This window comes from Xenorhabdus indica (assembly GCF_014467235.1).
GTDB lineage: Bacteria > Pseudomonadota > Gammaproteobacteria > Enterobacterales > Enterobacteriaceae > Xenorhabdus > Xenorhabdus indica.
On record NZ_NKHP01000001.1, the window covers coordinates 388,980 to 446,650 of the forward strand.

Genomic DNA, 57,671 nt, shown 5'->3' on the forward strand with positions numbered 1-57,671 from the left:
CCTTATTCGACTTGGTGCCGATTTACCTATGGTTTTAATTCTCACTGGTGTTATCGGAGGTATACTTTCACTGGGTGTGATTGGATTATTTATCGGCCCGGTGGTATTAGCTGTTTCTTATAGCTTGTTGCTGGCCTGGATGGATGAAGTTCCTGAACCTGAAAATAAAATAGAACATATAGAACAATATTTCAAAAAAGACCATATACAATAATAAATGATAGCGCGGAATATGATTTTTCCGCGCAATTATCAATTAATGTAAATAGATAATCTCGGTTCTATAGAAAATAAAAATTCATCCCACCAGTAAATAAATCCTTCAAAAATTTGTTACAAAAAAGTTATTTTTTAATTTTGTTTTTTTAATTCTGATTTATTAAGAGAATTCTTAATGAATAAACTCACTTATTAAATTAGTATTCTTTTCATCGAAACAATGTTTCCCATGAATTGCTGTCTTAGTTTGTAAACGCCACAAACTGGGATAAGTGAAGTAATATATATTGCTGTGTGTAGTCTTTGCCTGTCAGCCCATGATAGGCTTTTTTTTTGGGTTTAGGAAAAATTTTCATTGGTTCTATATAATATATCGCCAATGTTAAAAAAGATTATGTTATAAAAAACAAAAAGCCTGAAAATATTTTTAACAGGCTTTTTAGTTCATGTCTGAATAAGTTGTTACTAATTATTTCCCGCTAGAGAAATCCAGGTTCTAACAACGGTATCAGGATTCAATGATAAACTGTCAATCCCTTCTTTCATTAGCCACTCAGCGAAATCTTCGTGATCAGAAGGCCCCTGACCACAAATACCGACATATTTTCCTTGTCGCTTAGCTGCCCGAATTGCCATAGAAAGTAATTGTTTCACTGCATCATTACGCTCATCAAATAATTCAGATACAACCCCCGAATCACGATCCAATCCTAATGCTAATTGAGTCATATCATTTGAACCGATAGAAAAACCATCAAAATACTCAAGGAATTGTTCCGCTAATAATGCATTTGATGGAATTTCACACATCATGATGACTTTCAACCCATTCTCACCACGTTTCAACCCCTGTAATGCCAATTCTGAAATTACCGCTTCGGCCTGTGCTACTGTACGTACAAATGGGATCATCACTTCGACGTTAGTTAACCCCATAACATTACGCACTCGTTTGACCGCCTCACATTCCAAAGCAAAGCATTGACGGAAACTGTCAGAAACATAGCGACCAGCACCACGGAAACCAAGCATCGGGTTTTCTTCGTGTGGTTCGTATAAATCACCGCCAACTAAGTTCGCATATTCATTAGATTTGAAGTCAGATAAACGTACAATAACGCGCTTAGGCCAAAATGCGGCCGCCAACGTCGCAATACCTTCCGTCAGACGTCCGACATAAAACTCAACAGGATCATCATAACCTACCATTAATGATTTAATCTGTTCCTGTAGTTCGGGGGATTGTTCAGAAAACTCAATCAGGGCACGGGGATGAACACCAATCATGCGGTTTATAATGAATTCTAAACGTGCCAGACCTACACCTTCATTCGGCAGGCAGGCAAAGTCAAACGCCCGATCCGGATTGCCCACATTCATCATGATCTTAACATCCAACTTTGGCAGTTCATCAACCTGAGAACTTTGGATGCTGAAATCCAGTTGATTCTGATAAACGAAACCAGTATCCCCTTCAGAGCAAGAAACAGTCACTTGCTCACCCTCTTTTAAGCGTTCTGTCGCGTCACCACAACCTACTACCGCAGGAATACCCAATTCACGAGCAATAATAGCAGCATGACAAGTACGGCCGCCACGATTGGTAACAATCGCCGCCGCTTTTTTCATGATAGGTTCCCAATCTGGATCGGTCATGTCTGTTACCAACACATCCCCTACTTGGATACGATCCATTTCGCTGAGATTGTGGATAACTTTAACCGTACCAACACCGATTTTGTGCCCGATCGCACGGCCTTCCACCAGCACACGACCCTGTTCATTCAGTTGATAACGCTCCATCACCTGCTGATTTGAGCGGACTGTCTCAGGGCGTGCTTGTACAATATATAGCTTGCCATTGTGCCCGTCTTTCGCCCACTCAATATCCATTGGACGGCCATAATGTTTTTCAATCAGTAATGCTTGTCCTGCCAGTGCTTCAACTTCACTGTCAGTAAGAGAGAAACGATTGCGTAACGCCTCAGAGACATCTTCTGTACGTACCTGCTGACCATGCTCCTTACTGTCTGCATAGACCATACGTATTTTTTTGGAGCCCAAATTACGACGGACAATCGCAGGGCGATTATTTTTTAATGTAGGTTTATGGACATAAAACTCATCAGGATTTACTGCTCCCTGTACAACCATTTCACCCAAACCATAGGCAGATGTAATAAACACGACTTGATCAAAACCAGACTCCGTATCAATCGTAAACATCACACCCGATGATGCCAGATCTGAACGCACCATACGCTGTACTCCGGCTGATAATGCAACACCACGGTGGTCATAGCCCTGATGGACACGGTAGGAGATAGCACGATCGTTGAAGAGAGATGCAAAGACATGTTTAATAGCAATCATCACAGCATCAATGCCCTGCACATTTAAAAAAGTCTCTTGCTGTCCGGCAAAAGAAGCATCCGGCATATCTTCAGCCGTCGCAGAGGAGCGGACAGCGAAAGAAGCATCCGGCTCACCTTCAGACAATTGCAAATAAGCATCGCGGATATCTTTTTCCAGTTGTGCCGTAAATGGTGTATCAATCACCCACTGGCGGATCTGTACGCCAGCCTTAGCTAATTGATTAACATCATCAACATTAACTTCATCCAGTAATTGATAAATACGCTGGTTAACACCGCTTTGTTCCAGAAAATCATTAAATGCCTGTGCAGTTGTAGCGAAACCATTGGGGACAGATACACCAAGGTCAGCCAGATTAGTGATCATTTCGCCAAGAGAGGCGTTTTTACCACCGACCCGACTAACATCATTCATGCCTAATTGGTTATACCAAAGCACATTACATGGGGTAAGGCCATTATTGGACATTGAAACTATCCTTTTTACATTCGGAGGTACAACTCGGAAAATTAAAGCTGTTTTTACAGCAGGAAATAGCCTAGCACAATGTCTCGCTACATATAGAAAGGTGAATCGATCAACCCAGCAATATTATTTTTTTACACGTATAATCTGGAACGTTATCTATGGCTGTAATTTGTAATAAAAACGATTCAGCTAATATTTTGCTAACTCCCTATAAACTCAACAATAAAAGAAAAGCACAATGATAGAGATCCTACTCCCTCAGACTCAGGACAATGAAATTCTGGAACGCAGTGTATTTTTCATTTCCGATGGTACAGCAATTACGGCAGAAGTTTTGGGTCATGCTGTATTGTCTCAATTCCCGATTAATATCACGTCTTATACCTTACCCTTTGTCACCAACAAAATGAGAGCAGAAGAAATTAGGAACCAGATAAATACCCTCTATCAGGCAACACAAATCAGGCCACTCGTTTTTTATTCCATCATTTCCAATGAAGTTAAAAATATTATCACCAGCAGTAAAGGTTTTTGCCTGGATATTGTCCAGACTCTCGTTGCACCATTGCAGCAAGAAATCGGGCTGGAACCTAAACCTGAATTACACCGTACCCACGGTTTATCTGAAAAAAATCTGAGTCAATATGATGCCCGCATCGCAGCCATTGATTACACCCTCGCACATGACGATGGTGTTTCATTACGCAATCTCGATCAGGCTCAGGTAATTATTCTGGGTGTTTCCCGCTGTGGGAAAACCCCCACCAGCCTCTATCTTGCCATGCAATTCGGCATTCAAGCCGCAAACTATCCTTTCACTGCGGATGATATGGATAATCTGCAATTGCCTGCTGATCTAAAACCTTTCCAGCAGAAACTCTTCGGATTGACAATAAGCCCGGAAAGACTGGCCGCTATCCGGGAAGAACGGAGAGAAAATAGTCGTTATGCTTCATTACGACAATGCCGGATCGAAATTACTGAGGTTGAAGCCCTATTTCGCAAAAACAAAATTAATTACTTAAATACCACCAATTATTCTGTCGAGGAGATTTCAACCAAAATTATTGACAGTATGGGATTGAAACGGCGCATGTTCTGATCCCGGAAATACCAGCACCTCTCAGAATACCGTTACAATCTTATGCTTGCGATTTCTTATTTAATTGTAATTATTGTCTGTTGAATTTGCCGGAGGTTGAGTTATTGTAATTTCAATTACGCCAGACTGTATTCCAAGATGAAGTAGAATTTGAGAAAGTATATGCACAAAACAGATGAATTAAGAACCCACCCAATTGACAGATTAATAACACCTAAAACACTTTCTGAGCAATATCCCATATCAGAAAAAACATTGCAAAATGTGACAGTATCACGCAGACGTATTGAAGCTATTCTTACAGGCAACGACCAACGTTTGCTGGTTATCATTGGGCCTTGCTCTATACATGATGTTGATGCCGCCCTTGATTATGCCTCACGTTTGCACGTATTGCGTAAAAAATATCAGCACAGTCTGGAAATCGTAATGCGAACCTACTTCGAAAAACCTCGTACTGTTGTTGGCTGGAAGGGATTAATTTCAGACCCTATGTTGGATGGTTCCTGTCAGGTCAATAAAGGGATATCACTCGCCCGTAAATTATTAATTGATATTAATGAGTTGGGAATGCCCACCGCCACAGAATTTCTGGACATGGTCATCGGGCAATATATTGCAGATTTAATTAGCTGGGGAGCAATCGGTGCAAGAACAACAGAAAGCCAAATCCACCGGGAAATGGCCTCTGCACTGTCATGTCCGGTCGGATTTAAAAATGGTACTGACGGTAATATTCATATTGCTATTGATGCGATACGTGCATCACGTGCCGGACATATGTTCTTGTCACCAGATAAAGATGGACAGATGACCATCTATCAGACCAGTGGAAATCCTTATGGGCATATCATTATGCGCGGTGGGAAAAAACCGAATTACAGTGCTGAAGATATTACAGCAGTTTGTCAGAAATTACGCGAATTCAACCTACCAGAACGCTTGATCGTAGATTGCAGTCATGGAAACTGTCAGAAAGTTCACCGCCGACAACTGGATATAGCCAGAAATATCAGCCAACAGATCCAGTCTGGTTCAACGGCTATTGCGGGTGTCATGGCAGAAAGTTTCTTAGTGGAAGGTTCTCAAAAAATCATGCAGGGAGAGCCCCTGGCCTACGGACAATCTATTACTGACCCATGCCTTAGCTGGCAAGATACCGAACAATTCCTTAGTATTCTGGCCGAAGCAATTGAAAGTCGGTTCTGAATATCGTTTTTATTGGCTTCTGTTCACGTGGGAGTAGGAGCCAACCCCTCATCTGAAAAATCATACAAAACCCATCTATTGAGTCAGTTATACCCACACAAAAAAATAGCTTGAAGTTAACCAAGACAGAAACGATAATTATTCTCAATATTAGAATAATTATTGTTCATATTGGGTTATGAAAACATTAACTGATTGCCTGTGCTACTACATCAATCCTTTGCAACAACAGATCCTTCTTGCGTTACATCGTGATTCGACACAAACCGATAACTTTACTCTGACGTAATAACAATTCAGAGAATTCACCGTGATGCATCTCAATGGTTCTTAAAACAATATATGTATGTTTCAAAACCATTCGTATGCTTTAAAACACAGCAAAATTATGGAGATAACCTATATGACCCGAATTCAACCACCAAACCTGAAATTGTCTGCACTAAGTATTGTCATTCTGACAGGGTTGTCTTCTGCTCACGCAGCAACCATCCCAGATGAAAAAACAGCTTTAGCAGAGAATAATAAACATCATAAAGATACACTGACGGTTTATGCCACAGGGAATCAACGCGACAGTTTTGAAGCACCTATGATGGTAACAGTTGTTGAAGGTAACTCAGCCAGCAGTAAAGTTGCAGGTAATGCAAATGACTTGCTGAACAAGATCCCTGGGATTAACACTACGGATTACGGGCGCGCTAACGGGCAAGATATCAACCTTCGTGGTTACTCTCAAAAAGGCGTTTTAATGCTGGTTGATGGCGTTCGTCAAGGTACTGACACCGGGCATATTAATGGCATCTTCCTTGATCCCTCACTGATTAAACAAGTCGAAGTTGTCCGTGGCCCATCTGCCCTGCTCTATGGTAGTGGTGCATTAGGCGGGGTTATTGCCTACCAGACAGTTGATGCCGCAGATCTCTTACAGGCGGGGCAAAATACCGGTTTTCGTGTTTTTAGTCGTGCCGGAACCGGGGATCACAGTTGGGGATTCGGCGGAGCCGCATTTGGTAAAACCGATAATCTTGATGGTCTATTGAGTTTCAGTACCCGTGATGTTGGCAATATTCGTTATGGCGGCGGGGTAAAAGGCCAAAATGATGAGATTATCGGCAATGTACTGACTAAAGGGACATGGAAAATTGATGACAGCCAATCAATCGGTGGCGAACTTCGTTATTACCGTAATAAGGCTAATGAACCACTGAACCCACAATCTGTCAAAACAGCAGATAAAACAGCACAGACTGATCGCACCACAACACAACGTGACGCGCAACTGACTTATAAGTTAAATCCGGCAGAATATAACTGGTTAAATTTCAGAACAGATATTTACTATTCCAACATTAGCATTAATGCTAAAAGTAAAAAAAATGGTTTTGAAGGCCGTAAACAAGAAACTTACGGTATAAAACTGGAAAATCGTTCTCACTTGAGTGCCAACGCCTTCGCTGCACATCAATTTACTTATGGTAGCGAACTGTATAAACAGAAACAAAAACCAAGCAGCAATGGTATAAATGGATTCCCGCATGCAGACATCCGTTTTGCATCCGGTTGGATTCAAGATGAAATAACCATTCGTGACTTGCCAGTTTCATTTATCGTCGGTACACGTTACGACAATTACAAGGCATCAAATGATAAATATAAAGATATCAATGCCGACAAATGGTCATCAAAAGGTGCTATCAGTATCACCCCAACAGATTGGTCGATGCTGTTTGCTTCTTACTCTCAGGCATTCCGTTCGCCAACAATGGGGGAGATGTATAACGATTCCAAACACTTTCCAGGTAATTACTGGAAACCTAATCCTAACTTACGCCCTGAAAGCAATGGAACTCAGGAATATGGCTTCGGGCTCCGTTTCGATGATCTATTTACCAGCAATGATGGCCTAAAATTCAAAGCCAGCTATTTTGATACCAAAGCAAAAGACTATATCAATACTTCCGTAGAGTTTAGAAAAGGATTTACGACTTCCTTAAATATCCCCAAAGCAAAAATTTGGGGCTGGGATGCATCAATGACCTATGATTCCGATTACTTCTCATGGGATCTGGCTTACAACCGTACAACTGGCAAAGACGAACAGACTGGCGAGACTATCAAAAGCCTCAGTCCTGATACGGTGACCAGCACACTAGATATTCCTCTTTCCAGTAGCGGTTTTTCTATTGGTTGGATCGGTAAATTTACTCAACGTACCCAGTTCAGAGGCATTAATGGTGACAAAAATGAACGTGGACAAAAAGTTACCCAGTATGCAGGCTATGGCGTCAATGACTTCTACATCAGTTACCACGGTGAAGACCGGCTAAAAGGTGTAACGACCTCCATCGTACTCGGCAACGCTTTCGACAAGCAATATTACTCATCACTGGGTGCACCGCAGAGTGGCCGCAATGCCAAACTGTTTGTCAGCTATCAATGGTAAAGACTATGGTAGTAAAGACTATCGGTAGTAAAGACTACCGATAGTAAAGAATAGCAGCCCTAATTTTTAACCTTTAACGTAGTTTTTTAAGGAGCTAGTATCTGTGAATCAGTCACTTTATGAACGTTACCTACAGGCAAAAGCGGATAATAAAGCTAAATATGCACGCGACTTAGCCGCTTATCTTAATGTCAGCGAAGGAGAATTACTGCACAGTCGTGTCGGTATCGACGCAAAACGTCTGAACGTTGATGCTCCTACCCTGCTGCAAGAATTAGCAACAGTCGGTGAAACCAAGGCCATTACCCGTAATGATTTTGCTGTCCACGAACAGGTTGGCCGTTACGAAAACACGAAGTTCAGCCAACATGTTGGTCTGATCCTCAATCCGCGTGAACTGGATTTACGTATGTTCTTTGAACATTGGAGCTGTGTTTTCTCTCTAGTAGAACCTACGAAAAATGGTATACGTCACAGTATCCAATTCTTTGATCGCCAGGGTGATGCTCTGCACAAAGTGTATACAACAGAACATACTGATATGGCTGCATGGGAAGCCCTGATTGAGAAATATCAGACAGATGAAAACCCGGTGCTGGAAGTGAAACCTGAAGAAGCCCCTGAATATGCAGAAGTGACTGAAGAGCTGAAAACACAATTGGATGAAGAGTGGCGTGCAATGACCGACGTTCACCAGTTCTTCATCATGATGAAACGTCATAATCTGAATCGCCAGCAGATTTTCAATGCTGTCAAAGATGATTTGGCTTACCGTGTAGAGAATTCCGCCCTGACTCAGATCCTTGAAGTTGCACACAAAGATCAAAATGAAATTATGATCTTCGTTGGAAATCGCGGTTGTATCCAGATCTTTACGGGTACACTTGAGCGTCTGATGCCGTATCAGGAAGAAAACTCTTCCCAGAAGTGGGCTAATATTTTTAATCATAATTTCACATTGCACCTGATTGAAAGTGCTATTGCTGAAAGCTGGATCACACGCAAACCAACAACAGATGGTTTCGTTACCAGCCTTGAGTTGTTCGATGCGGACGGTAACCAAATCGCCCAACTGTATGGTCAGCGTACCGAAGGTACTCCTGAGCAGGCACAGTGGCGCGAACAAATTGCCGCACTACCTAAACTGCAACCAGAAAAGGAAACTTGTGTAGCATGAAAAAGTGGCTTCTAACATTTATGCTTGCCATCTCCTCCAGTGCGTTTTCTGCTAACTCTGCTGAACGTATTGTCACAATTGGCGGTGATGTGTCTGAAATTGTTTTTGCACTTGGCGAAGGACAGCATGTTGTTGCCAGGGATAGTACCAGTCAAAACCCTAAGGAAATACTCTCATTGCCAGATGTGGGGTATATGCGAATGCTGAATTCAGAAGGGATTTTGTCTATGCGCCCATCACTGGTGATCACTAGTGAATTAGCCCAACCTTCTCTGGCACTCAAGCAAATCGAAGATTCCGGTGTGAAAGTTATTAAAGTGACCAGCAAAGCCTCGTTAGAAGCCGTTCCTGAAAAAATCAAGACCGTCGCCAAGGCGGTCAACCAGGAAAAACGTGGTGAAAAGCTAATCACTCAATATCAACAACGATTGGCTGCAATCACCACGTCAAGCATTCCCACAAAAGTGATGTTTGTTATGAGTCACGGTGGGATTATGCCAATGGCCGCCGGCCAACAAACCGCTGCGGATAAGATTATTCATGCCATTGGTGCCCAAAATGCCATGCAGGGATTCAAAGGATACCGCCCTTTATCTCAGGAAGGTGTTATCGCCAGCCAGCCGGATTTGCTGTTAGTCAGCACCGAGGGACTGAAAACGCTAGGTGGTGTGGATAAACTGTGGCAACTTCCGGGCTTGAGCTTTACTCCGGCAGGAAAGAAAAAACAGGTGGTCGTTGTGGATGAAATGAGCTTGCTCGGATTCGGTATCCATACCCCGGAAGTGATGAAACAAGTCCGTGAAGCTGCGGAGAAAGTGCAATGAGTCGTACCCAATCCCCCAGTTTTGGTTTGATGTTACTGGGCATATTGCTATTTATTCTGGCAATCAGTTCAGCCAATATGGGGGCATTGCCTCTTTCTTTTAAAACTCTGTGGGAATCCTCTTTGGATGACCCACGGTGGCAAATCTGGTTAAATATCCGGCTACCACGCATTCTATTGGCGATTCTGATTGGCGGTGCGCTGGCTGTTTCCGGTGCCATAATGCAGGGATTATTTCGTAATCCTCTTGCTGATCCCGGATTATTGGGGATCAGCAGTGGTGCTGCACTGACTGTGGCAATCATGATTGTTGTGCCCACCTTTTTGCCTTTCTCTTTCTCAGACAACATGTTATCTGAAAATATTGCGTTGTATGGTCATGTTATTGCAGCTTTTGGTGGTAGTTTATTAATCTCATTACTGATCTTTTCATTAAATAAATATAGCCACGGTAATTTATCGAAATTGCTGCTTGCAGGTATCGCCATTAATGCACTGTGTATGTCATTTATCGGTGTATTGAGCTATATCAGTAATGACCAGCAATTACGTCAATTTACCATTTGGATGATGGGTTCACTGAGCCAGATTGAATGGCCAACATTGATTATTGCTGCTTCTATTATTATTCCTGTCAGCCTGTTAGCACTCAGTCAATCTCGAAAACTCAATCTACTGCAATTGGGCGATGAAGAAGCCCACTATTTAGGCATTAATGTCCAACAAACGAAATTTCAGTTACTTCTGCTTAGTGCATTGCTAATTGGCTGCGCGGTCGCATTGAGTGGTGTTATCAGCTTCATTGGTTTGGTTATCCCCCACCTTGCCAGATTGCGGTTTGGTGGCGATCATTCCTGGTTATTACCAATATCAGCACTGGGTGGTGCATGTCTTTTGTTAACTGCGGATACATTAGCCAGAACATTAGTTGCTCCCGCCGAAATGCCGGTTGGTCTTATTACCGGTTTAATTGGTGCCCCTTATTTCTTAGGGTTAATCCTTAAACCTTCAAAAGGCCGTTTGTAATGGAGCCGATAATGTCAAAAAGTTTACTTGAAGCCAAAAATCTGAACTACTTCATTGGGCAGCACCAAATCATCAAAGAGGTTTCGCTCTCTATCCATCAAGGAGAAGTGGTTGCAATTATTGGTCCCAATGGTGCAGGTAAATCGACGCTATTACGGCTGTTAACCGGTTATGTTTCACCAAACAGTGGCGAATGCCTGTTACAAGGAATCCCTCTGCTCCAATGGCCAACCCAAAAACTTGCGCGGATCCGTGCAGTAATGCGGCAATACAGTTCACTTTCTTTTCCTTTCAGCGTGGAAGAAATTATTGCAATGGGACGAGTCCCCCATGAAAACGCTCATAAACAAATTGCTATTGATGAAGCAATTGCATTAACAGAGTGTGAAGAACTGAGGCATCGGAATTATCAGCAACTCTCTGGCGGAGAACAGCAACGTGTTCAATTGGCAAGGACGCTGGCTCAACTCTGGCATCCAGAGCCAACAGAGTCCTGTCTGTTTTTGGATGAGCCAACCTCAGCATTGGATCTTTACCACCAACAGCATACATTGCGACTTGTTCATAACCTGACCCGTCAACACCCTCTTGCTGTCTGCTGCGTATTGCACGATCTAAATCTGGCTGCACTCTATGCGGATAAAATTATCCTATTACATCAAGGAAAGTTAGTTGCATCCGGCACACCACAGGATGTCCTGCGGAATGATATCCTTAAACAATGGTATCGGGCTGATTTAGGCGTAACCCGGCATCCTGAAACTTACCAGCCGCAAGTTTACCTCCGGCAATAATGGTATATCAGAATACCTCGGGAGCTGATTGATATGGCATATGCTAAATTACGTAATGAAATGCAGCTTGTGCATCATAAAGAAAAGATTGTTAATCGTGAGGTAAAATTCTCAGTCTTTTCTTTAATCATGTGATTTTTCATCCAAGCGCTTATCAATGATACGGATCGCAATTTCGCGCAATTTTTCTACACCAATAAACCCCACAGCGCCACCAAGCGCAGGTGACATGCTGCTGGGAATACCAACCAGTTCCAGCGCACTTGAGAATCCCCATGACAACGCCCCACATAAAAAAGGTTCAATCCAGCGTTTTTTTCGTTCTACACCGTCATAAAGCAGACGTCCATAACAGATCATAATAGCCAGCAAGGAACCAGATATCTGTGGCCAGGCATTTCTCAGGCTATCCATCAATTCAATCCATAAATCAGGGTGTTCTTTCATCATTAGTTCCATAATTGAATAATTGACGTCACAGATATAAAGCTATTTCTGGCGATTCAATCACAGTTCCAGTCTGATATTTCTCAAATCAGAATCGGTTAGACAGGGATTGATCCAGTACTGAGTGACGTTTTGTATATATCCATATTAACGTCAGCATAAGGCAACCACACTGTCATATACTTGTGCTCTGCTCAGTACTAAATCACACTGTCAAATGTTGCCCCAAATGTGCCACAGCTCATTAATTAGTTTCATCACATTCATTTTTTCTCTGGTTACCACAATGCTAATATCACGGCAGCGTTCTTCGGAATATTTTGATAGTACCTTGCCCCAACAGTACGCCTATAATAGTAAGAGTACTACCAATAAACTGAACTAAGTTGAACCTGTCCTCTACAATTATCTGTATCGTTAATGCAAAAATAGGTACAAAATTAAAAAATATTGCTGTCTTACCTGCCCCACGAGTAGCAATGCCTATATTCCAAAAAAGATAAGCAAAAAAAGAACCTGCAATACCCATATAAATACTCGCCAAATGACTCTCAAATGATGCTGATAATAATGCAGGCACAGGAGATTCAACAGAAATTGCAACTATTACCAATATAATCATGCCAAAAAACATTGTCCAACTGGTAGTTTCAAGTGGAGTTGCTTCTGTAACAAAAACACGAATTCCAACGGTATAAATTGCCCAACCGAGACTCCCTGCAAAAATAATCAATACCCCTTTTTCTATATGAACCGCGCCACCAAAAATCAACTGACCATTGGTAATTACCAATACCACTCCAAGTAAACTAATAATCATTCCAACCACACGTATTATTTCAGGGAAACGGCGGTTAATAATAGCTTCTAAAATATTGGCAGAAACTGGTGTCGTTGCCATTATTAATGCAGCAGTCACAGGATGTCCATGTTGGAGACCAACAAACAATGCTCCATTAAATCCCGCGATACCAATTCCTCCAAGAAAAATAAAAGCCAACCAGTTTTTCTTAAACGCCCTGCCATTAATTTTTCTTCTAAACATCATAAAAATGAAAATACCCAAAACAGCAAAAACAAAACGTTCACCAGAAGCTGTCCACGGAGGGAGATCTACAAGCACTATTTTAGTTACCGGAAAGTTTGAACCCCATAAAAATGTTGCAATTAACGTCAGAATAACCGCTAACTGTGGTGTTATCCGTATGTTCATGACTTAGCTCTCTTAATTTTTAGAAAAATAATTGGGTTGTTTTTATTGAAATTATTGTGGCATAGTTCAAAAATGAAATATTTAGTCATAAGTAGAAGATAATTTTCCAAAAACGGAAATCATAATATGCAATCATTTAGTTGGGATGATATTCGAGTATTCCTGGCAGTCGCACAAACTGGAACTATCAGTAATGCATCAATGCTTCTTAGTGTTGGTATAGCAACGGTATCGCGCAAAATTGAACGGCTTGAAAAAACGTTCGGAATGCCTTTATTCCTCCGTCATCAGACAGGTTATCAGTTAACAGAAGATGGAAGGGAACTACTGGAAAAAGCCAAAGTAGTGGAAATCGCTGCAAATTCATTTCTGACTGAGGTTGATATACGTACAAAAATCGCGGGTAAAGTCCGTCTCGCAACAACCGAACTTCTTGCTAACGACTTAATTATTCCTAATCTGTCAATCTTACAAAAAAACTACCCAGATCTGACGCTGGAAATCATTACTGATGTACAGACTGTAAATCTTCATCGTCGTGATGCTGATTTAGCCCTTCGTCTTGTCAGACCTGAACAAGGCCATGTTACAGTGCGTCAATTGGGTATATTGGGTTTTGGATTATATTCCAGTAATAAATATTATATAAATCATCAAGATAAAATACATGAAGGCACATATGACAACATCCATTTTATCAGTTGGACTGATGAATACCTGCAACTCCCATCATCCAAATGGACGGAGAAAATTTTGAAAGGCCGCCCACTCTCTATAGCTACAACTTCACTTTCAGGCCAAATTGCGGCAGTAAAAGCAGGTTTAGGATTGGCAATACTGCCCCACTTTATTGCCAACACTACAGATTTTATTTGTATTTCACAGCACCCGGAGTTAGAACGGTCTCTTTGGCTTGTTATTCAGGCAGATTTAGCACACACTCCCAGGATAAGGAAAGTCGCGGATTTTCTAACAGATATTGTTTCTCAAAATCAAAAGCAACTCTCCGGGTAAATAAAAATCACGAAAAAGATAAAGAAATCAAACTATATTGAGCAATACTCACATGACATAAACATACCCCAGTATAAATCTCATTTATTTATGATATATGTATGCTGACTTATAGTTTTCTCATTTTAATTGTCATTCAATAGTAATAACGGACATCTATAATATTTACTGCAAAGTGATAGCGATTGTAGTAAATATTATATAGTTAGTTAATCCTACTGTTATAGTAAAATTTACAATAATCACTATATAAAAATAATCTCATATTTATTTATGGACAATATTCTTATTGCAAAAGCAAAATATTTAACATAGATTACTTCAAAAGTGACATTGATGTCGTTTTCAAAGGTAATGAAATGCAAGCACAGAAAAAGCATCAATATATAATCCAATTTAAAAATCATTCTTAGATTAACTGATTTTGAACAAAAAAAGCAGAACAAACCGCCCTTATTTTTGAGAGATTGACTGTAATGGCGTTGACAGGAATTTCAACAACTGAATTAATAAAAAAACACTTAGATTATATTATCGATATGGCTAGGAAAATATAAAAGAGATTACAATGAATATACTCTATACTATAAAAAACAATATGAATTTATCTCAACCGATTGAAGCACTGGAAAAATTCCTTGTATACTTATATTTAGCAGAACGCACTTCAAATAAAGATCTCTCATTAAAAACAGGGTTACCTATTCCTATAGTACCGTCATTCCGTACCGTATTTCTGATTTAAAAATAGTGTGATCTTGCACAGGTTTTTTGTCTTGGTGACATCGGTGGGATTGACGGTTATACCCGGCTGATTTTACTAATATTTTTATAATTCATGTCTGGAAAACTGGAAAAAAATCCATTTGACCAGACATGATTAAAATTAGATAGATTATCAAAATAAAAATCTGGTTATAGCATAAGGGCAAAAATAAAAAGCAGTTTTAGTTAGTATTTTACTATCTAATAAAATATTATAACATGCGATCATTTATTAGAGACATTGCCACGACATCACAATATTGACCATTTTTAAAGGCAGCTTTACATTTGATGCCTTCCATTTCAAAACCAAATTTAGTGTACAGTGCTATTGCTTTCTCATTATCAGTGAATACTTCCAATTCAATCCTGATGCAAGCAAGCCAGTTGAAGGCATAATCAATGGCAAATTCCATCATCTTTGAGCCAATACCTTTACCTGAATAGCCAGCATCAATACCGATACCAATACCTACAACATGTCTGCGCCTTGGATTAACATAAGTAAATAACCCTATTGTACCTACTACCTTGCCATCTATTTCCGCCACAAAATCGAGTATACCTTGAGTATTATTTTGTTTAAGACGATCTTGCCACATTTCACGGGAAGGACATGGGTGTTGTAATGTACAAGAATAAACATCAGGGTGACCGAAAATTCGCTGAAAATGCTCAGCATCTTCTGATTCAGCAGATCTAATTTTAATTTCCATATAATCCTCTTTTAAATTTGACTCTTTTATAATTAACTGATAATACATTAGATGTAAAGAGATTATTTAACAAATTTAAATATAGCTATTTTACTGAACCATTACTTTTTGAGGTGATCTATGAAGCAAGAAAACTCAACTATCTTTGCATTGATAAAAAGTCTTGAAATAAGTCTACATAGAGAAAAAAGAAATGATAATAAATGGATAAATACCATCTTACATGATGATTTCTTGGAAATAGGAAAGTCAGGTCATGTTTATACTAAAAAAATTGTGGAAGATGCATTAAAAGAAGAAAGAAATAGAAAAGAATAAATCAGGACATCCCTATAACAAAGTCCTACGTTCATCCATTTGGCAGTTATCAGCATCTGGTACATGGCAACTAAGATTCCATCAAGGGACAAAAATGGCAAACTGACTATACAAGCTATCTTTTACAAAACTACAGTAAAAAGAACAAATTAGGGGCAACAAAGAAATGGCCCCGATACGAGGCCATTAGCTATATAGAATAATTATTCGACGACTAAAGACGGGCTCTGCGCCTTTTCACAACCTGAAACCCAATCATTAAAATAATAAACCAGACTGGTGTAACAATCAGTGCCTGCCTGGTATCAGGCTGCAACGACAACAATACCAAAACGAAAGCAAAGAAAGCTAAGCACACCCATGACATGACAATACCGAATGGCATTTTATAAACAGATGCCTTATGCAACTCAGCGCGACGTTTCCGATAAGCTAGGTAGGAACACAAAATCATGCTCCAGATAAACATAAACAGAATGGCAGATACTGTCGTTACCAATGTAAAGACACGCATTACATCGGGGATAAAATAGATCAAAATGACACCACAGGAGAGGCATAAACACGTAAATATCAGACCCGATGCAGGAACCGATCGTCGGGAAAGACGGCTGAACTGTTTTGGTGCATCCCCTTCTTTTGCCAAACCAAATAACATCCGGCTAGTGGAGAAAACTCCACTGTTTGCTGAAGAAGCCGCAGAAGTCAGAACCACAAAATTGACAATACTGGCTGCTGCCGGTAATCCAATCAGGACAAACAATTCCACAAATGGGCTTTTATCTGCCACAATCGCACGCCACGGAGTAACCGACATAATAACAATCAAGGCTAACACGTAAAATGTGATAATTCGGATCGGAATAGCATTGATTGCTTTTGGCAGGGATTGCATTGGATTTTTGGTTTCCGCAGCAGCGGTTCCTACCAATTCAATTCCAACAAAAGCAAATATAGCGATTTGAAAGCCCGCAAAGAAGCCACTCAGCCCCATTGGGAACATACCTCCGTCAGCCCAAACGTTAGTAAGGGAGGCAACATACCCCGCAGGTGACTGGAAATGGATGCCAATCAGTACTCCCCCTGTCACAATCAGGGCGACAATGGCAACAATCTTAATCATCGCAAACCAAAACTCCAATTCTCCGAACAATTTTACTGTCGCGAGATTCAGAGTCAGCAATACCAAAACACATAGAAGTGAGGTGGCCCATTCAGGAAAATCAGGTGTCCAATATCCGACATAAGAGGTAATAGCGACAACATCAGCGATACCGGTAATTACCCAGCAGAACCAATAAGTCCAGCCCACAAAAAAACCGGCCCATGGCCCAAGTAGATCTGCGGCAAAATCACTGAATGACTTATAATGCAGGTTGGAAAGTAATAACTCTCCCATTGCACGCATCACAAAAAACAGCATAAATCCAATGATCATATAGACAAAAATGATCGATGGCCCCGCCAGAGAGATAGTTTTACCTGATCCCATGAACAGACCAGTTCCGATAGCTCCTCCAATAGCGATAAGCTGTATATGTCGGTTAGTGAGACTTCGCTGAAGGTGCAAACCCTCAGTTTTAGGTGGGTGTGTAGGTTGTATTTTTTCTTCCATAGTTGTATCCAGTTTATTCTCACAGCATGACCTCAATAGCAGCAAGCTGTGTTTAAGGAGCCATTGTGACATAGACAACTACAGTATTAACAGAGCGAATTTACACGAAAAACCAATAGGTTGTATTTTACACTACTCACAAAATTAGATGCTGTATTTATTTTATTCAATTACTGAAAGCGTATAACTGCCTTTTCATAATAACGAGACATTTAGCTCTCAAAACCCTTTACTCCTCGCGATATGAAGAGTAAGAAAGCACTCTTATATTTTGAGAATTCATATTAAATAGACGAAAAGTCATTTTGTTAAAAAAAATAAACTAAATTACTCTACTTAATATTTTGATTATTTTTTAAAATTGTAACCAAATTCACATAATCATAACTATTAGTGTTTATTTCTATTGTTATTTTTATCAAAATTCATAATCTTTTAATGCTCTTGAAATACTATAGTTGCATGTATTGCAAAGGAAAAAACATTATGAAAATTAAAGCACTTGTTGCAGTAGCTGTTTCTGCTGTAATTCTGACAGGTTGTAAGAATATTGATCATGGAATGCTGGTTCACTCCGGAATGCAACTATTCCAGGCGGCGACTTTAAGTGATTCTGATGTCAAACGGTTATCTGACCAAACATGTAATGATATGGATGCACAGAATAAAATTGCACCGGCATCCAGCCAATACACTAAGCGTCTGAACAAAATCGCCAAAGCATTAGGTAACGAAGTTAACGGTACACCAGTTAACTATAAAGTTTATCTGACTGATGATGTGAATGCATGGGCAATGGCTAACGGTTGCGTGCGTGTGTATAGCGGCCTGATGGACATGATGAACGACAATGAAGTCGAAGGCGTTCTAGGCCACGAAATGGGTCACGTTGCACTGGGCCACTCCCGTAAAGCAATACAGGTTGCTTATGCTACAGTTGCTGCACGTACCGCGGCTGCATCAGCCGGTGGTGTAGCTGCACAACTGAGTGATTCTCAGCTTGCAGCACTGGGGGAAAAACTGATCAACTCGCAGTTCTCGCAGCATCAGGAAAGTCAAGCTGATGACTTCTCTTATGATCTGCTGAAAAAACGCAATATCAAAACTGAGGGTTTAGTCACCAGCTTCGAGAAACTGGCTAAACTGGGCAGTGGTGAAACCAGTATGTTTGATTCACACCCGCCTTCACAGGAGCGTGCTCAACACGTTCGTGATCGTATCGCAGCAGAAAAGAAATAATTAACCCGCATTCTGGGTAAAAAATTGAACTAAGAGCCTGTTCCAAGATTAGAATTTTAGACGAATAAAAAACCGATCTAAAAAGGAACAGGCGATTGTCAAGTTAGCTGAAATTTTCTGTGATCTCGATGATTTTTGCTGTTTTTTCATGTCTGGCAGACACAATAAGCAGTTTCCGTATTAAAAAAATAACGTTCATTCTCTTATTTCCGTTTTTCCCATCATGCAAAATTAAAACAGCAGGATTGCTTTCATTAATTCAACTAAAATAATGGCACACCCTAACCTACATATTCCCCAGAAATCAGCTCTTTTTATTTACTCATTTCTCAAGGTTATTTTATTTCTTAATCTTATAATTAAATATTCATTTTTCAGAATACTAAAACCCGAAAAAATACTATTTTTCTTTCCTATGCTTTGCTATTTCCACTTACATGACTATTTCCTCAAATAACTGTGAATTATTGATATGGTAAGACATCATTAATACCTGTTAAATTCACCGCCACACCAGCCTCGGAAAGAGATTGGATGTAATTATAACGTTCTGTGGTCAAAAAAGTGGATACCTGATATTTTCTTAAATAAAAGAGAGACGATATATGGCTAATTATCTGATTCGCGTTGAAATTTTTGGTGCAGGCCCAAAAGAGCATAACGCTCTTAATGAATCTATGAAAATAATTAATTTTCATGGAACAGTCAGATACAACAGCGGCGAAATTATGGCATTACCTACCGGAACTTATATTGGAAACTCGCTAAATTCTGCTACTGAATTAAGAGATAAAGTTTTTAAATTAGCTAATCCATTATCATCAAAAGCTGCTTCTATATTTGTTTGTCAGTATAGTGAATGGTCTGCTTATCTTTATCCGGCATCTATGTCTGGATCTGCATCAGAATCCTAATTAAAACTTAGGCAAGCTGGTTCTCCAATAATTTTTTGGAGACCAGCTTTGTTTGATTGGACATGAAGGGATTAATTGATAATAACCCCTCTACCTTTCAAGTTGCATTCAACAAAACTGTAATTTGAAAGATACAGGGGATAACTAATCAATAAACCTCCAAAATATCAGAGGTTTTTTAATAGAATTTATTTAGTCTTATACTGAGCTTCTGCTTCAATAAAACGCTGCTGAATGGCCTGGTTTGGCGCTTTACCCAACAAACTTACGACCACAATCGCAAGAGAAGCAAAAATAAATCCTGGGATGATTTCATACAAACCAAGCCATTGATATTCCATCCACACCAGTACCGTGATGGCACCCACCACCATACCAGCCAATGCCCCATCACGTGTCATTCGTTTCCAGAGCACTGAAATTAATACTACTGGACCAAATGCAGCACCAAAGCCAGCCCAGGCATTACTGACCAAAGCCAACACTTTGTTGTTCGGATTGGTTGCTATCGCTATCGCAATAGCTGCGACCACCAGAACCATCAAACGACCAATCCATACCAATTCCTTCTGACTTGCTTTCGTCCGTATAAATGCTTTATAGAGATCTTCTGTCAATGCGCTGGAACAAACCAGCAATTGACAACTCAAGGTACTCATAATCGCAGCCAGAACAGCAGACAGTAATACCCCAGTAATCCACGGATTGAATAAAATGACTCCCAACTCCATAAAAATCCGCTCACTATTTTGCATAACATTTCCCGCTTGCGCTGGATTTTGCTCAAAATAGGCAATACCGAAGAAGCCAACAGCAACCGTTCCTGCGAGACATAGAAACATCCATGTCATACTGATACGACGAGCTTTATGAATAGTCTGATGAGAATCAGCCGCCATAAAACGAGCCAGAATATGTGGTTGACCAAAATAACCGAATCCCCATCCTAATAAGGAGATAATAGTGATGGTCTGTAAACCCTGAAACATATCCAGATAAGCAGGATCTTTTGCTTTGATAATATCAATAGCTGATTCAAATCCACCAAGTTTAAAAAGGATCAAAACAGGCACCAGAATCAAAGCAAAAATCATTAAAGATGCCTGAACTGTATCGGTCCAGCTTACCGCCAGAAAACCACCGAGAAAGGTATAAGCGATAGTAGCTAATGCACCAAGCCAAATTGCTTTTTCATAACTCATGCCAAATGAGTTTTCGAACAATAATCCACCAGCCACAACAGCAGATGCACAATAAATTGTGAAGAAAATTAAAATGACTAACGCAGAAATAATGCGCAGAAGTTTACTTTTATCTTCAAAACGATTGGTAAAATAGTCCGGTAATGTTAAAGCGTTATTATTCGCTTCAGTATGTACACGTAATCTCCCTGCAACCCATCTCCAGTTCAGGTATGCACCAAGCAGACAGCCTAACGCAATCCAGGCCTTGGAAATACCCGCTAAAAAAATCGCGCCCGGTAGCCCCATTAATAACCAGCCACTCATATCAGAAGCGCCAGCAGATAATGCTGTTACCACACTGCCTAATCGCCGTCCACCTAGAATATAATCATCGAAATTCTTAGTAGCGCGGTAAGCCATAAAGCCTATCAGCAGCATCGCGGCAATATAGACAATAAAGGTAATTAGCATTGGTGAATTTACTGTCATGCAGGTTCTTCTCCATAGTATTTTTTTGCAAATCCTGTTTATTCAGACGGTCTGATTTGCGTCAATGATGTTATCTGTACTTAAAATTCCCCCCTTCAGCACAATATACCTTCAAAGCAAGTATTCACTTGTCCGGTTATACCAGAGTTGTACCGAAGATAATGTCACTGAAGGTGGCGTTGTTCCGATATGTATAGTTTATATTTGTAATTGTTTTTAAATCACTCTCTATCCTAGATTAGCTAAAACATTTTTAACAACTGATTAACGGCATTTTTTACAAGAAACGCTCGCCAAGTCACATTTATGTTCCAGAAGTTGCACCTTTTATAAAACGATCGATTATGATTTGATTCAGAAATATGATAGCAAGCTCTTATATATCATATGGATAATTCATTAATAATCATAAACGCACTAACTACACCATCAAAACCAGATTAATTTCACAAATTCCAAACAACAGCTTTTAACAGAGTTGCACAAAGTTGCAACATGGAAGATATTGTTCTGTAACTTGATTAGTCTTACCTATTAAGGAGTGAGAATGGGTAGTACCACTATGGGCGTGAAGCTCGATGAAGCAACGCGTGATCGTATTAAAGCTGCTGCACAACGAATTGAACGCACACCACACTGGCTGATTAAGCAAGCCATCTTTAATTATCTTGAACGTCTGGAAAATGAGGAAAAGATCCCAGAAATATCAGCCGCTCAGAATAACAAAGAAGAAAAGATTTCCGAAGAAGAATCACAGATTGAGGTCCCTTATCAACCATTTCTGGATTTTGCCGAACATATTTTACCCCAATCGGTGAAACGTTCCGCAATTACTGCTGCGTATCGTCTGCCTGAAACGCAAGCAGTTCCTATGCTGCTGCAACGGGCTCAATTATCAGAAGAGCAAGCTAAGGCAACCCATAATCTTGCTTATTCTATCGCGGAGAAATTACGCCAACAGAAACAGGGTATTGGTCGTTCCGGTTTGGTTCAGGGGTTATTGCAAGAATTCTCACTTTCTTCACAGGAAGGTGTTGCATTAATGTGCCTTGCCGAAGCACTTTTACGCATTCCCGATAAAGCAACCCGTGACGCCCTGATCCGTGACAAAATCAGTAACGGCAATTGGTATTCACATCTTGGTCAAAGCCCGTCCATGTTCGTCAATGCTGCTACATGGGGATTGTTGTTTACAGGTAAATTGGTCTCTACCCACAATGAAGCCAAACTCTCCAAATCCTTAAATCGCATCATCAGCAAAAGTGGTGAACCATTAGTACGCAAAGGCGTGGATATGGCAATGCGCCTGATGGGTGAGCAGTTTGTGACAGGGGAAACTATTGCCCAGGCGCTCGCCAATGCACGCAAACTGGAAGAAAAAGGATTCCGCTACTCTTATGACATGCTTGGCGAAGCCGCTCTGACTGAAGAAGATGCACAGGCTTATATGATTTCTTATCAACAAGCTATCCATGCGATTGGTAAGGCATCAAACGGGCGTGGCATTTATGAAGGGCCGGGAATTTCCATCAAACTCTCTGCCCTGCATCCCCGTTATAACCGTGCCCAGTATGAGCGTGTTGTAGGTGAACTCTATCCACGCTTACTCGCATTAACCTTACAAGCCCGCCAGTATGATGTTGGTATCAATATCGACGCAGAAGAAGCTGATCGTCTGGAAATTTCTCTCGATTTGCTGGAAAAGCTCTGTTTTGAACCACAACTGGAAGGCTGGAACGGAATTGGTTTTGTAATTCAGGCTTACCAAAAACGCTGTCCTTTCGTGATCGACAGTATTATCGATTTGGCCCAACGTAGCCGTCATAGGTTAATGATCCGTTTAGTAAAAGGTGCATATTGGGACAGCGAAATCAAACGCGCCCAAGTCGATGGGCTGGAAGGATACCCGGTCTATACCCGCAAAGTGTATACCGATATTTCTTACCTTGCCTGCGCCCGCAAATTACTCTCCGTTCCCAATCTTATTTATCCACAATTTGCTACTCATAATGCTCACACTTTGTCTGCTATCTACCATCTTGCGGGGCAAAATTACTATCCGGGCCAATATGAATTCCAGTGCCTGCATGGTATGGGTGAACCGCTTTATGAGCAGGTGGTTGGCAAAATTGCTGATGGCAAGCTCAATCGACCATGCCGCATCTATGCGCCAGTCGGAACACATGAGACATTATTAGCCTATCTGGTGCGCCGCTTGCTGGAAAATGGGGCTAATACATCGTTCGTCAACCGCATAGCAGATACCTCCCTGCCGATTGATGAACTGATAGCTGATCCGGTGAAAATGGTACAAGAGTTGGCTAAATCCGAAGGCCAAATCGGCTTGCCGCATCCGAAAATCCCATTGCCAATTGATTTGTACGGTAAAACCCGCGTCAATTCATCGGGGCTTGATCTTTCCAATGAACACCGACTGGCTTCACTTTCCAGTGCCCTGCTGAGTTCTTCAATAGAAACATGGAACAGCGAACCACTATTGGGTGGTAATTACGACCATACCGGAAAGTTACCTGTAGCCAAGCCCGTCAATAATCCGGCCAAATCTTCTGATACCGTTGGTTATGTTCGTGAAGCCACTGAGCAGGAAGTCAACCATGCGCTGGAAGTCTCCACGAATGCAGGAGCAATCTGGTTCGCAACACCTCCATCAGAGCGAGCGGCTATCTTAGTGCGTGCTGCGGAGTTGATGGAAAACAACCTGCAATCCCTGCTCGGCATTCTGGTGCGTGAAGCGGGTAAAACTTTTAACAATGCTATCGCAGAAGTCCGTGAAGCAGTAGATTTCCTCTATTATTATGCGGATCAGGTTCGTCAGGATTTTGCCAATGATACACATCGCCCGTTGGGACCTGTGATTTGTATCAGCCCGTGGAACTTCCCTCTGGCAATTTTCACCGGTCAGATTGCCGCAGCATTAGCCGCTGGTAACAGTGTATTGGCAAAACCGGCAGAGCAAACACCGTTGATTGCCGCGGTTGCCGTTAAAATGCTGCATCAGGCAGGTATTCCCCGCGACGTACTGCAATTGCTGCCGGGGCCAGGGGAAACCGTCGGCGCAATGCTGGTAGGTGATGAGCGTGTACGTGGTGTGATGTTCACTGGCTCTACTGAAGTTGCCAGCCTGTTACAACGCATTATAGCCGGTCGCCTTGATGCACAAGGGCGTCCAACGCCGTTGATTGCAGAAACAGGCGGCATGAATGCAATGATTGTCGATTCTTCTGCCCTGACAGAACAGGTTGTCACCGATGTTATTGCGTCTGCCTTTGACAGTGCTGGTCAACGCTGCTCTGCCCTGCGCATTCTCTGTGTACAAGATGACGTCGCCGACAGAACGCTCACTATGTTGAAGGGGGCGATGGCTGAATGCCGGATGGGTAATCCTGAACACCTGGCCACAGACATCGGCCCGGTGATTGATGCTGAAGCAAAAGCAAATATCGAACGCCATATTCAAACCATGCGTACCAAAGGCAGAACAATTTATCAGGCTGTACATGAAAATACAGCAGACAGACAAGAATGGTCACAAGGTACGTTCATCAAACCAACACTTATTGAACTGGACAGCTTTGATGAATTGAAAAAAGAGATTTTTGGTCCGGTTTTGCACGTTGTGCGCTTCAAACGGGATGAATTGGATAAATTGCTGGATCAGATTAATGCCTCCGGCTACGGCTTAACATTGGGTGTTCACACGCGCATTGATGAAACCATCGCTCAAGTCACCAGTAAAGCAAAAGTCGGGAATTTATATGTCAACCGCAATATGGTCGGTGCTGTTGTCGGCGTACAACCATTTGGTGGTGAAGGATTATCGGGAACAGGGCCAAAAGCAGGTGGACCACTCTATCTTTATCGCCTGTTATCCCAACGTCCAGTCAATGCTGTGACTCGAACACTGGCGCGACAGGATGAAGAGTATTCACTGGATGCCAAAGCCCGTACTGCCCTGCATTTATCTTTCAACAAATTGGCTGAGTGGGCAATTGCACATAATCATTCAGCGTTGAACAAGGTCATTCAGGAATATAGCTTACTGGCTCAGGGAGGAACAACACGCGTATTACCGGGACCGACGGGAGAACGTAATACCTATACTCTGTTACCACGTGGTCAAGTTCTTTGCCTCGCGGATAATGAACAGGATACGCTAACCCAATTGGCAGCAGTGCTTTCTGTTGGCTGTCAGGCTATTTGGGAAAAAGATGATCTGCACCAACAATTGCTGCAACAATTACCGGGTGAAATTCGTCATTCCATTCATCTGGTCAATGACTGGCAGAATGAAGACACGACAGAAGATACAACAATAGAAGCGGTCATTTATCATGGTGATTGTGATCAACTTCGCTATATTTGTGAAACTGTCGCACAACGTAAGGGACCGATTATTTCTGTACAGGGTTTTGCCCGTGGTGAAACTAATCTGCTACTGGAGCGTTTATTGCACGAACGTTCTTTAAGCATTAATACTGCGGCGGCAGGTGGTAACGCCAGCTTAATGACTATTGGTTAAAAAAACGGATTAAAAAAAGAAGAGAGGGGGATGCGTTATTATCGCATCCCCTTCTAAAATTGTTCAGCCCGACAAACGCTGTGTCTTTGTCTAATTAACAATGCCCGTTCTGTTGCCAGCTCAGATATTGCTCATATTTACGCAACGCGATATTGTAGTTACTGAAAGCGGACTGAGACAATTTCTCACTCAATTTTTCCTGAATTTTTTCTGGTGTAAACTCTTCTTCAGGATAATTACTTGATGTCAGTAATTCATCCAGTCTCCGCAAACGAACCACATATTCACGTACTGTGCTATGGCTCATCTCTGTTTGTTCAAACAGATACTGTTTAAATGACATTATGTCGAAATAATCAGTCTGGCTGTTGCAATAAATTTCACTACAGAAGCGGCACAGCGCTACAAATTTGCCCTGTAACTCACTCCATGTTTTGTCATCCACCAGTTCAGTCATCTCAGAAATTGCTTCTTTATTGATGACCTGACCGTTAAAAACAAGGGAAATACGGTCAAGCGTCTTATGACAATGTAAACAATGAGTCTGACTATGTTTATAGTCCTTAATATAACGGCTGAGAGGCCGTTTCTTTTGTGTTGTAACAGACATAAGAGATAAAGCCCTGTGTGTAGTCTTAACAAAAAACAAATAAGCAAAAAGTTACTTCTCTGGATTCAAACGCGCCCGCAGCCTTTTTATTGCCTGGCTGTGGAGCTGACTCACGCGAGATTCCCCCACATTAAGCACCGCGCCAATCTCTTTAAGATTAAGTTCTTCCTGATAATACAGCGTCAGAACCATTTTTTCCCTTTCAGGCAACGATTCAATGACATCGATAACCCGTTGACGGAGGTCACCTTCCAGTAATTGTTGCAGAGGGTTTGTCTCATGCTCTTCCTCAATCACTGGTTCACAGCTTTCACCATGAATTTCGTGCCATTCGTCATAAGAAAATAGTTGACTGTTATTGGTTTCTAACAGTATTTGCCGATATTCTATCAGATTAATCTTTAATTCTTTAGCAACTTCCTGCTCACTGGCTGGACGGCCTAACTCTTGCTCAAGTTTACGGATGGTTTGCGTGACTTCCCGTGCATTGCGTCGCACACTACGCGGCGCCCAATCACGGCTCCTCAACTCATCCAGCATTGCACCTCTGATGCGCTGCACCGCATAGGTGGTAAACGCCGTTCCTTGTAAGGAATCATAACGTTCCACCGCATTCAGCAACCCTATGCCACCGGCCTGAAGCAGGTCATCAAGCTCTACACTGGCAGGCAATCTTACCTGTAGCCTCAGTGCTTCATGGCGAACCAGTGGTACATAGCGCTTCCAGAGGCTATTTTTGTCCATCACGCCTTCGGCGGTATACAAATCGCTCACAACAACAGACACCTTTGGATAAGAGACTGGATACCATTATCCAATCACCTAATCGGTACAATCGTTTGAACAATGAAGTAAAAGCGCTTCTTTTTCACCTATGCGAAATTTTTGTTGTCCGCCCGAATGCATCGCAAGTTTCAGGCTGTCCCTGACGAACATTAAAACCGTTTTTAGCAAACAGTTTCTGTAAAGCAGAGGCTAAAAAATAAGGATCGGCAAGCCGATCCTTATTTTATAAGCGGGAGCTATGCAGGTTGCCCTGCATAAATCCTTAGCTGGAAAATAAAAATTAACGCAGCAAAGACATAACAGTTTGTGGAATCTGGTTCGCCTGAGCCAGAACAGAAGTACCCGCCTGTTGCAGGATGTTGCCACGGCTCATATTAGAAACTTCAGTTGCGTAGTCAGCGTCTTGGATACGGCTTCTTGCTGCTTCCAGGTTGTTAACGGTGTTGTTCAGGTTGTTAACAGTGGATTCCAGACGGTTTTGAACTGCACCCAGAGAGCTACGCAGACTGTCAACTGTTGATAAAGCATTATCCAAATCTTCTAAAGGTTTTTTGATGTCAATAGCATCTTTCTTAGTAACTTTACCTGTCTTAACATCAACATCCGCATTGAACATTACTGTCTTACCATCTTTATCTTCACCACGAATAATAAATTTATCAGTTGAACCCTCAGCGTAGTGAACTTTCGCATTTTTGACATCAGCTATAGCAGCTAAACTAGCTTTATCTATATTGACATCTTTAGATTTTTTAGGATCAGTGACATTGTCAACAACTTTCTCCACTTCTGCACCATATTTGTTACCAACCAACTCAAATTTATCCAGCTTCAGAGTCTCACGGTCAATTTTTTTCAAATTGATTTTGATGACTTCACCATCATTAGCTCCAACCTGAACAGACATGGAATTGTTTTCACGCAGAACACGGACACCATTGAATTGAGTTTGTTCAGAAATACGGTTAATTTCGTCAAAACGCTCAGTAATTTCTTGGTTGATAGAAGTGATATCGCTCTTAGAGTTGCTGCCATTTTGCGCTTGAACAGCCAGCTCACGGATACGTTGCAGGTTGTTATTGATTTCGTTCAGCGCACCTTCAGTAGTTTGGGCAATGGAAATACCGTCGTTTGCGTTACGAGCAGCCTGAGTCAGACCTTTAACGTTAGCAGTAAAACGGTTAGCAATCGCTTGACCAGCAGCGTCATCCTTCGCGCTGTTAATACGTAAACCAGAAGACAGACGTTCAATAGCTGTACCCAGAGTACCTTTAGATCTCGTCAGGTTATTTTGCGCCAGCAGAGATAAGGAGTTAGTATAAATGCCTGATGCCATAGTAGAGTTCCTTTTAAAATCAAGTCGATATAATTAGTTTGAGCTTGTTTGCTCACGGTGTTCATCACCGCCAACAGTTTTATCGGCCCCTTAAAAAGAACCTTTAATATTTCTTGAAAAAACTTTTTTATTTTTTTCTCCCTTTTCCCCCGATAACCCAAACAGCGCCTGTTCTCATCAACTATTCTGTCAATCAAAAAAATCATTTTATCAGTAAACTTTTCACAAATTAATCCGATAACAAGTCCAGCGATGCTTTTTATTAAAAGGAGTCAATATGGCTGGCATTTCCTCAGTAGGATTATCTGGGATGGTGGATCAAAACTTACTGGATAAACTTGAAGCACATGAAAGAAAACGTTTACAACCATTAACACAGCAACAAAGCAGCTATAAAGCTAAGCTAACCGGTTTTGGCACTTTAAAAGGCAGCCTGGAAAAGTTAAAGAGTGCATCCGAAGAACTCAAAAAATTCGATAAGCTCAATACGACCAAAACCAGCGAAGATCATAAATCATTTACACCCAGTACGGATTCCAAAGCCAGTCCGGGTAACTATGTTATTGAAGTCAAACAACTCGCAAAGGCCCAGTCTCTACGCACTACAAAAGTTGCTGATGAAGAAGCCCTGCAAGGAGAACAAGGTAAAGGCACCCGTACCATTATTATCAATCAGCCAGGTGAAAAAGAGCCAATGCGCATTTCCCTGAAAGATAATGAAACTTCTCTGATTGAAATCTGTGATGCTATCAATAAAAAAGAGGGTAACGTTAGTGCCGGCATCATGAAAGCAAAAGATAATGAAAACTATCTGTTCCTGACTTCAAAAAAGGCTGGCACAAAATCCGTCATGACTATCAAAGTTGAAGGTGATGATCAGTTGGGTAAGTTGCTGAACTATACATCTGACGGTAAAGGTGGTGGCACTGGTACAATGACACAAACAGAAGAAGCGGCCAATGCAAAATTAACAGTTAGTGGCATTGAAATTGAACGCCAAACTAATGAGATAAAAGATGCTCCGAAAGGTATTACCCTAGACCTGAAAAAAGTCTCAGAAAAAGAAGCTGATGGAAAAACGCTAAAATCAGAAACTTTGGTTATATCCCGTGATATCGAACCAATGAAAGAGGCAATCAAAAAGTGGGTTGATGCTTATAATGAAGTACAAACCACTTTTGATTCACTGACCAAATTTAAAAAAGTTGGGAAAGGTGAAGCGGCTTCGAAAGACAATGGTCCCTTACTGGGTGACGGTACTTTAAAAGGTATTCAAAGCCAACTAAGGCAACAATTATTTGCAGCACAAAAAGTCGTTGATATTGCTACCCTAAATAAATTGGGCATCAAACAGAAATTGGATGGTACGTTGGAAATCAGCAACGAAAAACTGGAAAAAAACCTGAAAGAAAAACCTGCCAACGTTAAAGCGTTCTTTATGGGGGATGGAGAAAAAACTGGTTTTGCAACCCAGACCTATAATTTATTGAAAAAAACGTTGGATAGCCATGAAGGAACTATCGCAACAGTAACCGAAGGTATCAATAAGAGTCTGAAAACACTGGAAAGGAAAGTAGAACAGACCAACAGAAACATTGATGCTACGATGGCACGCTATAAAAAACAATTTACAGCACTGGATAAACTTGTCAGTTCAATGAGCCAATCAAGCTTATCCCTGGCCCAGCTTTTAAAATAATAAAGGATATTATGTATCAACGTTCGGCAAGCCAGTTATACGCTCAGGTAGATCTTGAGAGCGAAATTATGAATGCCTCTCCTTACCAGTTGATTCAGATATTGTTCAATGGGGCGCTCAGCGCCCTGCGTCGTGCAATTATTCTGATGCAGCAGGGGAATATTCCGGAAAAAGGTTTAGCTATTTCAAAGGCGATAAATATCATTGATAATGGTCTCAAAGATGCATTAGATTTCGAGAAAGGCGGCGAAATTGCCCAGAATCTTTTTGCTTTATATGATTATATGGGTCGCCGTTTACTCCATGCCAATTTACGCAATGATGAGAAGGCTATTACCGAAGTGATTGATTTACTTACCGAGATTTCAGATTCTTGGCGGCAAATAGGTCCTCATTACAACGCCAGTCAGGATATTGTTTGATGAAAAATGATCTGGATCTTTTGTCAGCTTACCAGCAGATCCTTAATTTAAGTGAGCAGATGCTTAATTTAGCCAGAAATGAAAAGTGGGATGTACTTGTTGATATGGAAATCACCTACCTGAAAGCAGTAGAAGTGGTTACTCTATTATCAGAAGATTCAGATGCCCCTATTTCATTGCAGCAGAAATTAACCAAAATTTTGCAAACTGTCTTAGATAATGAAAAAGAAACCAGGAGGTTATTGCAAAAACGATTAGATGAACTTAGCGACCTGATTAAACAGGAAAGCTGTAAGCAATTATTACATGATACTTATGGGCAATTCCCGATCAGTGATTATGAAATAGAGCTAACATCTACAACAGAGAAGACATAAATATAACAACGGCACCATGAGGTTTTATTAATATAATATTAATTAGTCGTATCGTTTATTGATATTCATTTCAGGTGGTGTCATTTAGTCACCATCCCTTTTTCGGGTAGTCTAATTCGGCATTATATTTTATGCATAACTTGCAAACGATCAATATAAAACATATACATTTTTAAAACAAAAAACTAACTCATGGATGATGATAATAGATTTTTCAGGCAATAAGCAGTCGGAAGAATAATCAAAATTTATTATTAATTAAAAATTAGATATTCAATGGAATGATATGAGAATTTTTTTTAATTTCACAACATTAATTGACAGGCATCCACTAGTAAAAAATAAGTTACCAATAATCTATTCAAAATGGGAACCACTTTATCCCCAAACAATAGCAGTCATTATCCCTTTTATCGATAATAAAAAATCTCCAATGGTTATTATTACCTCATAAATTATCTCAAATAAGGAGTGTTCATTTATCAATCCCACCTATATACCCTATGGATTTCAAGATGCAACCTGAAAGACGACGGGTATATTGATATCACTCTTGGAAGTTATTAATATTCACAAACAGACAGGTCTTGGTGACTGCTTAAGTAGTCACCTGCGATTGAAAATGTATCCTGTCTTTCTCAAAAATCCCCCTACAATTAAACAAGATGAGGCTGTTATGACAAATGATATCTTACAGGCACTCACTTTATTAAAATCTAAAAAATGGATCGATTTGACACATAGTTTTGATCAAGACTCACCCCATTTTTTTATGTTTGACCCTGCTCAAATTAAGACACTGTTTAGTTATCCAGATGGATTCTTCGCCCAACAATTTACTTTTGTTGGTCAATATGGCACTCACATTGATGCCCCTTGCCATTTTATACCTGATGCTCGTTTCCTTAACGAATTGGAATTAAAAGAGCTCGTGTTACCATTAATTGTCATTGATCAGTCAGAACGGGCAAAACAAGAGCCGAATTTCTCACTGTCTAAAGATGATATTCTCCAGTTTGAAGCTACACATGGCATTATTGAAACAGGTACTTTTGTCGCACTAAGAACAGACTGGAGTAAACGCTGGCCATCTCAGGAAAAAATGAGTAATAAAGATATCAACGGAAATAACCAGACACCCGGCTGGGGATTAGATGCCCTTAAGTTTCTCTTTGAAGAAAGAAAAATAAAAGCCATCGGGCACGAGACTTTTGATACTGATTCGGCCAAAGATTCCAGAAAGAATGGTGCGTTACTCAGCGAGAATTATGTATTGGCACAAGATACTTACCAAATAGAAGTGATGACCAATTTAGATCAAGTGCCAACTCGTGGGGCGGTTATTTTTAATATTGTCGCTAAACCAGAAAAGGCTGCGGGATTTCCGGTACGTTCGTTTGCAATAATTCCATAACCTTCAAGCCGATAATGTAGTTCAAACTCTTTCTGTCAATTGACAGAAGAAAATAGCAAGCTTGAACTACTTATATTTATTAAACTATACTTATATTTATAAATTAAGATATTTTCTTAAACCACTATATTTGAATATCGAATAACTAAAACTATTCCTTATACCACTCATTAATAATTATTTCCGCTTCTTTACTCTGGATCTGATATGGATGTTTTTTATCATAAGATCCAATAAACCATATGGAGAAACCTTTAAAATAAGATTTTAACGCCATCGCTTCTCTATAAGCACGCCATCCATTAATTTGTATTTCCGATGAAAATATATCTGAGGTCAGTGGATTCCATGGAGTTCGCAGTCCATATTCACATGCAGGAATATTAAACCCACCAAAATATACCGGTCTTTTATTTGCGTTCCCCAGCCGATAAAGACAAAACCAAGTCATTACAGCCAGAAGTCATTGCATGAATACCAAATTTTTTTAATCTATCCAGAATGATTTGAGTAGAAACCGTTTTGTTATATTCTGGTTTACCCGCCATAAAGGTAAAACAAGTATTTCCCAGATCATGAAAAACGGCCCCCGCCGCCGCCACTAAGTCGTGCCAGTTTTATACTATCTTGTTCCATACGCCGTGTATTACACTCTTTCCACGGATTTTGAACCCGCCCTATGACAACAGTATTTGCATTACGCCATAAGAACAAAACACGTTGCTCTGGTGACATTTGACGGAAAATACTCTCTTCAACAGCGAGATTAAACCAGGGATCGTGGGAATCAGGTAGCAGTAAGCGTAATCTGGACATTATTTGTCTCCGAACAAAGCAAAACAGTGTCTTAGGATATCATAATGTGCTGATTCAATTGGTGACTCAGACTGAGATCATATTCTGCGGGCCTGCCAAAAAACACGACGCCAATAGATATTATCAAGAGAGGAACGTATTACACCTTTGCTAGTCGATGCGTGAATAAATTTATTATTGATATCATAAATACCAACGTGTAACCCATTATCACCACTACCGGTTTTGAAAAATACCAGATCACCCGGCATTAAATCTTTTTTATTAATCCGTGTACCCAATTGGGTCTGTTCACTCGTTGTCCGTGGAAGCAGGATATTAAAACGATCATGAAAAGTACGATAAACAAATCCAGAACAATCAACACCTCGCCGATCCATGCCACCATAACGATAAGGCGTTCCTTGCCATTGGGTAAGCTGCTCTTTTAACTGTGCAATAACAATAATCGGATCAGAAAGTGCTGCTCGTAATGGAGGTAAATTTGATTTCGAAACAGGATTGGAACACCCAATCAGAAATAAGCTCAGTAACAAACATAAATGTCTTATTCTTATAATCATCAATCAGCCTCTCTGCCTTCTGGTCTGCTAATAAACCAAACTCCCAATGAAATTAACAAGATCCCTATTGTTTTCAGTAATGAAATATCTTCATTAAACCAGGGTAATAATACCGCCAATAGATAAACAAAAATATAGCTCAGACTGATAAGCGGATAGGCTTTATTTAACGGCAGATATTTCAAAACAAAAATCCAACTGAACATGGATAATGCGTAACTCACTAGTCCCATCATCACCATCAATAAAGGTCTATGATGCATCCAAAGCCAACCGACATCCAACCAATGTCTAGACAAAGAAAGTTCAGGTAATTGTGCCATTCCCCACTTCAATAATAGCTGAGCAGCAGTAATCAGCAGGACACTTACCACTCCCCAAAAATACCCTTTCATTGATTTAAGCTCATCAATAAAATTCCCAACATAATCAAAAATACACCTATCCAGTGTTTTATTCCGGCTCTTTCATGATACAGAAATTGTCCTATCAGCGTGACCAGTACAAAATTGATACTCAGCATAGGATAAGCAATACTCAGCGGTAGAAATTGCAGCAAACGTAGCCAGAAGATCATCCCTATACCTAACAGAAGAATGGCACCAACCAACCATGCCACTACAATTGCTGGTTTATAGGGATCATCTTTTTTTCCCCAATGGGTAACAGCTTGTTTCTGGCAAATTTGTCCTGCACAAGTTAATAAACTAACCAGTATCAATAACCCTATACTACTGTTCATATCATGGCTGCTTCTTATAAATCACAAGGACAAAACGATAGTTACGCTGTATCAAATCAGGTTCAGGCAACTCAGGCAGCATCCCTCCTGTAGGTAGTAAGAAAACCACTGCAACCTGTCCCTCTTTCCGCGCACTGGCCAACCATGAGGGAAATTGTTCTTGTGTTATATACCGATTGCGGCTATCTGGATAATCCAATCCATATTCCAATTCACCCTTGTTTTGAAATAAGTAAATATCACTGCGTTTCAATTCCCACGCAACTGCGGCTCCTAATCCAACTGATTCAGATAAAATATATTTACTTTCAGTCAGCTCTTTTTCATTTTGCCTGATAAAATTCTGCGGCAACTTAGAATTAATTGTCTTATCTGGTAATGCGTTACCTATTGATAAACTCAGGACAATTGAACAAGCGGCAGCCCACTGCCAATGTTTACCATTGCGTATAAAACAGAAATAACCCACTATCCCCCAAAACCCAAAAGTGAAAATCCCTGCCATCCACTTAAACCATTCATTGGATTGGTAAAGAGGACGATTAGAAACAATTTCCAGAAATACAAGCGCCAGTATTGCTATCAATCCAATGAAAACATTAATCAATCCATTGAGTTTTAATGCCTTCATATTGCCATTCTTCATGTTATCAACAGCATACTTTGCCATCATTAATGCTAAAGGCCCAATAAATGGCAGAATGTAAGTTGGCAGTTTTCCTTTAGAAATGCTAAAAAATAGCAATGGGACAAAAAACCAGCAAAACAGGAAGAACATCTCAGGATGATTTTTTTTCTCTTGCCAGCTTTTGAGCAAAGCGCCGGGAAATAATCCTAGCCACGGAATAACACCTAAAATCAATATCGGCAGGTAATACCAAAATGGGGCGGAATGCTGCGCATGATCAGAAGCAAAACGCTGTATATGCTCTACCCAGAAAAAATAACGCCAATAATCAGGCTCTCGCAAAGCAATTGCGAGCACCCACGGCAAACTGACTAAAACAGCAGAAATAATTGCAAGCGGGCCAAAACGAACCATTTCCAGAAAACGTTTCTGGTATATCGTGATCGGTATCATGGATATTACCGGCAGAGCCAATGCCAGAAAACCTTTTGTCAAAAACGCCATGCCACAGGTTATACCCAGTACAGACCAGGCCCAAATCTGTTCACGGCGACTACTGGCCTTTAGTGCCCAATAACAGCTTACTATTCCTGCCGTGATCCACAGTGAAAACATGGGATCAAGAACACTATATGTACCGACAGAAAAAACGATAAACATGGAGATATAAATCAGGCTAGCAATAAATGCAGTCTGGCGAGATTGCCACATCATCATAGCTAACCGATAAAGAAGAAATGCACTCATTATGATGCTGAATACAGCACCAAAACGCACCGCAAAATTATTATTTCCAAAGATCCACTGGCTAATGTTATTTATCCAATATCCAGCCACTGGTTTTTCAAAATAACGGATATCCAAAAAATAAGGAACTATCCAATCTCCACGTTGTAACATTTCCCGGCTGATTTCAGCATATCGTGTTTCGTCTGGTTGCCACAAAAGACGGCTATTCAGAGGGATCAGGTAAGTAAAGATAAAAAAAAGAGCCATAAGAATGCCCCCGGCTCTCTTCATCCAAGTATCTGACATATTTGTTTTATACCTCTTGTTGGCAACCTAACCAGCCTTCACGACCAGAAAAATCTGAACGGATAATTCTCCCAACAGGCAGTGTATCCCTATTTTCTGGTAATAAATCACATAACTTGCAAAACTGAATATCTTGCTGGTGGAGCATATCCAGCAGTGCGTTAAACTGCGGTGCTTTGGACATTCCTTCAACTTCTGTATGAATGGTATAAACAGGAACACCTTGAGCATTTTTGATTGCATCAAGAATAAAGTGGTTAAAATCCGCATCACTGACCTGCGTTCCGACAACTTCATCATAGGTCGGCAATGTCACAGGAATTTGAACAGAACCTAAGCTACCGTCCGGCAACAATGGCCTGAATGGATGTGTTCCCCGACAATCACTGTTGTAGTCAAAACCAAATTGCTGCTTGACTGCCAGTACACGTTCATCTGCCCGCCAGCCAGCCACGGCAGAGCATGTCACAGAGTGTCCTGTCGCCTTTTCCAGGGCATCAATGCCAAGTTGTATCTGTTCTGCCAGTTCTGATTCTGACCAATGCCCTGCTTTTGCCTGCCAACCCTGATGATCCCACGCATGCAGACCAACTTCATGGCCTGCATCCAGGGTTTTTTTCATCAAATAACCTAAATCTTTTGCAATTTTCTTTCCCGGCCAGGCTGTGCCAGCTAATAGAATATTCAGACCATAAAGAGATACTGCATTTGATCTCAACATTTTCCACAGAAATTTAGGCCTTAGCAGGCGCCACAAATGGCGTCCCATATTGTCTGGACCAACGCTGAAAAAGAAACTAGCCTGAATATGATGACGCCGTAAAATCTTAAGTAATTGCGGCACACCTTCCCTGGTGCCCTGGTAAGTATCTACATCAATTCTTAAGCCAACTTTTTTCATCATATATTCCCTGCATATTCTTTCTTCCTTTTTAGCTCTTTCACCGCATCACGCAAGAAGAAATCCAATGTTTCATCAATGGTTTGTTCCATATTGATCGTGGGTTTCCATCCCAACAGATGTTCCGCGTTTTTAATGCTAGGCTTACGGTGTTCAACATCCTGATACCCCTGACCATAATAACTACTGCTTTCGATTTTCTTGAATCCAGCAAACGGAGGAAAATATTCTCGTAGTTCATGTTTTTCAAAGCTATTCAGCAATATTTCAGCTAATTGACGGATACTGGCCTCATTCGTCGGATTACCAATATTGATAATCTGGCCGTCACACAAACCATTTTGGTTCTCGATAATTCTGAATAACGCTTCAATTCCATCATGAATATCAGTGAAACAGCGCTTTTGCTCTCCCCCGTCAACCAACTTAATAGGGGAACCTTCCACCAGATTTAAAATTAATTGAGTAATTGCTCTTGAACTACCAATACGGGCTGAGTTCAAATTGTCTAACCTTGGCCCCATCCAGTTAAATGGTCGGAACAAAGTAAATTTCAAACCCTCTTTTTCGCCGTATGCCCAAATAACACGATCAAGCAATTGCTTAGAAACTGAATAGATCCAACGCTGTTTGTTGATGGGTCCCACAATTAAACGAGAAGTATCCTCATCGAATTCCTTGTCGTCACACATGCCATAAACTTCAGAAGTGGACGGGAAAATAATCCGTTTATTGTATTTCACGCAATAGCGAACAATTTTCAGGTTTTCTTCAAAATCTAATTCAAAAACACGCAACGGATTACGGGTATATTCGATAGGTGTAGCTATCGCCACTAATGGCAGCACAACATCGCATTTTTTAATGTGGTATTCGATCCATTCGGTGTGAATGCTGACATCCCCTTCAATAAAATGAAAATTCGGATTACCAATAAAACGCTCAATAGCAGAAGAGCCAATATCCATTCCATAGATATCATAATTACCATCGTTCAACAGACGTTCTGTCAGATGATTGCCGATAAATCCGTTAACCCCCAGGATCAAAACACGTTTACGGCGGCTGATTTGTGTTGTGTCTTTTGGCCCAAACCGAATGCCTGTCACAATCCCCATTTCCAAAGCAAGTCGGCTACCCTGTACATAAATACCGGACTCACTCTGTCCACTGACAATCTCTAATGCCCCTTTTCCGCACGCAATAATCAGTGGATCCGCAGAAAGCACAGTTCCTGCCTGTTTATCATGGGCTTTATTAATTGGGAGTGAACGCCAAATAGTAATTTTACGCTCACCAAGGAAAGTAAATGCGCCTGGATAGGGTTCTGTTACCGCCCGGACGAGGTTATTAATCTCTTCGGCAGACTTATGCCAGGAAATTTCCCCATCCTCTGCTGTCCTGCGACCAAAGTAAGTTGCCTGATTTTCATCCTGCGGAATAGAGGGGTAATTATTCGCCTTTATCTGAGGCAGAATATTATTCAATAGCTCAACTGCGGCTTCACGAATTTTGCCATGAATATCCAATGACGTGTCTGTTTTCTCAATTTGTACTGCCTGTTGAGCAACAATATTTCCGGCATCTGCCTTAGCTACCATTTTATGCAGTGTTACACCTGTTTCTGTCTCACCATTTAATATCGCCCAATTAACAGGAGCACGACCACGATATTTAGGTAATAATGAACCATGTAAGTTAAATGCTCCTTTTGTTGCCAGTGATAAAATATCCTGACTGAGCAGATCGCGATAATAAAATGAGAAAATAACATCCGGCTGCATTTCACTAATACGTTCAATCCAGAGTGGATGATTCACATTCTCTGGAGCAAAGACAGGTAAGCCTATATCAGCACCAATATGTGCCACAGAAGAGAAAAAATTATTTTCATTCGGATCATCGACATGTGTAAAAACAGCCTGGATATCAAAACCCGCTCTCACTAATGCATTAAGCCCGACACAACCAATATCATGATAGGCAAAAATAACGGCTTTCATTTTTTTTCTTCCTTAATTACTGTTGGATTTTTAGCTCCAACCACTTTTTGAATAAAATAGCGTGGACGTGCACGAACATCGTTATATATCCGGCCGATATATTCTCCGAGTAACCCCATCGCAACAAACTGTGCACCAATAAACATGAAGAGGATGGCAAATAAAGTAAACACGCCCTCAGCAGCCCAGATAGAACCAAAGATAAGGCGCAAAGCGATCAGCAATACGGCCAACAGGAAACCCGTCACAGCAATAATGCTTCCCACAACACTCAATAACCGTAACGGTGCTGTTGTCAGACAAGTTAACAGGTCGTACATCAGGTTTATCAGCTTCATAAAGCTGTACTTAGAATCACCGAACTCACGCTCTGCATGAGCTACATCAATTTCGATTGTTTTGCGGGCGAATGTGTTAGCCAGAATGGGAATGAATGTGCTGCGTTCATGACACTGTAACATCGCTCGCACAATATGGCGGCGATATGCCCGTAACATACAACCATAATCCCCCATTGAACGCCCCGTTGCTTTTGTGATCATTGCATTAATGAGCTTAGAAGCGGTCTTACGGAACCAAGAATCCTGACGATTGGCACGGCGTGTACCGACAACATCATATCCCTCTTCGGCTGTTTTCACTAAACGGGGGATCTCTTCCGGTGGATTTTGTAAATCTGCATCAAGGGTGATAATAAGATCACCATCGGCCTGATGAAATCCTGCCATAATTGCAGAGTGCTGCCCATAATTACGGTTCAGCAAAATTGCAATGACATAATTTTTAGGATCTTTAGCCGCTTGAGTTAAAATGTCGGCGGAGCTGTCGCGGCTACCATCATCCACTAAAATTAATTCGTATTTTTGCTCAAGTTGTTGACATGCAGATATCGTTCTTTCCAATAATTGGGGCAAACTTTCTTCTTCGTTATAAACCGGAATAACAACCGAAACTTTTTTTATTTTTTCAAACACCACTATCTGCACTCCGCAAGAATTTCCAACACTGCATTCACGACACGATCTACATCATCATTGTTCATATCCGGGAAAAGGGGTAACGAACAAAGTGTTGCCGAATTCCACTCAGATTCTGGCAGAGACAGTGCTGGATAACGTTCCCGATAATATTTTTGTGTATGCGCTGCTCTGAAATGTAATCCTGTGCCGATATTGCGTTCTTTTAAGCGCGTCATGAAAGTATCGCGGTCAATACCGCAAGTACTTTGATCAACACGTACCATGAATAAATGATGAGAGTGTCGATGTTCATATTCAGGCACACTCAACATCTGTAAAGGGGTATCTTTAAGAGCAGAAGAATATCGTACTACCAGCTCCCGGCGGCGGGCATTCATGGATGCCAATTTATTGAGCTGGACAACCGCCACTGCCGCATGAATATCTGATAAGTTATATTTGAAGCCCGGTTCAATAACTTCTGCCTGAGGTTTCCTGCCCTGGACTTGCCGATCAAAGGCATCAACAGCCAACCCATGAAATTTCAAACAACGAACTCGCTGCGCAAGTTCATCACTATCTGTAACCAACATGCCGCCTTCCGCACATGTCATATTTTTGATGGCGTGGAAAGAAAAAATAGCCGTTCCTCGTTCACCAACCCATTCATTCTTATAGCGGGTTCCCACTGCATGAGCGGCATCTTCAATCAAAGGGATATTAACTTCTTTTGCAACCGCACGCAGGGCATCAAGATCACAGGGCGCACCTGCGTAGTGGACAGGAATAATTGCTTTAGTTTTCGGCGTAATAGCCTGTTTAATCGTTTTGGCATCAACCATCAGAGTATCACGATCCACATCGACCATAATTGGCTCTGCACCTAACAGGCAAATCATATTGATAGTAGAAACCCAGGTTTGGGAAGGCGTTATTACTTCATCACCAGATCCAATACCTAACGACAACAAGGCTAAATGCATCCCCGCCGTAGCAGAATTCAAAGCTATCGCATGCCTGCAACCAAACATGCGAACAAAATCCTGTTCTAACTGTTGGTTTTGTGGCCCTGTTGTAATCCAACCTGAACGTAAAACTTTTTCTACTGCTTCTATCTCTTCATTTCCAATTGATGGACGAGAGAATGGTAAAGAATTATCCATAATCGCCTTGTGTAGCCTGATTTATTTTATGATAAAAAATATCCATTAAAAAATAATAACAAGCGAATAAAATCAGGGCAATCAATAAATTGAAGAAAAATAATCAATTGAAGTGATTGTATTTATGAAAATTAATCATGATTGACCCTCCATAATTTATAGCTATTATTTTGGATATGTCTAATGTTTATTTCAAAAATTTCAGATAAATTTATTTCATTCATAATATCTTGTGGGATACCCGACATAAATAATTTACCATGTAAAAGTAACCATACATTACTAGCTTGTTCGTAAGTATGATTAATATCGTGGCTACTCAATAAAACAGAACCACCTAATATACAAAATTGGTTAATTAACTTATCTAAAATAGCTTGTTGGGTGATATCAAGGTTATTAGTTGGTTCATCCAGAAGTAATAATTTTCCAGCCGGATTCAATTCAGGCCATACCTGCAAAAAAGCACCTGCTAACCTGACTCGTTGCCATTCTCCTCCCGATAATTGCCCAATTGTTGAAGACAGTAATGTAGTCAATTTCAGTTGCCGACAAAGTTCATATAACACCTCTTCTCCTTCAGACAATTGTGCTAACTCAGGGCGGTACATATCCAAATATTGAAAAACAGGCATAACCGGGGCTGAAGCGGATTGAGAGAACCATGCCCGACATTGCGCTAATTCACTTTGTCGATAATCACGCAATTCTTTGCCATTGATATAAATATTGCCACCGTAAGGTAAAACTCCGGCAATTGCTGCAAGCAAAGTGCTTTTTCCTGAGCCGTTCAACCCAACTAAGTGAACTTTCTCGCCAGCTTTTACTGATACAGATAGTGATGCCAGCCTGTTACTAACCGTGATATTATCCAATACTAAAAATGGTTGATGAGTCATGCTATCTTCCCTACTCTTTTATTTCTTTGTTATTCTCTTCGTGCTTTTCCGTAAACTATTAGGCCACTTATTAATGCTCAATGTGTATGACTAGGTGTAGCTATGCTTGGGGTGTTTTTAATAACAACCAGATAAAAACGGGAGCTCCTAACGTTACTGTAACAACACCGATCGGTACTTCAGCATGGGATAAAGACAAACGAGAAATTAAATCTGCCAACAGCAAGCAACTCCCTCCCGCCAATGTACAGGTTGGAAGTAAAGTTTTATGATCCGTAAGGCCAATCAGCCTCAAAATATGGGGAAGCACCAAACCGATAAAACTGATCGTTCCAGCAAGAGCAACACTTAAACCAACCAATAATCCCACAGCCGATACAAATAAATTACGCCATTTATTATGAGATATTCCCAATTGTTGCGCCTGCAATTCCCCCAGGGAGAGATAATTAAGTATCTTCCCGGTTCCACTTAACCAGAAAATAATAGGGAGCAGTGCGATCACCAGCCATATTTGTCGCCAATCAATACCGCTAAAACTCCCCATCATCCAGTACATCAATTGGCGCAAGTCCAGACTGGTGCTGAAATAAACCATCCATGTCATCATGGCCCCGAATACAACACCGAAAGCTACGCCAATTAATAATAAGCGTGCATTAGTCACCCGGTGCCTTTTAGAGAAAGTCAATAAAATCGCGGTCATCAGTAGTGCCCCTAAAACTGCACCGGTACTTAATATCCATAATGGAGCAATACCATGAAAGACAAGGATCAAAAAAACAACCACTACTCCCGCACCATTACTAATTCCCAATAGTCCGGGTTCAGCCAATGGATTTTCAAATAACGCCTGCATAACTGCACCAGACGCTGCCAAACTTGCACCAACGGCAAACACCGCCAGTGCTCTGGGCAATCTTAATTGCCAAATAAAAAGCCGTGCAGGATCAGACAGCCATTGATTGGGCCAAAACCATATTTCCCCTGCGCACAGTGATAAAATAAACAGCCCAATTGACAACGCGAATAAAAGGGCCATCATCCGATAATCACGTTTTCTCTGGCGCGTGATTAATTCAGAGACAGAAAGTGTCGATAAGGAGTATGTAGGTAACATGAAGAGTAAAATTATTCAGAATGGAAAATAAGAAAAAAGACCGCTTAAAGGCGGTCTTTTTATGCATTATTCTTTTGGTAAGGCTTTTTCTACCCGATTTTTCAACTTCTGCCCCGGGCGAAAAGTGACAACTCGGCGAGCAGTAATTGGAATATCCTCGCCAGTCTTCGGGTTACGACCTGGACGTTGATTTTTATCTCTCAAATCAAAGTTGCCAAATCCAGATAACTTAACCTGCTCCCCATTCTCCAAAGAACGACGCACTTCTTCAAAGAACATTTCCACTAGATCTTTAGCGTCACGTTTGCTAATACCCAGTTTTTCAAACAGATTTTCTGACATTTCAGCTTTAGTAAGCGCCATAAGTTCAGTCCCTCAAGGATGCTTGGAATCGCTGTTCTAATGCAGCAACGCATTTGTTAACGGTCGCAGCAATCTCTTCTTCTTCCAGTGTACGCGAGGTATCCTGCAAGATTAAGCTAATAGCAAGGCTTTTACAGCCTTCCGCGACACCTTTACCACAATACACGTCAAATAAGTTTATGCCAACTATATGATTTATGCCAACTTTCTTACATTCAACCAGAATATCTTCTGCGGCTACATTTTCAGGCACAACTATCGCGATATCACGGCGATTGGATGGGAAGCGAGAAACTTCCTTCATTTCAGGAATTATGCGGTCCGCAAGATTGGCCCACAACAATTCGAATACCACGGTGCGGCCATTCAAGTCAAGTTTACGTTCCAGCTCTGGATGAACAACCCCAATATAACCAATGTAATTATTTCCCAGATAAATCCCGGCACTTTGTCCGGGATGCAAAGCAGGATGTTCTTCTGCTTTAAAGGAAATCTCGGATAGTTTACCCGTCAGTTCTAAAACGGATTCTAAATCACCTTTCAGATCAAAGAAGTCAACTGCTTGTTTTTCAATCGACCAGTGTTCATCGAAACGATTTCCGGCGATTACACCGCCAAGCATCAATTCCTGCCGGATTCCATATTCTGCGCTTTCATCAGGCACAAAACGTAGACCTGTTTCAAATAATCGAACTCTATTCTGTTGACGGTTCTGATTATACGCAACAGTAGTCAATAATCCTGTCAACAAAGACAGACGCATTGCAGACATATCAGCCGAAATTGGATTTGGCAGGAGCAATGCTTCTTGCTGTGGATGCAAATATTGCTGGATCTTAGGATCAACAAAACTATAGGTAATGGCTTCCTGATAACCTTTGTCCACCAACATGGTTTTTACACGTTTCAGGGATAAGTTCGCTTCACGATGTGAAATCATTACCAAATCAGCACGTACAGGTACATCAGGGATATTGTTATAACCATAAATACGAGCAACTTCTTCAATCAGATCTTCTTCAACCTGCATATCGAAACGCCAGCTTGGTGCAACTGTTTCCCAACTATCATTATGTTCTGTTACCTGACAGCCTAAACGTGTCAGAATATCGGTGACTTGTTCATCAGCGATATAATGGCCAACCAAACGATTCAATTTGCTGCGAGTCAGAGTGATAGTTGCTGGCTTCGGCAGATGAGACTCACTGGTAACATCGATGATCTCGCCAGCTTCCCCACCACATATAGCAATCAATAACTGAGTCGCATATTCCATCGCTTTGTATTGAAGCTGTGGATCAACGCCCCGTTCAAAACGATGGGAAGCATCTGTATGCAGACCATAACGACGGGCACGACCTGTAATTGCTAATGGTGCAAAGAAAGCACTTTCCAGCAGAATATTCTGGGTTTCAGCATTAACTCCAGAATATTCGCCGCCAAAAATGCCTGCGATTGCAAGTGCCTGCTTTTCATCAGCAATGACGAGAGTATCAGCAGAAAGTTCCGCTTGATTACCATCTAGCAGAGTTAATTTTTCACCCTGCTCTGCCATACGCACGACAATTGAACCGTTTAGACGTTCTAAATCGAATGCGTGCAATGGTTGACCCAATTCAAGTAATACATAATTAGTCACATCAACAGCAGGATCAATAGAACGAATGCCACCACGACGCAGCTTCTCACGCATCCATAACGGTGTCACTGCTTTAACATTAACATTCTTGATAACTCGTCCCAGATAACGTGGGCAAGCTTCTGGTGCATCAACACGAATAGGGAATGTTGCATCTGTAGACGGTTTAACAGAGTCGATCTCTGGCTGAATCATTGACAGTTTATTGATAACCGCAACATCACGCGCAACACCCTGAATGCTCAAGCAATCAGCACGGTTAGGTGTAATGCTGATTTCAATCGCATTATCATCCAGTTTCATGTAATCACGTAAGTCGGTGCCAATTGGCGCATCCGCAGGCAGTTCGATGATACCGTCCTGATCACTGGCAATTCCCAGTTCAGAAAACGAACAAAGCATACCTTCCGATGGCTCACCACGTAATTTGGCAGCTTTTATTCTGAAATCACCCGGTAGTACAGCACCAACAGTAGCAACAGCTACACGAAGCCCCTGACGACAATTTGGCGCACCACAGACAATATCCAACAAGCGATCGCCACCTACATTGACTTTTGTAACGCGCAGTTTATCCGCATTCGGATGCTGAGCACACTCAACGACTTCACCAACAAAAACACCGTGGAATTGACCTGCTACTTTTTCAACACCATCAACTTCCAAACCTGCCATGGTGATCTGATCAGATAATTCTTCACTGCTGATGGCAGGGTTCGCCCATTCGCGTAACCAGAGTTCACTGAATTTCATGAGATATTCCCGCCTTATTTAAACTGTTTAAGGAAGCGCAAATCATTTTCGAAGAAAGCACGCAGATCGGTAACGCCGTAACGCAGCATAGTCAAACGTTCCATTCCCATACCAAAGGCAAAGCCAGAATAAACTTCAGGATCAATACCTACATTACGTAATACGTTCGGATGCACCATGCCACAACCTAATATTTCCAACCATTTGCCATTTTTCCCCATCACATCAACTTCTGCGGATGGCTCAGTAAATGGAAAATAAGACGGACGGAAACGAACTTGCATATTTTCTTCAAAGAAATTGTTCAAAAAATCATGTAGCGTACCTTTCAGATTGGTGAAGCTGATATTTTTATCAATAATCAACCCTTCTATCTGATGAAACATTGGCGAGTGTGTCTGATCATAATCATTTCGGTATACACGGCCAGGGGCAATAATACGGATCGGCGGCTGACGATCTTTCATTGTACGGATCTGAACCCCTGAGGTTTGTGTGCGCAGCAAACGCGTTGCATCAAACCAAAAAGTATCATGATCAGCACGAGCCGGATGATGCGAAGGAATATTCAGGGCATCAAAGTTATAATAGCTATCTTCAATTTCCGGGCCTGATTCAACAGAAAAGCCCAACTCACCAAAGAAAGTTTCGATTCGTTCAATCGTGCGAGTGACAGGATGTAATCCGCCATTTTCCATACGACGGCCAGGCAATGAAACATCGATTTTCTCTGCTGCCAAACGGGCATTCAAAACATTCGCTTCCAATTTGGCCTTACGTACATTCAAAGCTTCCTGGACTTCTTGCTTTGCCTGATTAATAACAGCCCCTGCTGCTGGACGTTCCTCGGCAGGCAAGTCACGCAGCGATGACATCTGGAGAGTTAAATGGCCTTTTTTTCCCAGGTATTCAACTCGCACCAAATCCAACGCGGCAACATCCTGGGCTTCTTCTACGGCTGCTTTTGCTTTTGCAACCAGCTCAGTAAGATGTGACATCGTTTTCCTCTTCCTTCGGCCAGATGGCCTTTTAGTTGTTATCGACTATACCCTCATCAATATTTGTATATCTCTTAATGAGGTCATAGAAATAAAAAAGCCTCCACACTGGAGGCTCAAGCGCTGTTTTTCGTTTCTTTTCTTACGCGCAAAGCCCCCTGATTTCAGGTGTTAAAGTAAAAAAAGAAACGAAAAAAGGCTAATTTCATCATTTTTATTCTCTCTCCTATACCCTTTTTAAGCTGGCTATTTTGTCTGACTAGCAAACTTGTAATAGTAAGCATATTTTTGAAAAAGTAAAAGAGGGAGCGTTGCTCCCTCTTTTAACCTGACTTATGCCAGAGCGCCCTTCGCTTTTTCAACCAGAGCAGCAAATGCTACTTTGTCGAATACAGCGATATCAGCCAGAATCTTACGGTCAATTTCAATCGAAGCCTTTTTCAGGCCGTTGATGAAACGGCTGTAAGACATGCCGTTCTGACGTGCAGCAGCGTTGATACGAGCAATCCACAGTTGACGGAATTGACGTTTACGCTGACGGCGGTCACGGTAAGCATACTGACCAGCTTTGATAACAGCCTGGAAAGCAACACGATAAACGCGCGAACGAGCACCGTAGTAACCTTTCGCTTGTTTCAAAATTTTCTTGTGACGTGCACGGGCAATAACACCACGTTTTACGCGAGCCATATACTTCTCCTATCGTCTCTGAGTTCTAATCTAAAAAATTGCTTATGCGTATGGCAGACAAGCAACAACCAGGCCCAGATCACCCTTGGAGACCATGCCTTTTGGACGTAAATGACGTTTACGTTTAGTTGATTTTTTAGTCAGAATGTGACGAAGGTTAGCGTGCTTACGCTTGAAACCGCCGCTTGCAGTTTTCTTAAAGCGTTTAGCTGCGCCGCGTACTGTTTTAATCTTTGGCATTTTAATATCCACTTCGCATTGTTAATTACAACGAACTAGTAAGGCGAACAGACTCCATCCAAATGGTTAGAGCCTATTACTTGTCTGCCTGACTATTTCTTCTTAGGAGCGAGCACCATGATCATCTGGCGGCCTTCGATCTTCGATGGGAAGGATTCGACTACAGCCAGTTCACTCAAATCGTCACGAATACGGTTAAGCATTTCGATACCAATCTGCTGATGCGCCATTTCACGTCCACGGAAACGCAGAGTGATTTTGGCTTTATCGCCATCTTCCAGAAAACGAACCAGGTTGCGTAGTTTGACCTGATAGTCGCCTTCATCTGTACCAGGACGGAATTTAATTTCCTTGACCTGAATAACCTTTTGTTTCTTTTTCTGTTCTTTGATTGACTTACTCTTCTCATAGAGGAACTTGCCGTAATCCATGACACGACAAACCGGCGGTTCGGCATTGGGACTGATTTCCACCAAATCAACACCAGCTTCCTCAGCTTTTTCAAGAGCTTCTCTCAGACTGACAATACCAATCTGTTCGCCATCTAACCCAGTTAAACGAACTTCAGAGGCGCGAATCTCTTCATTAATGCGATTTGGGCGCGCCGGTTGAATTCTTTTTCCGCCTTTAATACCTTATTCCTCCAATTGACGAAGATTACGACTGCGTATTTCTGCCAGCAATTTCTCTGTAAACTCGCTGACATCTATGCTACCTAAATCCTTACCTCGGCGGGTACGAACGGAAACTTTTCCTGACTCGACCTCTTTATCACCACAGACAAGCATATAAGGCACTCGACGCAGAGTGTGTTCGCGAATTTTAAAGCCAATCTTCTCGTTTCTCAAGTCTGCTTTTGCACGAATGCCTGCATCTTGAAGTTTTTTAACCAATTCCTGTACATAATCTGACTGACCATCCGTAATATTCATAACAACCACCTGTTGAGGCGCCAGCCATGTTGGGAAGAACCCTGCATACTCTTCTGTCAGAATACCGATGAATCGTTCAAGGGAACCAAGAACAGCACGGTGGATCATTACAGGAACCTTACGTTCATTATTTTCACCGACATATGACGCGCTCAAACGCGCTGGCAGTGAAAAATCAAGCTGCACAGTACCACATTGCCACGCACGATCCAAACAATCATATAAAGTAAATTCGATTTTAGGACCATAAAACGCACCTTCACCAGGCTGGTATTCAAACTCAATACCCTTCATTTTCAGTGCTTCTGCAAGATCAGCTTCTGCTTCATCCCACTGTTTTTCAGTACCGATGCGTTTTTCCGGGCGAGTCGATAGCTTAACAACAATCTTCTCAAAACCAAATGTAGCGTATACATCATAAATCATTTTGATGCAGTTACTGACTTCTTGCAGGATCTGCTCTTCAGTACAGAAAATATGGGCATCATCTTGAGTAAACCCACGAACACGCATCAAACCATGTAATGCGCCTGAAGGCTCATTACGATGGCAACTACCGAACTCAGCCATACGCAGAGGCAAATCACGGTAGGATTTTAACCCCTGGTTGAAAATTTGGACGTGGCCAGGGCAGTTCATCGGTTTTACGCAGTATTCACGGCTTTCCGATGATGTGGTGAACATATTTTCTTTATAGTTTTCCCAGTGCCCGGTTTTTTCCCACAGGATACGGTCCATCATGAACGGGCCTTTGACTTCCTGATATTGGTACTCTTTTAATTTGACACGAACAAAAGTTTCCAGTTCACGGAAAATAGTCCAACCATCATTATGCCAGAATGCCATACCCGGCGCTTCTTCCTGCATATGGTATAAATCAAGCTGCTTACCAATCTTACGATGATCACGTTTTGCAGCTTCTTCCAGACGCAACAAATAAGCGCTAAGCTGTTTTTTATCCGCCCAGGCAGTACCATAAATACGTTGCAACATTTTGTTATCGCTGTTGCCACGCCAATATGCACCTGCAACTTTCTGCAATTTGAAATGATGACAGAAACGCATGTTAGGTACGTGAGGCCCGCGACACATATCCACGTATTCTTCATGATGATACAGGCCTGGATGATCATCATGGCTGATGTTTTCATCCAAAATCTGGATCTTATACTCTTCACTACGAGCCGCAAAAGTATCACGAGCTTCCTGCCAAGTGACGCTTTTCTTGATAACATCATAGTCTTTCTTGGCAAGTTCCAACATGCGTTTTTCAAGCAGCTCAATATCTTCCTGCGTCAAAGAGCGATCCAAGTCGATATCGTAATAGAAACCGTTGTCAATCACAGGGCCAATGGCCATTTTTGTATTCGGCCACAGTTGTTTAATGGCATGCCCTAACAAATGAGCGCATGAATGACGGATGATTTCCAAACCTTCTTCATCTTTACTGGTGATGATAGAAAGAGTGGAATCAGTTTCAATTAATTCACATGCATCCACCAATTCGCTATTAACACGACCAGCAATACACGCTTTTGCCAAACCAGCTCCGATATCGCGAGCAATATCCATCACAGAGACAGCATGCTCAAATTGACGCTGACTACCGTCAGGAAGAGTAATTATAGGCATTTTAAATCCTTATCTACAGTGGTGACCCACACGAAAGGTCACTTGTATGAAATATTTTACCTTAAAGTTCAATACGTTAATTGCGGGCACTTGCTGCACCATGCAAGTTATGTACATAGTTAAGTACACAAAATTACAAACGACTCATGTACACCGCCTTAACTCGGAAGGGGATGTTATCACCCATATCATTTAGCAACAAATAAAAAGAACAACATAAGTATTGTCATTCTATTAACACATTTCTTTTCGCCAAATAAAGCAGCAAATTTTGTTATGATTTCTCTATTTCAACCCTTGAACATTAATTATCCAACTTATGTTTAGCTAATTCCGTATTTATTTTTTTTATACGTCTCGGAGAGACACTCAAAGTTAAAAAACAAATGCCTAACAATTCTAAGATGATAATAAGGCATATCATCGCTACAAACTCCAAACTGGAGATATTTTGATTATCAATATATAGGGTTTTAAAAACGATGAAAATCATTAAAGCAAAAATAATGATAGACATTAACTTCTCAATCCAATAAGTTATCACATAAGAAACGTCAATTTTTATCTTTGCAAGATCTGCATTCACTACCACATATCTTTTCAATCTTCTAATATCGAATATATAACCTGATTCAATACCGAATGCAGCGAGCTTTATGACCAAGTGTCTGAGTTCCTTTGATTTAATCCTGGTTACTTTAAACATAATCTCAGAAGTAATAATGTCTTTGATATATTTTTTATCTTCCTGACTCAGATATTCATCATATTTTTCAAGATAATCAATATTGTTTGTGAGCCTCCTGTTTCTCAAGAAATTTAAACTGCTATAGAAATTTTTAAGCATTACCCAAATTCCGCCAAGAAATGCAGTCAAAGCAGATAATATTGATGCTATCGCAGAGTAGTTCCTTATTGACCAATCAAGTAAATCATCAAACATACATTCACCATTATAGTTTAATCAAATAACTATAGTATGAACGTCATATTCAAATTTTCCTCTTTCATGTTATTTTTTACTGACAGCATTCAATCTGGTGACATGGAGCTATATCTATGTAAAAAAACGACTCAAAACATGCCAAAAATCACACTATTCTAGGGCGCGATAAGCATTCTTCACTTTCCATAAATAACGAGGTGCTTGCGGTGCAGGGTGATTATTCTGAACATAGTGATAAAATTCGTTCGGCGTCATTCGGTTAATTTTATTAATCGCCAGAGTACGATTGGAATCAAATGTCCGCAATAAGGCCCCTGCACCATTAACATAGGCGACTATTGTCGCATAATATAAAGTTTCAGGATGGATAATCCCTTCCAAGTGCTGCTTTTTCAAAATACTGATATAAGCAGTGCCAAGATCAATATTAGTTTCAGGATCTTTCAACTCTCGCATCGTCGGTTGCCCCGATTTTCCTTTCAATCGATAGGCATCCCGCCCCGCTGTAGAGGCCTTAATCTGCATCAATCCAACCGCATTAGATCTACTGATAACTTCTGGACGGAAACCGGATTCCACCTGGATAATTGCCTTGATCAAAGTTTCATCCACACCATAACGCTTTGCAGCTTGCTCAATAAACCCATCAAATGGCGTTGTTCTGGTTCGACTTGTCAATTTACCAGAACCCAAAGCAACATTATTGCCACTGAATATTCCTTTAGGCGATGGACTATGATTCTTTACTTGATGGGATTCCTGACTGGTACATCCCGTTAACAATATTGCCAGAAAAATATGAACATGAATAAAATTTAATCTCACGAAAATTCTCCTGAACTAAAATTAACCTCATAAAGCATATATAACTTTATAAATAAAATAAAAATATTTTTATATATCTCATCAAAATAAATTGAAGCAGTTATATTCAATAAACTTCAAAACACTAGACAAAGTGCTGTTTTTTTGTTCGCATAGTAATTCTAAAAACAGGAAGAAAATTCAGGAAAGTCTGCAAAATTATCATCCATATGACAACGTCGCCTTGACTTTACAAAGATGATACTGATAATCATTATCAATAATTACAGGCATAAAAAATAAGGATTACACTAATGAACAAAAAATATTCGCTCTCTGTACTCCCGATACTCAGTATAGCCGTTGCTCTCTTCTCGATCCTTCTATTCAGCCAGCAAGCCCATGCTGATAAAAAATTCAGGGTCGTTACTACATTTACCATTATTCAAGATATGGCTCAAAATATCGCAGGAGATGTAGCGATTGTAGAGTCAATCACAAAACCGGGAGCAGAAATTCACGATTATCAACCCACCCCAAAAGATATTATGAAAGCAAAACGGGCAGATTTAATCCTCTGGAATGGCCTGAATCTTGAACGTTGGTTTGAACGCTTTTTCGAAAATATGCAGGATATTCCTGTTGCCGTCATTACCGAAGGCATTACACCCCTTCCAATCCGTGAAGGACCTTACAATCAAAATCCCAACCCACATGCCTGGATGTCTCCGAATAATGCGTTAATTTACATTGAAAATATTCGCAAGGTCTTAGTCAAACACGATCCAGCTAATGCAGACACTTACAATCGCAATGCAAAGATCTATACCGATAAGATAGCTAAACTGGATGCACCACTCAGAGAGCGCCTGTCTCGTATTCCCGAAAATAAGCGTTGGTTAGTCACCAGTGAAGGCGCTTTTAGCTATCTCGCCCAGGATTATGGTTTCAAAGAAGTCTATTTATGGCCGATTAATGCTGAAGCCCAGGGTACACCACAGCAAGTTCGCCGTGTCATTGATACTATGATGAAACATAATATCCCCGTTATCTTCAGTGAAAGTACTGTTTCAGATAAGCCAGCAAAACAAGTCAGTAAAGAGACCGGTGCTCATTATGGCGGAGTGCTTTACGTTGACTCTCTTTCTACATCAAAAGGCCCAGTGCCGACTTATATTGACCTACTGAATACAACAGTAGACACCATAGCAAAAGGATTTAATCAATGAGAAACACATCGTCACTATTTGAACATCCACATTTATTGGTTAATAACGCTACTGTTACTTACAACAATGGGCACACCGCAATCTACGATGCCTGTTTTGATATTAAAGGCGGCACGATTTGTGCTTTAGTCGGTATGAACGGTAGTGGAAAATCCACATTGTTTAAAACCATTATGGGATTAGTGACACCGTCTCAAGGAAAAGTGACTCTCAATGCCCAATCCATTAAAACAGCATTAAAACAAAATATCATCGCATACGTTCCACAAACCGAAGATGTTGACTGGAATTTTCCGGTTCTGGTTTCGGATGTTGTGATGATGGGGCGCTATGGAAAAATGGGGTTCCTACGCAGGCCCAGTAAAATCGACCATCAAATCGTGAACAATTCACTTGAGCGTGTCGGGCTGATTGAACTACGCGACCGCCAAATTGGTGAGCTTTCCGGCGGACAGAAAAAACGGGCATTTCTGGCACGGGCACTCGCTCAAGAAGGAAAGGTTCTGCTACTAGATGAACCTTTTACCGGAGTAGATGTTAAGACAGAAAACGCTATTATCGATTTACTCCGTGATTTACGTGATGAAGGGCACTTAATCTTAGTATCAACACATAACCTCGGTAGTGTTCCCGAATTTTGCGACCACGTTATTTTGATTAATCGAACAGTCCTGGCCAGCGGCCCAACTGAAACAACATTCACTCAGAAGAATCTGGAAATGACATTTGGCGGTGTCTTACGCCATATCAATCTTTCTGGGCCCGAACTCCATGATGATGACGACCCACGCTCCCTCACTGTCATTACCGATGACGAACGTGCCGCCGTATTTTATGGTCATGACCATCATGTCCCCCCACGACAAAATCAAAAACAGAAGGACAGTCAGCCATGATGGAATTGTTGTTACAACCATTTAATTATAACTACATGGTTAAGGCTATGTGGGTAAGTGCTATTGTCGGTGCTGTCTGTGCTTTTTTATCAGCCTATTTAATGTTGAAAGGTTGGTCGTTGATGGGTGATGCTCTCTCCCATTCTGTTGTACCCGGCGTTGCCGGTGCATATGCTCTTGGTTTACCTTATGCTGGAGGCGCTTTTTTTACCGGTATGCTTGCAGCATTATCAATGACACTTGTCCGTCACATCACACGATTACGTGAAGATGCAGTGATTGGTTTTATCTTTTCCACTTTTTTTGCCGCCGGGTTATTGATCGTTTCTTTAAACCCGACTTCTGTCAATGTGCAGACGATTATTCTCGGCAATATTCTGGGTATTGCTGATGAAGATGTTTTACAAGTAGAAATTATTATTGCCGTCTCCTTCGTGATCCTGATGCTGCTCTGGAAAGATCTGCTGGTCGTTTTCTTTGATGAAGTCTATGCCCGATCTATTGGCTTATCACCACTACGCCTGAAAATTATTTTCTTTACCTTATTAAGTGCCTGTACTGTTGCTGCCTTACAAACAGTAGGAGCCATTCTGGTTATTGCTATGGTAGTCACGCCCGGAGCAACGGCCTATTTGCTGACAGATCGTTTTAAATACCTACTCATCATTTCAGTTGCTATTGGCTCACTAACAAGTTGTGCAGGCGCTTACATAAGCTATTTCCTCAATGGTGCAACCGGCGGTGTGATTGTCACAATACAAACTCTGATTTTCTTATTGGCTTTCTTTTTTGCACCTAAGCATGGCATGTTAGCTTCCCGCAGACGAGCCAGAAAAGAATCTCAAGCATTAACTCAAGGAGGACATCCATGAGTACACTAATTGAACTCATCACGGAACCCTTTCTGCATGATTTCATGCAACGCGCTATTTTGGCGGCTATCGTTGTGGGTACAGTCTGCGCAGTACTGTCATGTTATTTAGTGTTAAAAGGCTGGTCATTGATGGGAGATGCCATCTCTCACGCTGTTTTACCGGGTATCGTTCTGGCATTTGTCGCAGGTATACCACTTGCGATCGGCGCTTTCCTGTCAGGAATATTCTGTGCATTCGCCACCGGATATCTGAAAGAGCACAGTAGGATCAAAGAAGATACCGTTATGGGTGTTGTATTTTCTGGCATGTTTGCATTTGGTCTAGTACTTTTTACCCGTATAGATACGGAACAACATCTGACTCATATTCTGTTTGGCAGTATACTCGGAATTACCGAAAATGAATTGATCCAAACACTCTGCATTGCAGGATTCACGCTGGCAGTTGTACTGCTGAAACGCAAAGACTTCATGCTCTATTGCTTCGACCCCAATCAAGCAAAAGTGGTTGGCCTGCCAGTAAAACTGCTCCACTATGGCTTGTTGTCCCTTTTAGCTCTAACCATTGTCGCTTCATTACAGGCTGTCGGTATTATTCTGGTCATTGCTATGCTGATTTCCCCTGGCATTATTGCTTTTATTCTCTGCCGGAGTTTTGATCGAATGTTGATTGTTGCCATAATAGCATCTGTTTTATCAAGTGTTTTAGGCACAATAATCAGTTTCCATATTGATGGTGAAACAGGACCATGCATTGTTATCATTCAGGCTATTTTCTTCACATTTGCCGTTATTTATGACCAAATAAAATTAGCTAGAAAGAAAACACATAGAAAGTTGACCAAGGACATATTCTCTCCATCATTATGAGTCTTCAATAAAATCAAATTAAAGGGCTATATCTGATTTAAATATAGCCCTGTCAATGGCATTTAAATTCCTTTTTAATCTGTTCAATCGTTGGTTCTGTATGTAATATGAGCATAGTAATTGTCAACTTAATGAGGTGAGTCATGTGGCAAACTGTTAGCCGTCTATTAAATGAACATTTTGGTGAGGCAGAAATCCGTCATCAAACGGAGTTATCAGGAGGTGACATTCACCGCTCGTGGTCCATTGAGTATGGTGAACAACATATCTTTGTTAAATCCAACACGAAAGAGATGTTGACTGTTTTTAAAACAGAGGCAGAACAGTTGGAATTATTAGCGCGTAGTAAAACAACACGCATACCTGAAGTTTACGGTGTTGGGCATGATCGTAGTCATAGTTTTCTTATACTGGAATACCTTCCTATAAAACCATTTGATGCTCACAACGCGTATTGCTTCGGCCAACAACTTGCCAGACTGCATCAATGGAATGAACAACCGAAATTCGGTTTTGATTTTGACAATATGCTTGGGACTACAATACAGCCTAATGGGTGGCAAAAACGCTGGAATCAATTTTACGCAGAAAAGCGTATTGGCTGGCAATTACAACTTGCAACAGACAAGGGAATGGTATTCGGGAATATCGATTCCATTGTCCAAAAAATCAGTGATAAACTGCATTCTCATCAACCTGAACCCTCTCTATTGCATGGTGATTTATGGCCAACAAATTGTGCATCATTAAACAACAATTGCGCCGTAGCATTTGATCCTGCATGTTATTGGGGAGATCGTGAATGCGACCTTGCTATGCTCCCTTTCTATCCTGAATTGCCTCTGCAAGTTCTTGACGGTTATCAAAGTGTTTGGCCATTACCGTCAGGCTTTATTGAACGACAACCACTTTATCAACTCTATTATTTACTGAATCGCTGTAACCTTTTTGGTGGCGATAATTTTATTGCTGCGCAAACCATAATCGATAATATATTATCTGAATAATCATTCTGGCTATCTACAGAATAAAGGAAAATTTATTTTTTCAAATATAATCCAATGGTTAAAGTTATTAATTAGATTTTATTTAGTTATTGTTTTTTATAAAAATGCAAATAAAAATAAAGCAATTAAATAAATAATAAAAATTAATCACATCAGTTAAATTTTATTATTCCAAATTTACGAGTATTATGTCTATCCGATATCAGAGTGCTATTTCAAGCAGTTCTCCGT

The 57,671-nt window shown here is 41.0% G+C and carries 51 protein-coding genes, 1 pseudogene and 1 other annotated feature (1 of these 53 only partly in view); of the genes and pseudogenes, 22 read left to right on the forward strand and 30 right to left on the reverse strand.

Going from position 1 to position 57,671, the window contains the following annotated elements:
- Nucleotides 1-214, forward strand: partial view of an AI-2E family transporter YdiK gene (ydiK, locus tag Xind_RS01310; protein ID WP_047680135.1) — the end only. It extends 896 nt beyond the left edge of the window; only the last 214 of its 1,110 coding nucleotides appear in the window; the start codon falls outside the window, past its left edge; it ends in the stop codon at nucleotides 212-214.
- 470 nt (nucleotides 215-684) lie between these two features.
- Here ydiK and ppsA read toward each other — a convergent pair whose 3' ends face one another.
- Nucleotides 685-3,063: a phosphoenolpyruvate synthase gene (gene ppsA / locus Xind_RS01315; RefSeq protein ID WP_047680137.1), complete on the reverse strand. Its 2,379-nt coding sequence runs from the start codon at nucleotides 3,061-3,063 to the stop codon at nucleotides 685-687.
- 238 nt (nucleotides 3,064-3,301) lie between these two features.
- Between ppsA and ppsR the strand changes: the two genes are divergently transcribed.
- From ppsR to Xind_RS01350, 7 genes are all read left to right on the forward strand, one after another.
- Nucleotides 3,302-4,165 (forward strand): posphoenolpyruvate synthetase regulatory kinase/phosphorylase PpsR, encoded by an 864-nt coding sequence (gene ppsR, locus Xind_RS01320; RefSeq protein ID WP_047680139.1) that lies wholly within the window; start codon nucleotides 3,302-3,304, stop codon nucleotides 4,163-4,165.
- Between the two features lie 162 nt (nucleotides 4,166-4,327).
- Nucleotides 4,328-5,374, forward strand: coding sequence for a 3-deoxy-7-phosphoheptulonate synthase (locus tag Xind_RS01325; RefSeq protein WP_187649306.1), 1,047 nt, complete (start codon nucleotides 4,328-4,330; stop codon nucleotides 5,372-5,374).
- 403 nt (nucleotides 5,375-5,777) lie between these two features.
- On the forward strand, nucleotides 5,778-7,820 hold the full coding sequence (locus tag Xind_RS01330; RefSeq protein ID WP_187649307.1) for a TonB-dependent hemoglobin/transferrin/lactoferrin family receptor: 2,043 nt from the start codon (nucleotides 5,778-5,780) through the stop codon (nucleotides 7,818-7,820).
- 103 nt (nucleotides 7,821-7,923) lie between these two features.
- Nucleotides 7,924-8,997, forward strand: a complete 1,074-nt coding sequence (locus Xind_RS01335) for a hemin-degrading factor (RefSeq protein WP_047680145.1) — start codon at nucleotides 7,924-7,926, stop codon at nucleotides 8,995-8,997.
- Complete coding sequence (locus tag Xind_RS01340; protein WP_187649308.1) at nucleotides 8,994-9,821, forward strand: heme/hemin ABC transporter substrate-binding protein; 828 nt, start codon at nucleotides 8,994-8,996, stop codon at nucleotides 9,819-9,821. The genes Xind_RS01335 and Xind_RS01340 overlap by 4 nt, the downstream gene beginning before the upstream one ends.
- On the forward strand, nucleotides 9,818-10,846 hold the full coding sequence (locus tag Xind_RS01345) for a FecCD family ABC transporter permease (protein ID WP_047680150.1): 1,029 nt from the start codon (nucleotides 9,818-9,820) through the stop codon (nucleotides 10,844-10,846). The genes Xind_RS01340 and Xind_RS01345 overlap by 4 nt, the downstream gene beginning before the upstream one ends.
- Before the next feature lie 8 nt (nucleotides 10,847-10,854).
- The gene (locus tag Xind_RS01350) at nucleotides 10,855-11,640 is read left to right on the forward strand and encodes a heme ABC transporter ATP-binding protein (RefSeq protein ID WP_369793136.1); all 786 of its coding nucleotides are present in this window, start codon (nucleotides 10,855-10,857) and stop codon (nucleotides 11,638-11,640) included.
- 123 nt (nucleotides 11,641-11,763) lie between these two features.
- On the opposite strand, the gene Xind_RS01355 is transcribed toward Xind_RS01350, so the two are convergent.
- A complete protein-coding gene (locus Xind_RS01355) occupies nucleotides 11,764-12,087 on the reverse strand; it encodes a phage holin, lambda family (protein ID WP_047680155.1) in 324 nt (107 codons plus the stop codon).
- Nucleotides 12,088-12,382: 295 nt separating this feature from the next.
- Entirely contained in the window at nucleotides 12,383-13,300 is a 918-nt protein-coding gene (locus Xind_RS01360) for a DMT family transporter (RefSeq protein ID WP_222941686.1), read from the reverse strand.
- Between the two features lie 126 nt (nucleotides 13,301-13,426).
- Between Xind_RS01360 and Xind_RS01365 the strand changes: the two genes are divergently transcribed.
- On the forward strand, nucleotides 13,427-14,314 hold the full coding sequence (locus Xind_RS01365; RefSeq protein WP_187649309.1) for a LysR family transcriptional regulator: 888 nt from the start codon (nucleotides 13,427-13,429) through the stop codon (nucleotides 14,312-14,314).
- A 977-nt stretch (nucleotides 14,315-15,291) separates the two neighbouring features.
- Here the strand turns inward: Xind_RS01365 and Xind_RS01370 are convergent.
- Entirely contained in the window at nucleotides 15,292-15,795 is a 504-nt protein-coding gene (locus Xind_RS01370) for a GNAT family N-acetyltransferase (protein WP_187649310.1), read from the reverse strand.
- A gap of 120 nt (nucleotides 15,796-15,915) precedes the next feature.
- Here Xind_RS01370 and Xind_RS01375 point away from each other — a divergent pair, with 120 nt between their 5' ends.
- Entirely contained in the window at nucleotides 15,916-16,113 is a 198-nt protein-coding gene (locus tag Xind_RS01375) for a hypothetical protein (RefSeq protein WP_047680159.1), read from the forward strand.
- 214 nt (nucleotides 16,114-16,327) lie between these two features.
- Here the strand turns inward: Xind_RS01375 and cycA are convergent, their stop codons facing one another.
- Nucleotides 16,328-17,728 (reverse strand): D-serine/D-alanine/glycine transporter, encoded by a 1,401-nt coding sequence (cycA, locus tag Xind_RS01380; RefSeq protein WP_187649311.1) that lies wholly within the window; start codon nucleotides 17,726-17,728, stop codon nucleotides 16,328-16,330.
- A 486-nt stretch (nucleotides 17,729-18,214) separates the two neighbouring features.
- Here cycA and loiP point away from each other — a divergent pair, with 486 nt between their 5' ends.
- Entirely contained in the window at nucleotides 18,215-18,967 is a 753-nt protein-coding gene (loiP, locus tag Xind_RS01385) for a metalloprotease LoiP (protein WP_047680163.1), read from the forward strand.
- Nucleotides 18,968-19,572: 605 nt separating this feature from the next.
- Complete coding sequence (gene ghoS, locus Xind_RS01390; protein ID WP_047680167.1) at nucleotides 19,573-19,881, forward strand: type V toxin-antitoxin system endoribonuclease antitoxin GhoS; 309 nt, start codon at nucleotides 19,573-19,575, stop codon at nucleotides 19,879-19,881.
- Nucleotides 19,882-20,069: 188 nt separating this feature from the next.
- Here the strand turns inward: ghoS and putP are convergent, their stop codons facing one another.
- Nucleotides 20,070-21,554 carry a sodium/proline symporter PutP gene (putP, locus tag Xind_RS01395; RefSeq protein WP_047680169.1) on the reverse strand — a complete coding sequence of 495 codons (1,485 nt, stop codon included), beginning with the start codon at nucleotides 21,552-21,554 and terminating at the stop codon, nucleotides 20,070-20,072.
- A gap of 547 nt (nucleotides 21,555-22,101) precedes the next feature.
- Here putP and putA point away from each other — a divergent pair.
- Entirely contained in the window at nucleotides 22,102-26,094 is a 3,993-nt protein-coding gene (gene putA / locus Xind_RS01400) for a trifunctional transcriptional regulator/proline dehydrogenase/L-glutamate gamma-semialdehyde dehydrogenase (RefSeq protein WP_187649312.1), read from the forward strand.
- Nucleotides 26,095-26,188: 94 nt separating this feature from the next.
- Here the strand turns inward: putA and fliZ are convergent, their stop codons facing one another.
- From fliZ to Xind_RS01415, 3 genes are all read right to left on the reverse strand, one after another.
- Nucleotides 26,189-26,704 carry a flagella biosynthesis regulatory protein FliZ gene (gene fliZ / locus Xind_RS01405; RefSeq protein WP_038259499.1) on the reverse strand — a complete coding sequence of 172 codons (516 nt, stop codon included), beginning with the start codon at nucleotides 26,702-26,704 and terminating at the stop codon, nucleotides 26,189-26,191.
- A gap of 51 nt (nucleotides 26,705-26,755) precedes the next feature.
- Nucleotides 26,756-27,478, reverse strand: a complete 723-nt coding sequence (locus tag Xind_RS01410; RefSeq protein WP_047680173.1) for an RNA polymerase sigma factor FliA — start codon at nucleotides 27,476-27,478, stop codon at nucleotides 26,756-26,758.
- A 292-nt stretch (nucleotides 27,479-27,770) separates the two neighbouring features.
- Nucleotides 27,771-28,826, reverse strand: a complete 1,056-nt coding sequence (locus Xind_RS01415; RefSeq protein ID WP_047680174.1) for a flagellin N-terminal helical domain-containing protein — start codon at nucleotides 28,824-28,826, stop codon at nucleotides 27,771-27,773.
- 277 nt (nucleotides 28,827-29,103) lie between these two features.
- Between Xind_RS01415 and fliD the strand changes: the two genes are divergently transcribed.
- From fliD to Xind_RS01435, 4 genes are all read left to right on the forward strand, one after another.
- On the forward strand, nucleotides 29,104-30,525 hold the full coding sequence (fliD, locus tag Xind_RS01420; protein ID WP_047680175.1) for a flagellar filament capping protein FliD: 1,422 nt from the start codon (nucleotides 29,104-29,106) through the stop codon (nucleotides 30,523-30,525).
- Between the two features lie 11 nt (nucleotides 30,526-30,536).
- On the forward strand, nucleotides 30,537-30,947 hold the full coding sequence (gene fliS, locus Xind_RS01425; RefSeq protein WP_047680176.1) for a flagellar export chaperone FliS: 411 nt from the start codon (nucleotides 30,537-30,539) through the stop codon (nucleotides 30,945-30,947).
- On the forward strand, nucleotides 30,947-31,324 hold the full coding sequence (gene fliT, locus Xind_RS01430; RefSeq protein WP_047680178.1) for a flagella biosynthesis regulatory protein FliT: 378 nt from the start codon (nucleotides 30,947-30,949) through the stop codon (nucleotides 31,322-31,324). Before fliS ends, fliT begins: the two co-directional genes overlap by 1 nt.
- 676 nt (nucleotides 31,325-32,000) lie before the next feature.
- The gene (locus Xind_RS01435; RefSeq protein WP_047680271.1) at nucleotides 32,001-32,738 is read left to right on the forward strand and encodes a cyclase family protein; all 738 of its coding nucleotides are present in this window, start codon (nucleotides 32,001-32,003) and stop codon (nucleotides 32,736-32,738) included.
- Nucleotides 32,739-32,889: 151 nt separating this feature from the next.
- On the opposite strand, the gene Xind_RS01440 is transcribed toward Xind_RS01435, so the two are convergent.
- From Xind_RS01440 to Xind_RS01540, 21 genes and pseudogenes are all read right to left on the reverse strand, one after another.
- Nucleotides 32,890-33,189: a hypothetical protein gene (locus Xind_RS01440; protein ID WP_187649340.1), complete on the reverse strand. Its 300-nt coding sequence runs from the start codon at nucleotides 33,187-33,189 to the stop codon at nucleotides 32,890-32,892.
- A pseudogene (locus tag Xind_RS01445) lies at nucleotides 33,152-33,554 on the reverse strand (lipoyl protein ligase domain-containing protein); the annotation flags it as partial. The gene Xind_RS01440 and the pseudogene Xind_RS01445, both read right to left, overlap by 38 nt.
- 77 nt (nucleotides 33,555-33,631) lie before the next feature.
- Complete coding sequence (locus Xind_RS01450) at nucleotides 33,632-34,117, reverse strand: C40 family peptidase (protein WP_047680180.1); 486 nt, start codon at nucleotides 34,115-34,117, stop codon at nucleotides 33,632-33,634.
- The gene (gene arnF, locus Xind_RS01455) at nucleotides 34,117-34,512 is read right to left on the reverse strand and encodes a 4-amino-4-deoxy-L-arabinose-phosphoundecaprenol flippase subunit ArnF (RefSeq protein WP_047680182.1); all 396 of its coding nucleotides are present in this window, start codon (nucleotides 34,510-34,512) and stop codon (nucleotides 34,117-34,119) included. Before arnF ends, Xind_RS01450 begins: the two co-directional genes overlap by 1 nt.
- On the reverse strand, nucleotides 34,509-34,859 hold the full coding sequence (gene arnE / locus Xind_RS01460) for a 4-amino-4-deoxy-L-arabinose-phosphoundecaprenol flippase subunit ArnE (RefSeq protein WP_047680183.1): 351 nt from the start codon (nucleotides 34,857-34,859) through the stop codon (nucleotides 34,509-34,511). The genes arnF and arnE overlap by 4 nt, the downstream gene beginning before the upstream one ends.
- A 1-nt stretch (nucleotide 34,860) precedes the next feature.
- Complete coding sequence (arnT, locus tag Xind_RS01465; RefSeq protein ID WP_047680184.1) at nucleotides 34,861-36,522, reverse strand: lipid IV(A) 4-amino-4-deoxy-L-arabinosyltransferase; 1,662 nt, start codon at nucleotides 36,520-36,522, stop codon at nucleotides 34,861-34,863.
- A 7-nt stretch (nucleotides 36,523-36,529) separates the two neighbouring features.
- Nucleotides 36,530-37,423, reverse strand: a complete 894-nt coding sequence (arnD, locus tag Xind_RS01470; RefSeq protein WP_187649337.1) for a 4-deoxy-4-formamido-L-arabinose-phosphoundecaprenol deformylase — start codon at nucleotides 37,421-37,423, stop codon at nucleotides 36,530-36,532.
- Nucleotides 37,423-39,426, reverse strand: coding sequence for a bifunctional UDP-4-amino-4-deoxy-L-arabinose formyltransferase/UDP-glucuronic acid oxidase ArnA (gene arnA / locus Xind_RS01475; protein ID WP_187649313.1), 2,004 nt, complete (start codon nucleotides 39,424-39,426; stop codon nucleotides 37,423-37,425). The genes arnD and arnA overlap by 1 nt, the downstream gene beginning before the upstream one ends.
- Complete coding sequence (arnC, locus tag Xind_RS01480) at nucleotides 39,423-40,406, reverse strand: undecaprenyl-phosphate 4-deoxy-4-formamido-L-arabinose transferase (RefSeq protein ID WP_187649338.1); 984 nt, start codon at nucleotides 40,404-40,406, stop codon at nucleotides 39,423-39,425. Before arnC ends, arnA begins: the two co-directional genes overlap by 4 nt.
- Complete coding sequence (gene arnB / locus Xind_RS01485) at nucleotides 40,403-41,548, reverse strand: UDP-4-amino-4-deoxy-L-arabinose aminotransferase (protein WP_187649314.1); 1,146 nt, start codon at nucleotides 41,546-41,548, stop codon at nucleotides 40,403-40,405. Before arnB ends, arnC begins: the two co-directional genes overlap by 4 nt.
- A 131-nt stretch (nucleotides 41,549-41,679) precedes the next feature.
- Entirely contained in the window at nucleotides 41,680-42,447 is a 768-nt protein-coding gene (btuD, locus tag Xind_RS01490; RefSeq protein ID WP_047680194.1) for a vitamin B12 ABC transporter ATP-binding protein BtuD, read from the reverse strand.
- Nucleotides 42,448-42,547: 100 nt separating this feature from the next.
- Complete coding sequence (gene btuC / locus Xind_RS01495; RefSeq protein WP_052189439.1) at nucleotides 42,548-43,567, reverse strand: vitamin B12 ABC transporter permease BtuC; 1,020 nt, start codon at nucleotides 43,565-43,567, stop codon at nucleotides 42,548-42,550.
- 66 nt (nucleotides 43,568-43,633) lie between these two features.
- On the reverse strand, nucleotides 43,634-43,930 hold the full coding sequence (gene ihfA / locus Xind_RS01500) for an integration host factor subunit alpha (RefSeq protein WP_038233943.1): 297 nt from the start codon (nucleotides 43,928-43,930) through the stop codon (nucleotides 43,634-43,636).
- Between the two features lie 4 nt (nucleotides 43,931-43,934).
- Entirely contained in the window at nucleotides 43,935-46,322 is a 2,388-nt protein-coding gene (gene pheT / locus Xind_RS01505; protein ID WP_047680196.1) for a phenylalanine--tRNA ligase subunit beta, read from the reverse strand.
- Between the two features lie 14 nt (nucleotides 46,323-46,336).
- Nucleotides 46,337-47,320, reverse strand: coding sequence for a phenylalanine--tRNA ligase subunit alpha (gene pheS, locus Xind_RS01510; protein ID WP_047680198.1), 984 nt, complete (start codon nucleotides 47,318-47,320; stop codon nucleotides 46,337-46,339).
- 90 nt (nucleotides 47,321-47,410) lie between these two features.
- Nucleotides 47,411-47,535: a sequence feature (Phe leader region), on the reverse strand.
- Nucleotides 47,536-47,653: 118 nt separating this feature from the next.
- Nucleotides 47,654-48,010, reverse strand: a complete 357-nt coding sequence (gene rplT, locus Xind_RS01515; RefSeq protein WP_010847342.1) for a 50S ribosomal protein L20 — start codon at nucleotides 48,008-48,010, stop codon at nucleotides 47,654-47,656.
- A 42-nt stretch (nucleotides 48,011-48,052) separates the two neighbouring features.
- A complete protein-coding gene (gene rpmI, locus Xind_RS01520) occupies nucleotides 48,053-48,250 on the reverse strand; it encodes a 50S ribosomal protein L35 (protein ID WP_006118955.1) in 198 nt (65 codons plus the stop codon).
- A gap of 92 nt (nucleotides 48,251-48,342) precedes the next feature.
- The gene (gene infC / locus Xind_RS01525) at nucleotides 48,343-48,882 is read right to left on the reverse strand and encodes a translation initiation factor IF-3 (protein WP_072032493.1); all 540 of its coding nucleotides are present in this window, start codon (nucleotides 48,880-48,882) and stop codon (nucleotides 48,343-48,345) included.
- A 3-nt stretch (nucleotides 48,883-48,885) separates the two neighbouring features.
- The gene (gene thrS, locus Xind_RS01530; protein ID WP_187649315.1) at nucleotides 48,886-50,814 is read right to left on the reverse strand and encodes a threonine--tRNA ligase; all 1,929 of its coding nucleotides are present in this window, start codon (nucleotides 50,812-50,814) and stop codon (nucleotides 48,886-48,888) included.
- Between the two features lie 304 nt (nucleotides 50,815-51,118).
- A complete protein-coding gene (locus Xind_RS01535; protein ID WP_187649316.1) occupies nucleotides 51,119-51,757 on the reverse strand; it encodes a hypothetical protein in 639 nt (212 codons plus the stop codon).
- Nucleotides 51,758-51,910: 153 nt separating this feature from the next.
- On the reverse strand, nucleotides 51,911-52,585 hold the full coding sequence (locus tag Xind_RS01540) for a transglycosylase SLT domain-containing protein (RefSeq protein WP_369793134.1): 675 nt from the start codon (nucleotides 52,583-52,585) through the stop codon (nucleotides 51,911-51,913).
- A gap of 293 nt (nucleotides 52,586-52,878) precedes the next feature.
- Between Xind_RS01540 and Xind_RS01545 the strand changes: the two genes are divergently transcribed.
- From Xind_RS01545 to Xind_RS01565, 5 genes are all read left to right on the forward strand, one after another.
- Nucleotides 52,879-53,793, forward strand: coding sequence for a metal ABC transporter substrate-binding protein (locus Xind_RS01545; RefSeq protein ID WP_187649317.1), 915 nt, complete (start codon nucleotides 52,879-52,881; stop codon nucleotides 53,791-53,793).
- A complete protein-coding gene (locus Xind_RS01550) occupies nucleotides 53,790-54,689 on the forward strand; it encodes a manganese/iron ABC transporter ATP-binding protein (RefSeq protein WP_047680213.1) in 900 nt (299 codons plus the stop codon). The genes Xind_RS01545 and Xind_RS01550 overlap by 4 nt, the downstream gene beginning before the upstream one ends.
- Nucleotides 54,686-55,561, forward strand: coding sequence for a metal ABC transporter permease (locus tag Xind_RS01555; protein ID WP_047680215.1), 876 nt, complete (start codon nucleotides 54,686-54,688; stop codon nucleotides 55,559-55,561). Before Xind_RS01550 ends, Xind_RS01555 begins: the two co-directional genes overlap by 4 nt.
- A complete protein-coding gene (locus Xind_RS01560) occupies nucleotides 55,558-56,433 on the forward strand; it encodes a metal ABC transporter permease (RefSeq protein WP_047680217.1) in 876 nt (291 codons plus the stop codon). The genes Xind_RS01555 and Xind_RS01560 overlap by 4 nt, the downstream gene beginning before the upstream one ends.
- Nucleotides 56,434-56,576: 143 nt before the next feature.
- Nucleotides 56,577-57,440, forward strand: a complete 864-nt coding sequence (locus Xind_RS01565) for a fructosamine kinase family protein (RefSeq protein ID WP_187649318.1) — start codon at nucleotides 56,577-56,579, stop codon at nucleotides 57,438-57,440.
- The last annotated feature ends 231 nt before the right edge of the window (nucleotides 57,441-57,671 follow it).

Excerpts from the sequence above, each read along its gene's own strand:
- arnE (WP_047680183.1), bottom strand. The coding sequence starts at position 34,859 with ATGAACAGTAGTATAGGGTTATTGATACTGGTTAGTTTATTAACTTGT.
- fliS (WP_047680176.1), top strand. The coding sequence starts at position 30,537 with ATGTATCAACGTTCGGCAAGCCAGTTATACGCTCAGGTAGATCTTGAG.
- arnD (WP_187649337.1), bottom strand. The coding sequence starts at position 37,423 with ATGAAAAAAGTTGGCTTAAGAATTGATGTAGATACTTACCAGGGCACC.
- Xind_RS01340 (WP_187649308.1), top strand. The coding sequence starts at position 8,994 with ATGAAAAAGTGGCTTCTAACATTTATGCTTGCCATCTCCTCCAGTGCG.
- fliT (WP_047680178.1), top strand. The coding sequence starts at position 30,947 with ATGAAAAATGATCTGGATCTTTTGTCAGCTTACCAGCAGATCCTTAAT.
- Xind_RS01375 (WP_047680159.1), top strand. The coding sequence starts at position 15,916 with ATGAAGCAAGAAAACTCAACTATCTTTGCATTGATAAAAAGTCTTGAA.
- btuD (WP_047680194.1), bottom strand. The coding sequence starts at position 42,447 with ATGACTCATCAACCATTTTTAGTATTGGATAATATCACGGTTAGTAAC.
- Xind_RS01415 (WP_047680174.1), bottom strand. The coding sequence starts at position 28,826 with ATGGCATCAGGCATTTATACTAACTCCTTATCTCTGCTGGCGCAAAAT.
- putP (WP_047680169.1), bottom strand. The coding sequence starts at position 21,554 with ATGACAGTAAATTCACCAATGCTAATTACCTTTATTGTCTATATTGCC.
- Xind_RS01370 (WP_187649310.1), bottom strand. The coding sequence starts at position 15,795 with ATGGAAATTAAAATTAGATCTGCTGAATCAGAAGATGCTGAGCATTTT.
- Xind_RS01345 (WP_047680150.1), top strand. The coding sequence starts at position 9,818 with ATGAGTCGTACCCAATCCCCCAGTTTTGGTTTGATGTTACTGGGCATA.
- pheT (WP_047680196.1), bottom strand. The coding sequence starts at position 46,322 with ATGAAATTCAGTGAACTCTGGTTACGCGAATGGGCGAACCCTGCCATC.
- Xind_RS01355 (WP_047680155.1), bottom strand. The coding sequence starts at position 12,087 with ATGAAAGAACACCCTGATTTATGGATTGAATTGATGGATAGCCTGAGA.
- Xind_RS01450 (WP_047680180.1), bottom strand. The coding sequence starts at position 34,117 with ATGATTATAAGAATAAGACATTTATGTTTGTTACTGAGCTTATTTCTG.
- arnB (WP_187649314.1), bottom strand. The coding sequence starts at position 41,548 with ATGGATAATTCTTTACCATTCTCTCGTCCATCAATTGGAAATGAAGAG.
- ppsA (WP_047680137.1), bottom strand. The coding sequence starts at position 3,063 with ATGTCCAATAATGGCCTTACCCCATGTAATGTGCTTTGGTATAACCAA.
- Xind_RS01435 (WP_047680271.1), top strand. The coding sequence starts at position 32,001 with ATGACAAATGATATCTTACAGGCACTCACTTTATTAAAATCTAAAAAA.
- Xind_RS01330 (WP_187649307.1), top strand. The coding sequence starts at position 5,778 with ATGACCCGAATTCAACCACCAAACCTGAAATTGTCTGCACTAAGTATT.
- ihfA (WP_038233943.1), bottom strand. The coding sequence starts at position 43,930 with ATGGCGCTTACTAAAGCTGAAATGTCAGAAAATCTGTTTGAAAAACTG.
- Xind_RS01560 (WP_047680217.1), top strand. The coding sequence starts at position 55,558 with ATGAGTACACTAATTGAACTCATCACGGAACCCTTTCTGCATGATTTC.
- arnA (WP_187649313.1), bottom strand. The coding sequence starts at position 39,426 with ATGAAAGCCGTTATTTTTGCCTATCATGATATTGGTTGTGTCGGGCTT.
- loiP (WP_047680163.1), top strand. The coding sequence starts at position 18,215 with ATGAAAATTAAAGCACTTGTTGCAGTAGCTGTTTCTGCTGTAATTCTG.
- pheS (WP_047680198.1), bottom strand. The coding sequence starts at position 47,320 with ATGTCACATCTTACTGAGCTGGTTGCAAAAGCAAAAGCAGCCGTAGAA.
- putA (WP_187649312.1), top strand. The coding sequence starts at position 22,102 with ATGGGTAGTACCACTATGGGCGTGAAGCTCGATGAAGCAACGCGTGAT.
- Xind_RS01535 (WP_187649316.1), bottom strand. The coding sequence starts at position 51,757 with ATGTTTGATGATTTACTTGATTGGTCAATAAGGAACTACTCTGCGATA.
- Xind_RS01325 (WP_187649306.1), top strand. The coding sequence starts at position 4,328 with ATGCACAAAACAGATGAATTAAGAACCCACCCAATTGACAGATTAATA.
- fliD (WP_047680175.1), top strand. The coding sequence starts at position 29,104 with ATGGCTGGCATTTCCTCAGTAGGATTATCTGGGATGGTGGATCAAAAC.
- arnT (WP_047680184.1), bottom strand. The coding sequence starts at position 36,522 with ATGTCAGATACTTGGATGAAGAGAGCCGGGGGCATTCTTATGGCTCTT.
- Xind_RS01440 (WP_187649340.1), bottom strand. The coding sequence starts at position 33,189 with ATGACTTGGTTTTGTCTTTATCGGCTGGGGAACGCAAATAAAAGACCG.
- Xind_RS01565 (WP_187649318.1), top strand. The coding sequence starts at position 56,577 with ATGTGGCAAACTGTTAGCCGTCTATTAAATGAACATTTTGGTGAGGCA.
- Xind_RS01365 (WP_187649309.1), top strand. The coding sequence starts at position 13,427 with ATGCAATCATTTAGTTGGGATGATATTCGAGTATTCCTGGCAGTCGCA.
- Xind_RS01360 (WP_222941686.1), bottom strand. The coding sequence starts at position 13,300 with ATGAACATACGGATAACACCACAGTTAGCGGTTATTCTGACGTTAATT.
- thrS (WP_187649315.1), bottom strand. The coding sequence starts at position 50,814 with ATGCCTATAATTACTCTTCCTGACGGTAGTCAGCGTCAATTTGAGCAT.
- btuC (WP_052189439.1), bottom strand. The coding sequence starts at position 43,567 with ATGTTACCTACATACTCCTTATCGACACTTTCTGTCTCTGAATTAATC.
- rplT (WP_010847342.1), bottom strand. The coding sequence starts at position 48,010 with ATGGCTCGCGTAAAACGTGGTGTTATTGCCCGTGCACGTCACAAGAAA.
- ppsR (WP_047680139.1), top strand. The coding sequence starts at position 3,302 with ATGATAGAGATCCTACTCCCTCAGACTCAGGACAATGAAATTCTGGAA.
- Xind_RS01550 (WP_047680213.1), top strand. The coding sequence starts at position 53,790 with ATGAGAAACACATCGTCACTATTTGAACATCCACATTTATTGGTTAAT.
- fliZ (WP_038259499.1), bottom strand. The coding sequence starts at position 26,704 with ATGTCTGTTACAACACAAAAGAAACGGCCTCTCAGCCGTTATATTAAG.
- Xind_RS01545 (WP_187649317.1), top strand. The coding sequence starts at position 52,879 with ATGAACAAAAAATATTCGCTCTCTGTACTCCCGATACTCAGTATAGCC.
- ghoS (WP_047680167.1), top strand. The coding sequence starts at position 19,573 with ATGGCTAATTATCTGATTCGCGTTGAAATTTTTGGTGCAGGCCCAAAA.
- cycA (WP_187649311.1), bottom strand. The coding sequence starts at position 17,728 with ATGGAAGAAAAAATACAACCTACACACCCACCTAAAACTGAGGGTTTG.
- Xind_RS01555 (WP_047680215.1), top strand. The coding sequence starts at position 54,686 with ATGATGGAATTGTTGTTACAACCATTTAATTATAACTACATGGTTAAG.
- rpmI (WP_006118955.1), bottom strand. The coding sequence starts at position 48,250 with ATGCCAAAGATTAAAACAGTACGCGGCGCAGCTAAACGCTTTAAGAAA.
- arnF (WP_047680182.1), bottom strand. The coding sequence starts at position 34,512 with ATGAAAGGGTATTTTTGGGGAGTGGTAAGTGTCCTGCTGATTACTGCT.